A 56094-nucleotide genomic window follows, 5' to 3' on the forward strand; every position below is an offset into this window, starting at 1 on the left:
CTCCGGCCACGCCCACCCGCAACGTGACGTGGGAAGACATTGCCAACGATCACCTCACCACCAAGGACGTGCTGCAATACGGCATGGGCACCAACGCTCAACGCTGGAGCCCGTTGGCGCAGGTCAACGACAAGAACGTGTTCAAGCTGACGCCGGCCTGGTCCTATTCGTTCGGCGATGAGAAGCAGCGCGGCCAGGAATCCCAGGCCATCGTCAGCGATGGCGTGGTCTACGTCACCGGTTCCTATTCGCGGGTGTTTGCTCTGGATGCCAAGACCGGCAAACGCTTGTGGACCTACAACCATCGCCTGCCGGACAACATTCGTCCGTGCTGCGATGTGGTCAATCGCGGGGCGGCGATCTTTGGCGACAAGATCTACTTCGGCACCCTCGATGCGCGCCTGGTCGCCCTGGACAAGAACACCGGCAAAGTGGTGTGGAACAAGAAGTTCGGCGATCACGCCGCCGGCTACACCATGACCGGCGCCCCGGTGCTGATCAAAGACAAGACCACCGGCAAGGTGCTGCTGATTCACGGCAGCTCCGGCGATGAGTTCGGCGTGGTCGGCCAGTTGTTTGCGCGCGACCCCGACACGGGTGAAGAAGTCTGGATGCGGCCCTTCGTCGAAGGCCACATGGGCCGGCTGAACGGCAAGGACAGCACCACCACCGGCGACGTCAAGGCACCGTCCTGGCCGGATGACCCGACCACCGAAACCGGCAAGGTCGAAGCCTGGAGCCACGGCGGCGGTGCCCCTTGGCAGAGCGCCAGTTTCGATCCGGACACCAACACCATCATCGTCGGCGCCGGCAACCCCGGCCCGTGGAATACCTGGGCGCGCACCGCCAAGGATGGCAACCCCCACGACTATGACAGCCTCTACACTTCTGGCCAGGTCGGCGTCGACCCGAGCACCGGCGAGGTGAAATGGTTCTACCAGCACACGCCAAACGATGCCTGGGATTTCTCCGGCAACAACGAACTGGTGCTGTTCGATTACAAGGACAAGGACGGCAAAACGATCAAGGCCACCGGCCACGCGGACCGCAACGGTTTCTTCTACGTGGTCGATCGCAACAACGGCAAATTGCAGAACGCATTTCCCTTCGTCGACAACATCACCTGGGCCAGCCACATCGACCTCAAGACCGGCAAACCGGTGGAAAATCCAGGCCAGCGTCCGGCCAAACCTTTGCCGGGCGAGACCAAGGGCAAGTCAGTGGAAGTGTCGCCACCGTTCCTCGGCGGCAAGAACTGGAACCCGATGGCGTACAGCCAGGACACTGGGCTGTTCTACATTCCGGGCAACCATTGGAAAGAGGAATACTGGACTGAAGAGGTCAACTACAAGAAGGGCTCGGCCTATCTGGGCATGGGTTTCCGCATCAAGCGCATGTACGACGATCACGTCGGCTCGCTGCGCGCCATGAACCCCACCACTGGCAAAGTGATTTGGGAACACAAGGAAGCGCTGCCGCTGTGGGCCGGCGTATTGGCCACCAAAGGCAACCTGGTGTTTACCGGCACCGGCGACGGTTTCCTCAAGGCGTTCGACGCGAAAACCGGCGCTGAGCTGTGGAAGTTCCAGACCGGCAGCGGCATCGTCTCGCCGCCGATTACCTGGGAACAGGACGGCGAGCAATACGTCGGCGTGACCGTCGGTTACGGCGGTGCGGTGCCGTTGTGGGGCGGTGACATGGCCGAGCTGACCAAGCCGGTGGCTCAGGGCGGGTCGTTCTGGGTGTTCAAGATTCCGAGTTGGGACAACAAGACTGCGCAGAAGTAATCCACTTGCCCCCTGTGCTCACAGGGGGTTTTCTGGTGCTCAACAAGCTTTTCTGTGGCGAGGGCGCTTGCTCCCGCTGGGCTGCGAAGCGGCCCCCCCATTTTTCAACAACACCGAGTTGCCTGGATTTACGACTGCTGCGCAGCCGGGCGGGAGCAAGCTCCCTCGCCACAGGAACCCACATAACCGTTGTTTTTTGTGTATCCAGCTGCCCTCCACCTTTCGAGGACCTGTCATGAAGTACCTGCCTCTACTGCTATGGCTTGCCGCCCTTCCGGTTTTCGCCGACAACGGCGACGACTCCCCACTCATCATCAACGGCTGCACCATCGCCGATCACAGCCAATGCCCCGGCGCCAATCTCAAAGGCGCAAACCTGAGCAATCAGGACCTGCGCAACATGAACCTCAGCGGCGCCGACCTGCGCGATGCCGACCTGCGGCACGCCCGACTCGACCTCGCCAACCTGGAAAAAGCGCAACTGCAAGGCGCCAACCTGACCCGCGCCAGCCTGCAACAAAGCAACCTGCGGCTGGCGGATTTCACCGGTTCAACGTTGATGGCGATTCAGGGCTGGGGGATGTTTGCCCAAGGCGCGCAATTCCAGGACGCCAACCTCAGCGGCGCCTACCTGCAATTCGCCCGCCTCTCCGGCGCGAGAATGCACAACACCAATCTGCGTGCCGCGGACCTGGAAATGACCTGGTTGAGCAAGGCTGACCTCAAAGGTGCCAACCTCAGTGACGCCAACCTGCAAGAAGCCAAATTAAGTGAAAGCAATCTGGAACAGGCCAACCTCAGCGGGTCGCGGCAGCATTATGCGAATTTTCAGGATGCGAACATGGAGGGCTGCAGCGGTTGCCCGACGACCTGGAACAAATGAACTGTATGCACACAAAACCATTGTGGGAGTGAGCCTGCTCGCGATAGCGGTGTAACAGTCAACTGAGAGGTTGAATGTGCCGACGTATTCGCGAGCAGGCTCGCTCCCACAGTGGATATGGGTTGCCGGCACTGTCGAGTCAGCCCGCCTTGCGCACCACCCCCATATCAATCCCCAAATGCACCAGTTCGGCATGGGACGTGACCTGCAATTTGCTCTTGAGCAAGGTCAGGTGGTTGGAGACGGTTTTGCTGCTGATGCTCAACTGTTCGGCAATCAACCGCGCTGGCGTGCCTTTGGCGAGCATCACGAAAATCTCCAGCTCGCGCTGGGTCATGCTCTGCAATCGCGGGTCGCTGGCGTCCTGTTGCGGGTGGCACGCCAGTTGGGTGGCCAGGGGCTGTTCGATGTAGGCATGGCCGGCGAGGATCCGCTGCACCGCCTCGATCAGCACTTGCGGCGCCGAGCTCTTGGTCAAGTAACCCGAGGCACCCGCCTCCAGCGCCTGGCGCACCAAGGGCAGTTCATCGTGCATGCTGAAAAACAGCACCCGCAGTTGCGGCAGTCGTTGACGCAAACGCCGGGTGGTTTCCAGCCCGCTGATCCCCGGCAAACCGAAATCCATGATCACCAGGTTCGGCACAGCTTCCTGAACCCGGATCAGCGCGTCTTCGCCGGTGGCGGCTTCACGCACTTCCATTGCCGGCAACAACGCCCGCAACAAACTCGCGTAGCCCTGACGGACCACCGCATGGTCATCGACCAGCAGAATATTCATGACACCTCCAAAGGCATGCTCAAGGCCAGCGCCCATCCGGCGCCGGGGTGGCTGATGACCCGCAATTCGCCGCCGACGCTGCGGGCGCGTTCGTACATCGAATACAAACCGACGCCGGGCCGCTGCGGTTGTGTGGCGCCGCGCCCGTTATCGCGAATCAACAGGTGCAGATACGCGCCTCGATGTTGCAGGCGAACCCGCACCCGGGTGGCCTGCGCATGCCGGGCGACGTTGGTCAGCGCTTCCTGCAACAGGCGATAGAGCTGGGTTTTGTCCGGCGCGGACAAGGGCGGCAACTGCGCGCCGATCCGCAGCTGGCAGTCAATGCCGTGCCGCCCCTGCCATTGCTCCACCAGCAGGCCAAAGGCTTCTGCCAACGGCAGGTGTTGCAGTACCACCGGATAGAGGTCATGCACCAGCGCCCGAAATCCCTGTTGCAGGTGTTCGCAGTTGTGTTCCAGCTCACGCACCGTGCGTTCCATCACCACGGGTTGATCCGTCACCAGCCGCAACAGACAGGCCTGGGCGCGAATCCCTGCCAGGTACTGGCCGAGATCATCGTGCAGGGTCTGCGCCAGATGAGTGCGCTCCTGTTCCTGCACCGCCAATAACGTCTGTGTCAGATGGGCGTTATCGGCGCGCGACTGCTCCAGCGCCGTGGTCATGCGATTGAAATGCGCTGCCAGCTGCCGTGCCTCCGGCATACCTTCCGCGCGCAATCGCACCTTGAGCTGGCCGCCCGAGACCTGCTGCAACGCGCGCAACAATTCATCGAGCAAGCCCATGCCACGGCGCACGGCCCAGCGGATGGTGAGCAGGCTCAAGATCAAGGCGAGGCCACACAGGCCGAGCAATTGCTGCAGCGAATCCCAGACTTCGTCGATCTCATCCCGTGGATCGACCGCGATCTGCACGCGCCGGCCATCGTGCAAATCCAGAACTCGCGCACTGTGCCGGGCTTCGGCGAACAACAGCCGCCCGAGCCACGCATCGAGTCCGGCCTGAACCGGCAGCCGTGCCGCTTCGCCGGGCTCCAGCCAGCGCACCCGCACATGCCGCAGGCTGCCCGTCAATCGGGGCTGGAGGCTGGCGGGATCACGCTCGGCGGTTTCGCTCAGGTACTCGACCACCGCCTCGGCGGATTGCAGCTCACGCTCCACGTCCGCCAGCGCCTGATGCACCAGCAACCCCATGCACGCCAGGGTGACCAGGACGAAAAACCCGCAGACCCAAAGGTTGATCCGCCACAGGGCCGACACGGTTAGCGCCCCGGTGTCGCGGGCAAGACCAGCAATGGCACCGGGCGGGGGCTGTGGAGCTTGTCGACGCCGATCAGGGTCAGGATCAACAACAACGGCAGGAGCAGCGCTTTGAGAATACGCATGGTCAATCTCCTCCAGTGTGATGGCCGTGATGACCCATGCTAAAACCGCGCCGCTCCGGGCGAGCTACTACCTTGGTACTGCCTGACTGGTACTTTCTGCATATTTCAATCTGCCTCGCAGGCTTCCTATGCTGGCGCTACCTGTAATGGAGTGCCTTTATGCGCCAGCTTGCCCCTTACGCCCTGATCTACCTGCTGGCGATTGCCTGCGCCGCCGGGCTGGCGACGCAGAGCCAGGCGGCGGATGCGCCGTTGCAGGTGCGGATCGGCTACCTGGGCTACCGGCCTGACCCCGGTCCGCTGCTGTCCAACGTGATTCCCGAACCGGTCGATGCCGGGCTTCGCGGTGCCGAACTGGCGATCACCGACAGCAACAGCACCGGGCGTTTTCTCAACCAGAGTTACAGCCTCGTCACGGCCAATGCCGACAGCCCGGATGCCCTGATTGAAGCGGCCAAGGCCCAACATGCACAGGGTCTGCGCCTGTTTGTGGTGAATGCGCCGGTGGAGAGTCTGCGCCGGCTCAGCGCCGTGCTGCCCGACAGCTTGCTGTTCAACGCCGGCAGCCCGGATGACAGCCTGCGCACCACCGACTGCCTGCCAAACGTGCTGCACAGCCTGCCGAGCCGGGCGATGCTCGCCGATGCCCTGGCGCAATTTCTGGTGCTTCGCAAATGGCAACGGGCGCTGCTGATCGTCGGCCCGACCCCGGACGATCAGGCCTACGCCGCCGCCCTGCGCCGCGCCGCCAAACGCTTCGGCCTGACACTGGTGGCGGAAAAAGCCTGGAGCTTCGACAACGATCAGCGTCGCAGCGCCCAGGCCGACATGCCGCTGTTCACCCAGACCGCCGAATACGATGTGGTGCTGGTGGCGGACGAACGTGGCGATTTCGGTGAATACGTGCCCTACCAGACCTGGTACCCACGGCCGGTCGCCGGCACGCAGGGCCTGACCCCCGTGGGCTGGCACAAAACCGTGGAAACCTACGGTGCCGCCCAATTGCAGAAACGCTTCGAAGCCCTGGCCGGGCGCTGGATGAATGACCGCGACTTCGCCGCCTGGATCGCCGTGCGCAGCATCGCCAGTGCGGTGAGCAAACTGCGACAGGTCGATCCCGTGGCGATCCGCACCCTGGAAATCAGCGATCAATTGCCGCTGGACGGTTTCAAGGGGCGCAAGCTCAGTTATCGCCCGTGGAACGGTCAGTTGCGCCAACCGATTCCCATCGTCCAGCCCCGAGCGCTGGTCAGCACGTCGCCGCAAGACGGCTTCCTGCACCCTTTCAACGAAATGGACAGCCTTGGCTACGACAAGCCCGAGGTCAGCTGCCGCTTTCCCTGAGCCAGCTTCCCACAAGAACTACAACAAAAAGGAATCCGCCATGCGTCGCACTCTGCTCTCTTGCGCCCTGCTGCTCGCCGCCGGGCACGCCGCTGCCAGCACCGCCTGGGTCTCCAACGAAAAGGACAACACCCTGAGCCTGATCGACCTGCAGACGTTGCAAGTCACCGACACCCTGCCCGTCGGCCAACGGCCGCGCGGTTTGCTGCTGTCCCACGACAACAAGCTGCTGTACATCTGCGCCAGCGACTCGGACCGGGTCCAGGTGATGGACGTCGCCACCCGCAAGATCATCAAGGAGTTGCCGTCGGGCAAAGACCCCGAGCAGTTCGCCCTGCATCCCAACAATCGCTGGCTCTACGTTTCGAACGAAGACGATGCACTGGTGACGGTAATCGATACCGAAACCTCAAAGGTGCTAAGCCAGATCAGCGTTGGCGTCGAACCCGAAGGCATGGCCGTCAGCCCCGACGGCAAGTGGGCGGTGAACACCAGCGAAACCACCAACATGCTGCACTGGATCGACACCAGCACCCAGACCCTGGCCGACAGCACCCTGGTCGATCAGCGGCCGCGTTTCGTCGAGTTCTCACCTGAAGGCTCGCAACTCTGGGCCTCGGCGGAAATCGGCGGCACGGTGACCATTCTCGACGTCGCCACCCGCAAGGTCCTTAAGACCCTGACTTTCCAGATCAAGGGCGTGCACCCGGACAAGGTCCAGCCGGTGGGCATCAAGCTCAGCGCCGACGGCAAGTACGGTTTCGTCGCCCTCGGCCCGGCCAATCATGTGGCGGTGATTGACGCCAAGACCTTCGAGATTCTTGATTATCTGTTGGTCGGTCGTCGGGTCTGGCAGATGTCGTTCACCCCCGATCAAAAACAGTTGCTGGCCACCAACGGCGTCAGCGGCGATGTGTCGGTGATTGATGTCGACAGCCTCAAAGTGACCAAATCGGTGAAAGTCGGGCGCTATCCGTGGGGCGTGGTGGTGACGCCATGAACGCACTGGAAGTCAGTGAACTGAGCTTCGCCTATGGCGCGCGGGAGGCGTTGCGGCAGGTGAATTTCAGCCTGGCGCCCGGGCGTTTCGCGGCGTTGCTGGGGCCGAACGGCGCGGGCAAATCGACGCTGATTGCCCTGCTCACCCGGCTCTATGATTTGCAGCGCGGGGACATCCGGGTCGCCGGCTGCTCCTTGCGCAACGCGGCGCGTCCGGCGCTCAAGCAATTGGGCGTGGTGTTCCAGCAAAGCACGCTGGACCTGGACCTCAGTGTCGAGCAGAACCTGCGTTATCACGCCGCGCTGCATGGCATGTCCCGGCGCCAGACCGGCCTGCGGGTCGACGCCGAACTGGCGCGGCAGGCGCTGACCGAACGCCGTCGCGAGCGGGTGCGTGAACTCAATGGCGGTCACCGGCGCCGGGTGGAAATCGCCCGCGCCTTGCTGCATGAGCCACGGCTGTTGCTGCTCGACGAGGCCAGTGTCGGCCTCGATCCGGCCAGCCGGCTGGCGCTCAATCAACACATTCGCGACCTGTGTCGCGAGCAGCACATCAGCGTGCTCTGGACCACCCACTTGCTGGATGAAGTGCAGCCGAGCGATGACTTGCTGATTCTTCATCAGGGCCGTCTGGTGGCCAGCGGGCGGGCTGATGCCTTGAGCCAGGCGCATGGCGGCGACCTCGGTTCGGCCTTCACTCGCCTCACGACATCAGGAGCCGCCCTATGAATGCGTATTGGCAATGCTTCAGCGGCATCGTGCTGCGTGAATGGCTGCGCTTTGTGTTGCAGCGTACGCGGTTTCTCAGCGCGCTGGTGCGGCCATTGCTGTGGCTGCTGGTGTTCGCCGCCGGTTTTCGCGCGGCCCTCGGGATCGCGATCATTGAGCCCTACGACACCTACATCCCGTACGAGGTCTACATTATCCCGGGGCTGGCCTGCATGATCCTCCTGTTCAACGGCATGCAAGGTTCGCTGTCGATGGTTTACGACCGGGAGATGGGCAGCATGCGCGTGCTGCTGACCAGCCCCCTGCCCCGGACCTTCCTGCTGTGCAGCAAACTGTTGGCCACTTCGCTGATTTCGCTGTTGCAGGTGTATGCGTTTCTGGCGATTGCCTGGGTGTACGGCGTGCAGCCACCGGCCATGGGGCTGTTGATCGCCTTGCCGGCGTTGTTGCTGGTGGCGTTGATGCTCAGTGCGCTGGGCCTGCTGCTGTCCAATGCGATCCGGCAACTGGAGAACTTCGCCGGGGTGATGAATTTCGTGATCTTCCCGCTGTTTTTCCTGTCGTCGGCGTTGTATCCGCTGTGGAAGATGCGCGAATCCAGCGAGTGGCTGTACTGGCTGTGCGCGCTGAACCCGTTTACCCACGCTGTGGAACTGGTGCGGTTTGCCCTGTATGAGCGTTTCAATCCGCTGGCGCTGGCGGTGTGCACGGGACTGACGCTGCTGTTTGCCCTGCTCGCTGTCCTCACTTTCAACCCGCAACACGCCGCGCTGCGCAAAACCAGCTGACACCATCAATCCCCCTGTGGGAGCAGACTCGCTCCCACACGGGATCTGCGTCCTACAGATATTGCGAACAAATGAAGACCCACTGTGGGAGCGAGCCTGCTCGCGATAGCGGAGTGTCAGTCAATAGAGATGTTGAATGTTAAACCGCCATCGCGAGCAGGCTCACTCCCACAGGGGATTTGTGGTGCACTGGCGAGGGAAATTACTACTTTAGTACTGGTTTTCCTGTCTATCGTCGCATTCCCAATGCCCCGAGACTGGCATGTAATGGGTTCATAACTATAAGGATTGAACCCCCATGCCGCGTGCCCAACGTCGTCTGTTGCGCCCTTCCCTTGCTGCGCTGTCGCTGAGCCTGCTGCTGGGCGCCGCGCACGCCGATACACCGCTGTTCTCCGCCGACGGCTATCGCATCAGCCTCTATCGCAGCCCGACCCCGAATCAGCTTCAAGGCGCGGCCATCGTCGACACCGCCGCCTTGCAAACCCTGCTCACCCAGACACCGCGCCCGGTGCTGATCGACGTCTATCGCCGCCAATGGCTGCAAGGACAATTCATTGAAGACCAGCCCCACGAGAACCTGCCCGGCAGCCATTGGCTGGCCAATACCGGCGACGGCGACCTGACAGCTGACTGGCAGGGCTATTTTGCGCGTAACCTGAACGCATTGACCGCAGGAGACTTGGCGCAACCGCTGGTCTTCTACTGCCGCTCCGACTGCTGGCTGAGCTGGAATGCGGTAAAACGCGCCGCGGCCATGGGCTATAAGACACTGTATTGGTACCGCGACGGCCTGGACGCCTGGCAAGCCGCCAACCTGCCCGTTGAACCGGCCCGGCCCGAGCCCTTCCCCTGACCTTTACGCGTGCGTGTTGTTGCCACACCATAATGAAAATAATGAGGTGAAAGGCTATGTACAAAATTCTGATTGCCGACGATCACCCGCTGTTTCGCGAAGCCATTCATAACGTCATCAGCGATGGTTTTCCGGGCAGCGAGGTGATGGAAACCGCCGACCTCGACAGTGCCCTGCTGCTGACTCAGGAGCACGACGACCTGGACCTGATCCTGCTCGACCTGAACATGCCGGGCATGCACGGCCTCAATGGCCTGATCAACCTGCGCAACGAGGCGCCGACCATTCCGGTGGTGATCGTTTCAGCCGAGCAGGACAAGCAGATCGTGCTGCAAGCCATCACCTATGGCGCAGTGGGTTTCATCACCAAATCCTCGCCCCGGGTGCAGATGACCGAGGCCATCCAGCAGATTCTCAATGGCAATGTGTACTTGCCGCCGGACATCATTCGCACACAAAAGTCAGGCACCCATCGGCGCATGAATGACAACCCGAGCTTCCCGCCCGAACTGCTCCAGGCGCTGACCCGCAAGCAGTTGCTGGTGCTGGAACGCATGACCAAGGGCGAATCGAACAAGCAGATCGCCTACACCCTGGAAATCGCCGAAACCACAGTCAAGGCGCATGTCTCGGCGATCTTGCGCAAACTCAACGTGCACAACCGGGTGCAAGCGATTCTGAGTGCCGGGGATATTGATTTCGGGTCTTATCTGCGGCGTTGAATGTTGGGCATTCCCAGATCCCTGTGGCGAGGGAGCTTGCTCCCGTTGGGTCGCGAAGCGGCCCCCTCCAAACTTCCAGGTAAACCGAGTCGCCTGATTTACGACTGCTTCGCAGCCGGACGGGAGCAAGCTCCCTCGCCACAGAAAGCCTAGTCACCACAGGTCTGATGCCCGACGCGGCTAACGGGATGGGCCAAGCAAATGACTCATCGCCGTTTTCAGCTTCATCGGCCGTACAGGCTTATGCATCAACGTATGCCCCAACTCGCGAATCTGCTGCTTGAGCTCATTGCTGTAGTTGGCGGTAATCATCATCGCCGGGATCGCTGAACCGCGCCGGGCGTTGATCCGGGCCACGGCATCGACGCCGTTCTGCTCGTCATCGAGGTGATAGTCGGCAATCAGCAAGTCGGCTTCTTCGTGGTAGTTGTCCACCTGCCGCGCCAGGTCCTGCTCCGACAGTGCCGTGACCACCCGACACCCCCACCCTTCCAGCAACGTGCGCATGCCAGCGCAAATCGCCGCGTCGTTATCCAGCACCCACACCCGCGCTCCGCGCAGACGCTCGAGCATCGGCTCACTCATCAACAACGCTGGCTGAGCCTTGGGAGCCGTGGCGCTCAACGGCACCTCGACGGAAAACATCGAGCCCTTGCCCGGCCACGAACGCACGTGAACGCGATGACCGAGAATCCCGGCAATCTTCTCGACGATGGCCAGCCCCAGCCCCAACCCACGGTCCTGATCCGGACGCTGCACATCGCCCCGTTTGAACTCCTGGAAAATCTCTTCCAGTCGATTTTCGGCAATGCCCATCCCGCTGTCCCACACCTCGATCGTCAACCGCTGATGATGACGCCGACATCCGAGCACCACCCGACCGCTGTAGGTATAACGAATGGCGTTGCTCAGCAGATTGCGCAGGATCCGCGCCAGCAACTGAATGTCGCTGCGCACCAGCGCCGAACACGGGATGAAATGCAGCTCCAGCCCTTCATTGCGGGCCACCTGTGTGTACTCGGCCGCGAGGTTTTCCAGCAGCTCGCTCAGGGCGAACGGCGCGATGTCGGCTTTGATCACCCCGGCATCCAGTTTGGAAATATCCACCAGCGTGCCTAGCAGGTTTTCCACGTCCTCCAGCGAATTGCTGACATTGCGCACCAAAATCGCATTGGCCACCGGCTCGCGACGTTCCAGCAAAGCGCTGGTGAATAGCCGAGCCGCGTTGAGCGGTTGCAGCAGGTCGTGGCTCACGGCGGCGAGAAACTTGGTTTTCGACAGGTTGGCCTGCTCCGCCTCAAGTTTGGCCTCGCGCAAACGCGATTCCACGCGCCGGCGCTCGTCGATTTCACGCAGCAATTGGTCATTGAGGGTGGTCAGTTCGGTGGTCCGTTCGCGTACCCGCAACTCAAGATTCTGATAAGCCTGGTGCAGCGCCTCGGCCGTGCGGCGGCGCTCGGTGATGTCACGGATCAACACGAAGATCCCCACCACTTCCCCGGTGGCCAGGCGATTGGGCACGTAGGAGCGCAGCATGTAGCGCTCCTGATTGTTGATGTTGGTTTCGGCAAATTCGAACGTCACGCTCTCACCGGCCAAGGCCCTGGCCACGTAGGCCTCGAGGCGCTGGTAATGCTGCGCGCTGTGAACTTCGCGCAGGCTCTGCCCGAGCATCACGCCGCGAGGCCAGCAGTACCATTCTTCGTAGACCTTGTTGGTGAATTCGTAGACCAGATCGGCATTGAGGTAGGCGATCAGCGCGGGGACATGGTCGGTGATCAGGCGAATCCAGCGCTCGCTTTCGCTGAGGGCTTCGGCGTGCTGGTAACGTTCGGTGATGTCGGTGAAGGTGTTGACGAAGCCACCGGTGGGCAACGGATGCGTGCGGATTTCCAGCACCCGGCCATCGTAAAGACGTTGCTCGCATTCCTGCACGTGCCGCCCGTTGGCATCGCGACTGGCCGGGGTCAGCAGGGTCAACTCGCTGTCGCCGATCACTTCGGCAAACGGCCGATGGGCCGCCACCGGGGCGAGCCCGCTCAGTTCGAGGAAGCGCCGGTTCCACAGTTCCAGGATGCCTTCGGCATTGACCATGGCCACGCCTTGGGACAGGTTGTCGACCGCCCGTTGCAGCAAGTGCGATTTCTGCGCCACGGCTTGCTCGCGGCGCACGGTTTCGCTGAGTTTGACGTCAGTAATGTCGGTGAACAGGATCACCCGCCCACCTTCCTGCGTGGGCCGTTCGCTGACTTGCAGCCAGCGGCCGTCCTGCAAGCGATAGATCAGGTTTTCGTCGGCATGCCCACGGGGTTCTTCCGTGAACAAGCCGGTGGCGGACATCAGCCGTTTCACCTCGACCAGGCGCATGCCGGCGTTGATCCGCACCCGGCTGTTGTCCCAGAACGCCTTGAAACGGCTGTTGAACAAAACGATGCGCTGCTCGGCATCGAACAGCACAAAGGCATCGGAAATGCTCTCGATGGCATCGATCAGATGCTGATGCGCGGTTTCCGCCCGCAGGCGCGCTTCGCTGAGCAAGTGATTGCCCGACTTGAGCTCGGCCATGGCCTGGTTCAAGGCGTCGGTGCGCTCACGCACCTGCTCGGCCAGCACCACCGAATGCTGGAACGCCGCATAGGGATCATTGCCGCGCGTGACGCCGGATTCGATCCGCTCGATCAGCGCGCCGTTGATGCGCTGCAGTTTATGGTTCTCGTGGCGCAGGCTGGCGAGTTGCGCCTGCAGCTCAACGATGTCCAGGGGACCGGCCTCGGGCAATGGCAACCCCGGTGAAGGTCTGGTTGATGTGCATGCCATTGAACTGTTCTCCGTAGGTGTTGAAACCCATCACCCGTTGGTCGCGCAAAAACGTTCCGATCTGCTCCAGGCTGCCGCCGTCTTCCAGCTCCAGACGCCTGAGAAAACAGTCGCAGCCGATGGTCAGTAACAGGTCGCCGAGGCGCTCCTGCAAGCCTTCGAACAAGGTTTGCAGATTCGGCAGCATCGGGCCGGGGGTCATGACGGTGAGGACGATGCCGTTTTCCACGGCGCAGTAAAAACTCAGGCTCAGGTCTGGATGAACCTGCTGGATCGCCCGCACGTAATACTGATCGTTGATCCGCACCGCCAAGGGGTGTGAGGCGAAGACCCGGTGATCGAGTTCGGCCACCGGCACGCCGATGTGTCGGGCGTACTCCTCGGCAGCCGGCTCGGCATTCAGTTCAAAGACCCGGCGCGAGGCGCTGTCGGCTCCGGTGACCACCAGTTTCTCCGCCCTCGGCAAGATGTGGTGCGTGGTGAACACCTCGAAATCCAGCCAGGTGTTGACCAGCACCACCACCGCCGCGCCGCTGTGAAACTCGCCGCCGAAATAGACGTGGGTGTGGGTCAGGTAGTTGTCATCGCCGGCCGAACCGCCGAAATGCGGGATGTCGCCCAACGCCGCGCTCAACGCCGCGAGGACCATTTCTTCGCGGCTGGACAGACCATCGAGCAAGGTCAGGGCAAAGCTGTTGCCCTTGATCGGCGCCAGGGTGTTGCTGCGACAGCCGCTGGCCAGGCGCTCGACCATTTGCTGGGCGTCGATCAGGCTGAAGCGCTCCATCTCGCTGATCAGTTCGGCGTCGATGGAAAAATGCCGATGGTCGAATCCCACCGCCGTCACGCAATTGCGGCCGTAGCCCAGGGGCGTGATCTCCCCGGCGCTGGTGCAGCCGACCAGGCGAATGCCGCCGAAGCTCAGATGCAAGGCCTGGCCCAGCGCCTGCAAGTCGTACTCGGCGGAGCAGAAGAACAACACGAAGCCCAGATGCGGGTGCAATAACTGCCGCGCGAGCTCCTGAGCCACTTGTTGGGCATCGGTGGCCTGGGACATGCCGCTGACCACCCCTTCACTCTGGACCTGCTGCATGACCACCCCCGCAGGTGCGCGTGTATGAGACACGAGTGTACGAAGCCTGCGGGCTGCGACGTATGCTACTTGGGTAGCGGGTAGCCGCTTCGATGGTATGAGAGTCGGCGGGTTGACGGCTTGATGGCTGAAGCTTTTGTGGCGAGGAAGCTTGCTTCCGCTGGACTGCGCAGCAGTCTCCCAACCGGCCGATGCGCGACCAGAATAGGGACCGCTACGCGCTCCAGCGGAAGCAAGCTCCCTCGCCACAGGGGTAGGGTTCACAGATCAGCTTGTTACCAGTTCAACACCGCCCCCACCGCAAAAGTGTCGGTGTCTTCGTTCTGGGCGCTGGTGTCGTGGCCGTTGATTTCGAACTGGTTGTACTCGGCCACGAGTTTGAGGTTGTCGTTGACGTCATGGAACAACGCAATGCCGCGGGTTTCATAGTCCGCGCCGCTGCCGACCACACCATTGCCGTCGTCATTGGTCTTGCCGTAAGACAAGGCCAGGCGGTTTTTGCCCAGTTTGTACGAGCCTTGCAGCAAGTAGCCGTCGCTGTCGACGTTGCGCAGGGTCGGTTCGCCGGCGTTGTTGGTGAAGAACGGGTTAATCCCTTTGGCCTGGAAACCGGAGCCGGTCAGCGACAACCCGCCCATCTTCGCCTGCACACCGTAGCCGACGCCTTTGGAGGTGACCGATTCAACGGTGGAGTCGGTATTGTCCGACGTCTGGTAGCTGCCGTTGACCCAGCTGTAAATCTTCGCGCCGCCGACATCGAACTGATAGGTGACCTCGCTCTCGGTACGCGGATTCTCCTGATACGCCTTGCCCAACGGGCTGCTGTCGTTGGTGTCCACCGGGTCGAGAATCCCAACGGCCACCCGCAAACCCTCCATCACCGGGGTGCGATAGGTGATCTGCGAGGTCGGGAACGGGTACGGGTAACCCGTACCGATATTGCCGAACGACACGCCGCCACCGTCCACCAACCCCAGGGTATCGCTCACCTGGCCGTAACCGGCGAGCATTTCATCGAGCAGAATGTTGGAGCGGGCGAACAGGCCGAAGTCCTTGCCGATCAACACTTCGCCCCATTCCGGATTGGCCACGGTGCCGTAGAACTGCCGCACGTCGATGGCGGTGTCGGTGCCATTGGTCTGGCTGTCGTTGATGGTCACCCAGAACGAGGCCCGCGCACCGAGCTTCAGGTCATCGACCTGTTTGCCCATGTTGAAACCCAGGTAATTGGGCAGATAGCCCATTTTCACCCGCGCCTGTTTCCGGTCGTACTGGTCGCCGGCACGGTCCACATCGCTGTTCACGTAGAAGGCGTTGATGTAGCCGTCGGTTGAGAACGTGGTCTGGTCCTTGTCGTACAGCACGATCTCGGCCTCGGCCATCGTGCTCAAACCGAGGGTCGAGAGGCTGGCGATGAAGGCAGGCAAGTAACGATGCTTGAAGTTCTTATTGTTGTGCATGACGCGCTCCGCAGCGGGGGACTGGATGTCGGAGGCGATTATCGAAAGGGGACGGGCGGCGGCATACGCTGCCTTGGGGGCGGTTTTGAAGTGCTTTGGAGTGGCCGGGCGTGAGCGGCAAATTCGGTGTAAGACCGGGCTCAGGCACGGCCCGGAACTTTAGGTGTAAGACCGGCTAGGTCGCCGCTCTGAACAGCATGTAGGCCGCGACCACGACACACACGCTGGCAAAACCGATTTGCAGGGCCCGGGCCGGGACGCGCGCGCTCAGTTGTCGGCCGACGATCATGCCGACTACGCTGGCGACAATGAACGTTGCGCCCAGGGCATCAATCCTGACCCCGGCATGAAATGCCCCGATCACACCGATGGCGGAAATCAGGCTGATAACCATCAAGGAGGTGGCGACGATGCCGCGCATCTGCACATCGGTCAGTTGCTTGAAGGCCGGGACAATCAAGAAGCCGCCACCGACCCCGAGCAACCCGGAAACAACGCCGGTCACCGCGCCCAATGCCGCGAGGGTCGCGGTGCATTTGGCGGTCCAGGAAAAACGCCCGGTCTGCTGATCAAGCATGCAGTTCTTCTGACCCCAGTTGGCGTGGCCGTGGTCGCTCGGTCCTTCTTCCTGGCGCTCGCGACGCAACATCCGCCAGGCCACCATGACCATCAGCAGACTGAACAGAATCATCAGGATTTTTTCCGGCAACTGATGGGCGAAGTAGATGCCGACCGGCGAAAAAATCGCCCCCAGCAGTGCGATCAGCAACGCCGCGCGATAGCGCACCAGGCCATGGCGCAAACCATCAATGGCCCCGACCGCTGCCGCGCTGCCCACCGCAAACAACGCCACCGGCGCAGCCTGGGTCATGGTCAATCCCAGCCCCAGCACCAAGGCCGGCACTGCAAGAATGCCGCCCCCTGCCCCGGTCAATCCCAGGACGAGGCCCATCACCACGCCAAAAAAACCTGCCAACAGCATAAAACGCTCGTAATCCGTGGGAAAAAGCCGGGAACGCCCGGTATCGATGTCTGACAGGATAGAGCGCGTGCGAATTTTTTCCTTCAGCATTTAACGCGGGGCTGGTCAGCGCAGGGAAAATGACACTACCCTCTTGGCTCGTCCTGAAAGAAACGGCCACCATGCCTGCCTTGATTGAAGCTTTTTTAGACCCTGCCTCCTCGACCTACAGCTACGTGATTCATGAAGGTGCTGGCAGTCAATGCGCCATCGTCGACCCGGTCCTCGACTACGACCCCGCCGCCGGTCGCACCGCCACCACCCAGGCGGACAAAATCATCGCCTTCGTTCGCAAGCATCAGTTGCAAGTGCAATGGCTGCTGGAAACCCACGCCCATGCCGATCACCTGTCCGCCGCACCGTATCTGCGTCGCGAGCTGGGCGGCAAAATCGCCATCGGCCAGTCGATCAGCAAGGTCCAGGGCGTGTTCAAGGCCCTGTTCAACCTTGAGCCGGCATTTCGCAGTGACGGTTCGCAATTCGACCACCTGTTCGCCCCGGACGAATCATTCATGATCGGCCACCTCAAGGCCACGGCCCTGCATGTGCCCGGCCACACCCCGGCGGACATGGCCTATTTGATCGACGGTGACGTGATTCTGGTAGGCGATACTTTGTTCATGCCAGACGTGGGCACGGCCCGTTGCGACTTCCCCGGCGGCAATGCCCACCAGATGTTCGCCTCGATCCAAAAACTGCTGGCCTTCCCCGCCAGTGTCCGGCTCTACGTCTGCCACGACTACCCACCCGAAGGCCGCGAATCCCGCTGCATGACCACGGTCGGCGAGCAACGCAAAAGCAATATCCACGTCCATGATGGCATCGACGAAGCGGCGTTCGTCGCCATGCGCACCCAGCGTGATGCCGGGCTGGGCATGCCAACGCTGTTGCTGCCGGCGATTCAGGTGAATGTGCGGGCGGGGAATCTGCCGCCGGCGGAGGACAATGGCGCGACCTACCTGAAAATCCCCCTGAATAAACTCTGAAGCGATCGTTCCCACGCTCTGCGTCACATCCAGAAGCGGAACGCGGAGCGTCCCTGGCGGCATTCCCACGCAGAGCGCGGGAATGATCACTCTAGGCCCCCAAGGTCAGGCCATTTGCAGGCAACGGCAACGCGGTTTTATAGCGCACTTGCTTGAGCGCAAAGCTTGAGCGGATGTTGGCCACACCAGGCACTTTGGTCAGGAAGTCCATCATGAAGCGTTCCAGCGACTGAATGGTCGGCACCAGCACCCGGATCAGATAGTCCGGGTCCCCTGCCATCAAGTAGCATTCCATTACTTCCGGGCGATCCGAAATCGCTTCCTCGAAATGCTGCAACGCCTCTTCCACCTGTTTCTCCAGACTGACATGAATAAACACGTTCACGTGCAAACCCAACAAGTCGGCGTCCAGCAGCGTCACTTGCTCGCGAATCAGCCCTAATTCTTCCATCGCCTTGACCCGGTTGAAGCACGGCGTTGGCGACAGGTTCACCGAGCGTGCGAGGTCGGCGTTGGTGATACGGGCGTTCTCCTGAAGGCTGTTCAAAATGCCGATATCGGTACGGTCCAGTTTGCGCATGAGACAAAACCACCTGTTTTTTATGTTTATGCAGGTTTTTTATCCTCAAATGATCTCCCGCGCAACGAAACAGAGATAAATATTCTTCTGCGCCGGGCCTATGATTGTTGTAGGACAAGATTTCTTTTATCGAAGAATGACGGTCAGCTCACTACAAGAAATTCACAAGATCGAGCGTAGAAGCCATGAACCAAGCGTATGAACCGCTGCACCTGCACGTTCCCGAACCATCGGGCCGTCCTGGCTGCAAAACCGACTTCTCCTACCTGCGTCTGACCGACGCCGGCACGGTGCGCAAACCCCCAATCGACGTTGAACCCGCCGACACCGCCGACCTGGCCAAAGGCCTGATTCGCGTGCTCGACGACCAGGGTAATGCCCTCGGTCCATGGGCTGAAGGCGTACCGGTCGAGATCCTGCGAAAAGGCATGCGCGCCATGCTCAAGACGCGGATCTACGACAACCGCATGGTGGTCGCCCAGCGTCAGAAAAAAATGTCGTTCTACATGCAGAGCCTTGGCGAAGAAGCCATCGGCAGCGGCCAGGCCTTGGCGCTGAACGTCGATGACATGTGCTTCCCGACCTACCGCCAGCAAAGCATCCTGATGGCACGCGATGTACCGCTGGTAGACCTGATCTGCCAACTGCTGTCCAACGAGCGCGATCCGCTCAAGGGCCGTCAGTTGCCGATCATGTATTCGGTCAAGGACTATGGCTTCTTCACCATTTCCGGCAACCTCGCCACCCAATTCGTACAAGGTGTGGGCTGGGGCATGGCCTCGGCGATCAAGGGCGACACCAAAATCGCCTCGGCGTGGATTGGCGATGGCGCCACCGCTGAATCCGACTTCCACACCGCCCTCACCTTTGCCCACGTTTACCGTGCGCCAGTGATCCTCAACGTGGTCAACAACCAGTGGGCGATCTCGACGTTCCAGGCGATTGCCGGTGGTGAAGCCACTACGTTCGCCGGTCGTGGCGTGGGTTGCGGCATTGCCTCCCTGCGGGTCGACGGCAACGATTTCGTCGCGGTCTACGCCGCCTCTGCCTGGGCCGCCGAACGCGCTCGCCGCAACCTCGGCCCCACGATGATCGAATGGGTCACCTACCGCGCCGGCCCTCACTCCACTTCCGATGATCCGTCCAAATACCGTCCTGCCGACGACTGGAGCTACTTCCCGTTGGGCGACCCGATTGCGCGCCTCAAGCAGCACCTGATCAAGATCGGCCACTGGTCCGAAGAGGAACACGTTGCCGTCAGCGCCGAACTGGAAGCCGAAGTGATTGCCGCCCAGAAAGAAGCCGAGCAGTACGGCACCCTGGCCGGTGGCCAGATTCCAAGCGCCGCGACCATGTTCGAAGACGTCTATAAAGAGATGCCGGAGCACTTGAAGCGCCAGCGTCAAGAGTTGGGGATCTGACATGAACGATCACAACAATAATATCGAGTTGGAAACCGCCATGACCACGACCACCATGACCATGATCCAGGCCCTGCGCTCGGCCATGGATGTGATGCTTGAGCGTGACGACAACGTCGTGGTGTTCGGCCAGGACGTCGGTTACTTCGGCGGTGTGTTCCGCTGCACCGAAGGCCTGCAGACCAAGTACGGCACCTCCCGGGTGTTCGATGCGCCGATCTCAGAAAGCGGCATTGTCGGCGTTGCCGTGGGCATGGGTGCCTACGGTCTGCGCCCGGTCGCCGAGATCCAGTTCGCCGACTACGTGTACCCGGCGTCGGACCAGATCATTTCCGAAGCCGCGCGCCTGCGCTATCGCTCGGCCGGCGAGTTCACCGCACCGATGACCCTGCGCATGCCTTGCGGCGGCGGCATCTACGGCGGCCAGACCCACAGCCAAAGTATTGAGGCAATGTTTACTCAGGTCTGCGGCTTGCGCACGGTCATGCCGTCCAACCCTTACGACGCCAAAGGCCTGCTGATCGCCTCCATCGAAAACGATGACCCGGTGATCTTCCTCGAGCCAAAACGCCTGTACAACGGCCCGTTCGACGGCCACCACGACCGCCCGGTAACCCCGTGGTCGAAACACCCGGCCGCCCAGGTCCCGGACGGTTACTACACCGTGCCGCTGGACGTTGCCGCCATCGCCCGTCCCGGCAAGGACGTGACCATCCTGACCTACGGCACCACCGTCTACGTGTCGCAAGTCGCCGCGGAAGAAACCGGGATCGACGCTGAAGTCATCGACCTGCGCAGCCTGTGGCCGCTGGACTTGGACGCCATCGTCAAATCGGTGAAGAAAACCGGCCGCTGCGTGATCGTTCACGAAGCGACCCGCACCTGCGGCTTCGGCGCCGAACTGGTCGCCTTGGTGCAAGAGCATTGCTTCCACCACCTGGAAGCGCCGATCGAACGCGTCACCGGTTGGGACACTCCCTACCCGCACGCGCAAGAGTGGGCGTATTTCCCTGGTCCGTCCCGAGTGGGCGCGGCGTTGAAACGGGTCATGGAGGTCTGAATGGGCACGCACGTTATTAAAATGCCGGACATTGGCGAAGGCATTGCAGAAGTTGAATTGTCGGTATGGCACGTCAAGGTTGGCGACATGGTCGTCGAAGATCAGGTGCTGGCCGATGTGATGACGGACAAGGCGATGGTCGACATCCCGTCTCCGGTGCACGGCAAGGTGATTGCGCTGGGCGGACAGCCAGGCGAAGTCATGGCGGTGGGCAGCATCCTGATCAGCATTGAAGTCGAAGGCGCGGGCAACGTTAAAGAGTCGGCTCAGCCGGCAGCCCCTGCGGTGAAAGAAGCGCCGGTTGCGACGCCGAAAGTTGAGCCCGTGGTCGCAAGCAAACCGGTCGTTGCAGCAGCGCCCCGAGCCGCCGTTTGCCAAGGCCCGATGGTCGCTCGCGAAGCCGACGAACGCCCGCTGGCCTCCCCGGCCGTGCGCAAGCATGCGCTGGACCTCGGCATCCAGTTGCGTCTGGTCCGTGGCACCGGCCCTGCCGGTCGCGTGTTGCACGAAGACCTCGACGCCTATCTGGCCCAGGGTCAGCAGCCGCAATCGACCGTGGCCGCCGCTTACGCCCAGCGTAACGACGAAGAACAAATCCAGGTCATCGGCATGCGCCGCAAGATCGCCCAGCGCATGCAGGATGCCACTCAGCGTGCCGCGCACTTCAGTTATGTCGAAGAAATCGACGTCACCGCCGTTGAAGAACTGCGCGCGCACCTGAACGAAAAACACGGGGCGACCCGAGGCAAGCTGACATTGCTGCCGTTCCTGGTCCGCGCACTGGTTGTCGCCCTGCGCGACTTCCCGCAGATCAATGCCCGTTACGACGACGAAGCCCAGGTTATCACCCGCCTCGGCGCCGTCCACGTGGGCATCGCCACGCAAGCCGACATCGGCTTGATGGTGCCAGTGGTGCGTCACGCCGAAGCCCGCAGCCTGTGGGACAACGCGGCCGAAATCGCCCGTTTGGCCACGGCCGCACGTAATGGCAAGGCCAGCCGCGATGAACTGTCCGGCTCGAGCATCACCCTGACCAGCCTCGGCGCGCTGGGCGGCATCGTCAGCACGCCGGTGCTGAACCTGCCGGAAGTGGCGATCGTCGGCGTCAACAAGATCGTCGAACGCCCGATGGTGGTCAAAGGCCAGATCGTGATTCGCAAGATGATGAACCTCTCCAGCTCCTTCGATCACCGCGTGGTCGATGGCATGGACGCGGCGCAATTCATCCAGGCCATCCGTGGTTTGCTCGAACAACCCGCCACCCTGTTTGTGGAGTAAGAGATGCAGACTTTGAACACCACTCTGCTGATCATCGGCGGCGGCCCTGGCGGTTATGTGACGGCGATCCGTGCCGGCCAGTTGGGCATCTCGACCATTCTGGTGGAAGGCGAATCGTTGGGCGGTACGTGCCTGAACATCGGCTGCATTCCGTCGAAGGCGTTGATTCATGTCGCTGAACAGTTCCATCAGACGCAACACCACAGCCAGCACTCTGCGCTGGGCATCAGCGTCTCCGCGCCAACCCTCGACATCGGCAAAAGCGTCGAGTGGAAGGACGGCATCGTTGATCGCCTGACCACCGGCGTCGCGGCGCTGTTGAAAAAGAACAAAGTCCAGGTCATTCAAGGCTGGGCGAAAGTGATTGATGGCAAAACCGTGGAAGTAGGCGATACGCGAATCCAGTGCGAGCACCTGGTGCTGGCCACGGGCTCGAAAAGCGTGAACCTGCCGATGTTGCCGATTGGCGGACCGATCATCTCCTCCACCGAAGCCCTGGCCCCGACGTCCGTGCCGAAACGCCTGGTCGTGGTCGGTGGCGGTTACATCGGTCTGGAGCTCGGAATTGCCTATCGCAAACTCGGCGCTGACGTGAGCGTGGTCGAGGCGCAGGAGCGCATTCTGCCGGCCTACGATGCCGAAATGACCCAGCCGGTACACGACGAACTGAAAAAACTCGGCGTAAAGCTTTACTTGAAGCATAGCGTCCAAGGCTTTGATTTTTCTAGTAATACACTGCAAGTTTTGCAACCGGGTGGCGACACCCTGAACCTGGAAACGGATCAGGTGCTGGTGGCCGTCGGTCGCAAGCCGAATACCCAGGGCTGGAACCTTGAAGCGCTGAATCTGGACATGAACGGCTCGGCGATCAAGATCGACCACCGCTGCCAGACCAGTATGCGCAACGTGTACGCCATCGGCGACCTGAGCGGCGAACCGATGCTCGCGCACCGGGCCATGGCTCAGGGCGAGATGGTGGCCGAACTGATCAGCGGCAAATCCCGCGAGTTCAACCCGACCGCCATCGCTGCCGTGTGCTTCACCGACCCGGAACTGGTGGTGGTCGGCAAGACCCCGGACGACGTCAAGGCTGCCGGCCTGGACTGCATCGTTTCCAGTTTCCCGTTCGCGGCCAATGGCCGGGCGATGACGCTGGAATCGAAAAGCGGCTTCGTGCGCGTCGTGGCACGCCGTGACAATCATGTGATTGTTGGCTGGCAAGCGGTGGGTGTGGGCGTTTCGGAGTTGTCGACGGCGTTTGGCCAGAGCCTGGAAATGGGCGCTCGGCTGGAAGACATTGCCGGCACGATTCATGCGCATCCGACGCTGGGCGAGGCGGTGCAAGAAGCCGCGCTGCGCGCTTTGGGGCATGCACTGCACCTGTGATTCAGAACATGGATGGCGGCATAGATGACCCCATCGCCAGCAGGCCAGCTCCCACATTTGCAATGCCTTCTCCTGTGGGAGCCAGCCTGCCAGCGATTTCTTGAGGTCAACTCGATTTATCTGTCTGTCATCCGATAGTCCGGGCTGCGAAACAGGCCCGTAATGAAGTATTGTTGTCCCCATCCAGAAAAACGTCAGAAGCCTTGAACCGTTTCGGCGGTTGTTAAGTGATAGAGGGTGTCATGGGTAACGAAAGCATCAATTGGGACAAGTTGGGTTTTGACTACATCAAGACAGACAAGCGCTATCTGTCGCACTGGCGTAATGGCGAGTGGGACACAGGCACCCTGACCGAAGACAACGTGCTGCACATCAGCGAAGGCTCCACTGCCCTTCACTATGGCCAGCAATGCTTCGAGGGCCTGAAGGCTTATCGTTGCAAGGACGGTTCGATCAACCTGTTCCGCCCGGATCAGAACGCCGCCCGCATGCAACGCAGCTGCGCCCGTCTGCTGATGCCGCAGGTGTCCACCGAGCAGTTCGTCGAAGCGTGCAAGGAAGTGGTCCGCGCCAACGAGCGTTTCATCCCGCCTTACGGCACCGGCGGCGCGCTGTACCTGCGTCCGTTCGTAATCGGCGTGGGTGACAACATCGGCGTGCGTACCGCCCCCGAGTTCATCTTCTCGATTTTCTGCATTCCGGTCGGCGCTTACTTCAAAGGTGGCCTGACCCCGCACAACTTCCTGATCTCCAGCTACGACCGCGCCGCTCCACAAGGCACCGGTGCAGCCAAGGTCGGTGGCAACTACGCGGCCAGCCTGATGCCAGGTTCCCAGGCCAAGAAAGCCCACTTCGCCGACTGCATCTACCTCGACCCGATGACCCACACCAAAATCGAAGAAGTCGGCTCGGCCAACTTCTTCGGGATCACCCACGACAACAAGTTCGTCACGCCGAACTCGCCGTCGGTCCTGCCAGGCATCACCCGCCTGTCGTTGATCGAACTGGCCAAATCGCGTCTGGGCCTGGAAGTGGTTGAAGGTGACGTGTTCATCGACAAGCTGTCCGACTTCAAGGAAGCCGGCGCTTGCGGTACCGCTGCGGTGATCACACCGATCGGCGGCATCAGCTACAACGACCATCTGCATGTGTTCCACAGCGAAACCGAAGTCGGCCCGGTCACCCAGAAGCTCTACAAAGAGCTGACCGGTGTTCAAACCGGTGACGTCGAAGCGCCAGCGGGCTGGATCGTCAAGGTCTGATCTGACCCCAGCAGCATCGAAGCCCTCCTTCGCTTTAGCGATGGGGGGCTTTTTTTATCAGCGCTGCCCGGCTTCTCCCCGCGCAATACGTTTACCTCCCCTGCCCTTGATTCCACTCGCCTGGCCGTCCTGTTGCTTACCCGTGCGTGCCTGGGTGATCAGTCCCGGAATCAGCGCTCCTTCCGGCAGGTTTTTCCAGAACCGGGCCGGCAAATGCCCTTGCATGACTTTCGGGTTCAGGCGCGCCGGATTGAAGATGTGGCTGTAGTAGGTCAGCCACATGTCGCTGTGCGGGTCGTCGACGTTTTGCGCCAGCTGCTGCCATTCAATTGGGCACTGGCGTTGGTGGATCAACTGCTCACCGTCGTAGTAGACCCCGTCCCTGGGCGTTGCAATCAACCAGCGATGCCGGCCCATGCGCCCGATAAAATGTTCACTGGCACTGTGCAGGATGTCATGGGCCGGTTCATGCCAGGCAACGTATTGCGGGCCCTCACTTTCAGGCATTGCGACGAATCGTACGAATGCATGTAAGTGATGAGATTCACGCTGTACCTGTTTGATTCTTCTATGAAATTCACTGCCTAATTTGTCTCCGGCCAGCATGGCGGTGCGGTCACCATGACTGACCCGCCACAGCACTTCGTACAACAGACTCCAGCGCTGATCCCCCCGATAACGAGCGGCGCGCTCCAGGGTGTCCAACAGCGTTCGCGGTATTCGTGCGTGAAACGGCCCCTGGGTTTGAGGTGGCGCATCGTCGCTGGCGAACAGATCGCAGACGCCTTCACTGGCCCAACTCACCTGGCTCGGGTCCACCTCATGGCTGAGCAGCCAGCGCGCCTGCTGGCGCCACGTGTCGAACAGGTCATCGCAATCGAGGCTGATCATCCCCATAACCCCATTTGTTGCGGCTGCGGCCGGTCGCGCAATTGCTGATACAGCAAATGGCTGGTGACCTCGGCCTGCTGCGGGTGGTAATCGCTGGTGATGAAGAACGGTTTGGCCTTGGCCAGCACGCAACGCATCCGGGTCAGGTCTTCGTAGCGGATGCGGCGCTGACGGCGCAATTCCACCAGGCGCTCGGTGGTGCGAAGGCCAATTCCGGGAATGCGTGCGATCAACGATGCCTCGGCGCGATTGAGGTCCAGTGGGAAGATCTCGCGGTTCTCCAATGCCCACGCCAGTTTCGGATCGATGTCGAGCGCCAGGTGCCCGGGCCCCTTGAACAGTTCGCCAGCGGTAAAGCCGTAGCTGCGCAACAAGAAGTCCGCCTGATACAAACGGTGCTCGCGCATCAATGGCGGCGCGGCCAGCGGCACGCTTTTCGGGCTGTTGGGGATCGGGCTGAACGCCGAGTAATAGACCCTTCGCAAACTGAAGTTGCCGTACAACGCCTGGGCGCTATGGAGAATGGTGCTGTCATCGGTGTCATCAGCACCGACGATCATCTGCGTGCTCTGCCCGGCCGGGGCAAATTTCGGTGCGCGGGGTTCGTTGAGTACGGTCTGGACACCGGTGTAGATGGTTTGCATCGCTTGCTTGATCGAGCCCAGCTGTTTCTCCGGGGCCAGGGTTTGCAGGCTGGCGTCGGTGGGCAGTTCAATGTTCACGCTCAAGCGATCGGCATAGCGCCCCGCTTCCTCGATCAGCGCCGGATCGGCTTCGGGAATGGTCTTGAGGTGGATGTAGCCTCGGAACTCGTGGTCTTCGCGCAGCAGTTTGGCCACGCGGATCAGTTGCTCCATGGTGTAGTCCGCCGAGCGAATGATCCCGGAACTGAGAAACAACCCACTGACGCAGTTGCGCCGGTAGAAATCCATGGTCAGCGTCACCACTTCTTCCGGCGTGAAGCGTGCGCGTGGCACGTCGCTGGAACGTCGATTGACGCAATACTGGCAGTCATAAAGACAGAAGTTGGTCAGCAGAACCTTCAGCAATGATACGCAGCGGCCGTCCGGCGTGTAGCTGTGGCAAATGCCCATGCCGTCGGTCGAGCCCAGGCCGCTCTTGCCCTCGGAACTACGCTTCGGCGCGCCACTGCTGGCGCAAGACGCGTCGTACTTGGCGGCGTCGGCGAGAATGCTGAGCTTGTCGATGAGTTCCATGGGGCACGCCTATTACTGTGTGGATATACAGTATAGGGTCGACCTTCAAGGCACAAGTCATCAGCGAACCCTTGGTCGGGTCAGATCACATCACGCGCAGGTAGCGGTGGGCGTTGTTCGCGGATGGGTTGCACGGTTGGCTGCGCCAGCGTCAGGTCGAACTGTGCACCCAATTCCTTGCGCCCCAGCGCCGTCAACGCCAGCGCCCTGCTGTCCAGATCCTGCGTCACCCATTTGCGCTTGATCGCGGTTTGCAGCAACGCCGCCCCCAGCGAACCTCCCAAATGTGGCCGACGCATACTCCAGTCCAGGCATGGGCACGCGAAGCGGCGACGCAAGGTGTTCAGGTCATTGACTTCAATGCCCAACCTTTCCATCAACGCCTCGCCGCTGTCGCTCAGGCGATAAGCCTGCTCGTCAGTTTCCAGCAACCAGCCTTTTTCCAGCATCCGGTCGTGCAGTAGCACCGCCAGCGTCCCGGCCATGTGGTCATAGCAAGTGCGGGCGAATTGCAGGCGATCCGGTGTACGCGAGGTGAAAGTCGGCGCAGTGTTCTGGCCGATCACCATCAGCGCTTCCAGGGCCTGGGCCACGCGCTGGTCGGCGAGGCTGTAATAACGATGGCGACCCTGCACGTGCAAACGCAGCAGCGCCAGCTCCTTGAGCTTGGCCAGGTGAGCGCTGGCGGTGGAAGCGCTGACATCGGCAATCGCCGCCAGCTCAGTGCTGGTGCGGGCGTGGCCGTCCATCAGCGAACAGAGGATTTTCGTCCGGGCCGGTTCCGCAATGGCCGCGGCCACTTGAGAGACGCCGATGTCGTGTTGTTCAACGTTCATATTTCGCTCCCGGACGAATCAAGACCGTTTCGAACTGGAGATAGTAGCAACACTTCTCCCACCACGAACAAGGCTGCGACCCATGGACCCGATCATCGCTGCGACTCATACCGATCCCTATCCCCATTACGCCCGGCTGCGCGCCGAGGGTGGGCTGGTGTTTCACCAAGGACTGAAATTGTGGGTGGCGAGCAGCGCCCAGGCCGTTGCGGCGGTGCTGGCGAACCGGAATTGCCATGTCCGACCGGCCGCTGAGCCGGTACCCAAAGGGATTGCCGACGGCATGGCCGGCAAGGTATTCGGGCAATTGATGCGGATGAATGAGGGCGAGCGCCAGCGTTGCCCGAGGTCGGCGATTGAGCCGGGTTTGGCGCTGATTGATGTGGACGAGGTCAACGCACGGGTGAGCGCGCGGTTGATCACGCCGGATGCCGACGGGTTGTACAACGCCATGTTCCGCGGGCCGGTTTGCGTGGTGGCGGCGCTGTTGGGGTTTTTACCGGCTCAGGGCCGGGCGATCAGTGAGCTGACGGAGGATTTCGTGGCATGTCTGTCGCCGCTCAGTGATCCGCTGCAATTGGAGACTGCCCACGCTGCCGCTGAGAAATTAAGGGGGCATTTCGTTGAATTGCTGGATGATTCGGGCAATAAAAGCTCACTGCTCGGCGGGATTCGAGCGCGCTTCGCGGGTGATCCTGAAATGTTGATTGCCAATCTGATCGGGCTGTTTTCCCAGACGTATGAAGCCACCGCCGGACTGATCGGCAACGCAATGTTGGCGTTGATTAAAAACCTGTCGCTGCTACGCGACTCGACACCCGTTGACGACTTGATCGCCGAAGTTCAGCGCTTCGACCCTTCGGTGCAGAACACCCGCCGGTTTGTCGCAGCACCGTGCGAAATCGAGGGTGTAAGTCTCAATGCCGGCGATGTGGTTCTGGTGCTGCTGGCTTCGGCCAATCGAGACCCCCAACTCAATGAGAGTCCCGACGCATTCATTCTGGATCGCCCGCAGCGGCGCAGTTTTACGTTTGGTGCGGGGCGGCATCAATGTCCGGGGCAACTGCTGGCGTTGGGGATTGCCAGTGCCACGTTGAGCGAAATTCTGCTGCATCCCCCTGCACTGGATCGATTGGCCTGGAAGTACCGGCCTTCGCTGAACGGGCGTATTCCAGTCTTTAGCGAGTATTCCCCGTCGCCGCAATAAAGGTCATCGCCACCAAAGGTCATATTGACTACAGAGCAGTCGTTACGACTACTTTTCAATGGAGTCAAAGTAACAACAGAGCCTCCACAACCCGCGTCCTGCCTGACATCCCGGACTGGCCCGTTTTTTGATCACACACTTACGTTTTCGATCAACCAACGATCGCCCCCTAAAGACAGGCTGGATTATCAGGAAGAGGATTACTGCATGCTCAACGAATTTCACAATCGCTTGGCCGTCGTTACTGGCGCGAGTTCCGGCATCGGCCTGGCTGTTACCGAACAGCTATTGGAGCAAGGCGCTCGCGTATTGGCGATGTCACGCCAGATAGGTGGCCTGGGCGAATTGGCGGAACGCTACAAGGATCAACTCGCCTGGGTGGCCGGAGATATCACCCGCCAAGAGGACCTCGCCCGGCTCGGCACTCGCGCCGAAGCCTTGGGGCCAGTGGATTTCGTGGTGCCCAATGCCGGCATTGCGCAACTGGCCGATGGCCTGGATGTAGCCGCCTTCGACCGACAGTGGGCGGTCAACGGCGCCGGTGCGCTGAACACCTTGGCCTGCCTGCGCAGCCACCTTGCGGCGACCGCGTCGGTGGTGTTCATCGGCACGTTCCTGGCCAACGTGACCTTTCCTGGTCTGGCCGCCTACATCGCCTCGAAAGCAGCGCTGATGGCGCACGTCCGGACCCTGGCCGTAGAATTGGCGCCTCACGGCATCCGTATCAACACCGTATCGCCAGGCCCTACGGCTACCCCGATCTGGTCGACGCTAGGCTTGAAGCCTGCGGAACTGGGCGATGTCGCCAACTCGGTGAACCAGCGGCTGCTCGACGGAGAGTTTCTAAAACCGAGTGCCGTGGCAGACGTCATCCTGTTCCAATTGAGCCGTGGCGCACGTAGCGTGTACGGCCAGGATTGGGTGGTCGACAGCGGGTACACCCTGCGCTAGACCCGCATTTGTCTGCGCTTCAGGACGCCACGATCACGCCAGTCGATCCGCGACAAACTCGACAAAGGCGTGCAACTTTGGCAACGATTTCCTGGAGCGCGGATACACCATCTGCACCGGTTTGGGCGGCGGTACGTAGGCGTCCATGATCCTCACCAGCTCACCTTTGGCCAACGCCGTCGACACCAGAAAGTCGGGCTGCATCAAAATCCCCTCCCCAGCCACGGCCGCCTGCAACAACACCTGACCGTCATTGCTCTTCAACACGGCGCTTTCGGGCCAGGGCACTTCGCTGGCGCCGTTTCTCAGCGGCCAGGCAAACCGGTTGTTCCAGGACGTATGAGTGAGAATTCGGTGCCGGTGCAAGTCCTCGGGGGACTGCGGTTCCTGCCATTTTTCCAGATACCGGGGCGAAGCGCAGATCACCATGCGATACGGCGGCAACGGCGTGGCCAGCAGGTTGACGCCAATCAGCTCGGAAATCCTGAAGGCCAGATCGAATGACGTCTCGTACAGATCGATCACTTCATTGCTCAAAATCAGCTCGACCTGGATCTGCGGATAACGCTGCATGAATTCGGACACCAGCGGCCCGACCAGGGAAACGCCGAGACTCATCGGCGCGGTGATGCGCAACAGGCCGCTGGGTTCCGGGCTGGACGCTTCCACCCGACTGAACGCGTAGTTCACTTGCTCCAGCGCCAGTTTGGCTTCTTCGTAAAACAGCCGCCCCTCGCCCGTGATGGATTGCCGACGCGTGGTGCGTTTAATCAGCTGGGTATTGAGGGTTTTCTCCAGCCCCTGGATATGCCGCCCGACCATCACCGCCGACATCCCGACTTCACTGGCCGCATCGGCGAAGCTGCCCGCCTCGACCACGGCGACGAAGACTTCCATTTGCCTGAGTTTGCTCATGTCCCTGCCTTGCATTCAATACATCAGGTTAAAGGAGTAATAACCGGCGATGCGTTTATCACCCGGGACTTTGTCCCTAGAGTCACTGCAATAAAGTGCATAACGAGGCGCCATTGATGCAAACCCTACTGGACATGTCACTGAGTTCTTTTGCGCGGTCAGACCTGTTGCAAGGCCCGACGCCGATTCAGCGCGCCGAACGCCTGGAACAACTGCTGGGTTTGAAGGCACAAGGCATCGGCCTGTTTCTCAAGCGCGATGATCACATGTTGATCGGCGGTGGCGGCAACAAACTGCGCAAACTCGAATTCCACCTCGGCGCGGCGCTGGCGGCCGGGGTCGACACGGTCATCACCATCGGCGGCCTCCAGTCCAACCATGCACGGCTAACGGCCGCCGTGTGCGCCCGCCTGGGCATTGCCTGCGAATTGATCCTGACCCGTTCGGTGCCCAAAGCCGAAGTGGACTACGAGCTCAACGGCAACGTCCTGCTCGATCAGTTGTTCGGCGCCGACATACGGGTGCTTGCCGGCGGAAGCGACTCGCTTACCGAGGCCGAGAAACGCGCCGCCCACCTTCGGGAAGCCGGGCGCACAGTGTTGGTGATACCAACGGGTGGCTCAACGCCGCTGGGCAGCCTCGGTTACGCACGCTGCGCTGCGGAGATCGCGCAGCAGGAAACGCAACTCGGCCTCACCTTCAACCAGGTGGTCGTGCCCAATGGCAGCGCCGGCACCCACGCCGGACTCGCTGCAGGGTTCCAGGTGCTGGGTCGGGGTACGTCGGTGGTCAAATCGTATTCGGTCTTGTCTGATCGGGACACGTCAGCGGACAGAACCGTGCGACTGACTCAGGACGCACTGACGTTATTGGGCAGCAGCGCCGTCGTTGAGGCGTCAGAGATTGTGATTGATGGCAGTCAACTGGGCGACGGTTACGGTCTGCCGACCCCCGCCATGCTCGACGCGGTGCGCCTGATGGCTCGCGCGGAAGGTCTGTTGATTGACCCCGTGTATTCCGGGAAAGCGTTTGCCGGGCTGTTGGGTGATATCAGGCAGGGCCGTTTCCAGCGCGGTGACAACCTGCTGTTTGTGATGACCGGGGGAACGCCGGGGTTGTATGCGTATCGGGAGACGTTTCAGGTCTGATCCGAAAGGTTAAGGGAATCTGTGGTGAGGGTGCTTCTTCCCTCACCAAATTTGGAAAAAACGACCGAACATTCAGAAAAAACTTACATCCATTTAATGCCCATTGCTATAGCGTCCGCATCGTTTACAAAAGTTGAAACAAGGATGCTCATGGCTAGCAAGACACACACACCTGCGGTTCAAAACCCACCGTCACGCGACGGGCACCCGGCTTGCAACAACCGCCAGGATCACTCGGGAATAGATCAGCAGGCCCACTACGTTTTCTGGATCAGTGGATTTTCAAAAGGTGATGATGAGGGTGACTTCTTAAGGTACGAACTGACCGTTCTACCTGAATTTGAAGCTGCAATATTGAATGTACTTGGCTGGAACAATCTTGATGAAAGCGCCTATGGGGATTGTTTACTGACTGCCGAGCAAATTATAAAAATCGCCATCGCCATTGATGTGCAGCTACCGACTGACCTGGACCTCTTCATAGGCGTGCGGGAATAGTGGGGAAAGCTGTTTGATTGCAGCGAGGGGCTTGCCTCCTCGCAGCACCAGCCATTTCAGCCCACGCGCCAATCAATCATCCCGCGTCAGCACTTCCAGCAATTCAATCTCGAAAATCAAATTCGAATTCGGCGTGATCGCGCCCATCGTCCGCTCGCCGTAGGCCAAATGCGCCGGCACCCACAATTTGCGCTTGCCGCCCACCTGCATGCCCATAATTCCCTGATCCCAACCCTTGATCACCCTCCCTGTGCCAATCACACACTGAAAAGGTTTGCCACGACTGTAGGACGAATCGAATTCGGTGCCGTCTTCCAGCCAGCCGCGGTATTGGGTGGTGATCAGCGCGCCTTTGACGGCGGCTTTGCCGGCGCCCACTTCAAGATCGATTATCTGCAATTCATCATTCATCACGTTCACTCTATTGTTCTCACACCCGACAGGGCCCAATGGGCGCCGTTTTCCCAGAAATGTGCGCCATTGGCAACCCATTCGGAACGGTTTTCGGCATTAACCTCAACTAAGATAAGCAACACCAAGACACTCGGATCAATATGACACGATGGCAACCCCTGAATGAATGACGTCTGGACCAGCGCAGCCATCGGCTCAGTGATGCTTGCCCTGATCATTGCGCTGATCTGCCGCGAGCGCTCGCTGCAAAAACAATTGACCGAGCAACGCGCGCTGATCGCCAGCCTGTCCGAAGGCCTGCACATTCGCCAGGACGGCGACGCCGAGCGTTTCAAGCGCAGCCAATACTTCGCCCGCATCGGCACCTGGGACTGGGATGTCGACACCGACAAGCTCTACTGGTCGGACGCGATCTACGGGATGTTCGGTTTCAAGATCGGCGAGGTCACACCCTCCTACGCACTGTTCTGCGCCTGCGTACACCCGGACGACCGGGCCAACGTTCGGGCCGGGGAGCTGCGATGCCTGGAAACCGGTGAAAACCATGACGAGGAATACCGCGTGGTCTGGCCCGACGGCAGCATTCGCTGGCTGCGGGAAACCGGCAACGTGGTCAAGAACGACCATGACGCAACCATCAAGATGATGGGTGTGGTGCGCGACATCACCGAGGAAAAAGCCTCGGCCAGTTACCTGCAACACCTGGCCCATTACGACCCGTTGACCGGCCTGCCCAATCGCCTGGTGCTTGAAGAACGTCTGTGCGAAGCGCTCGAACAGGCACGGGTCAGCGCCACCCGGGTGGCATTAGTGTTTGTCGATCTCAACGGGTTCAAGGCGATCAACGACCACTACGGTCATGCGGCCGGCGACCGGGTCCTGATCACGACCGCTACGCGATTGAAGAAAATCCTGCGCTCGACCGACACCGTTGCCCGAATCGGCGGCGATGAATTCGTGGTCATTCTGCAAGGGTTGCCCCAAGGTGTCAGCCTGCAAGACGAGGCTCGCACCATCTGCCAGAAAATCTTCGTCGAACTGTCACCGCCCATCACCATCGGCAACGACCAACGCCACATCGGCACCAGCCTCGGGGTCGCGGTATTCCCGGACCATGCGCCGAGCATGGACCGGTTGATTCATATAGCGGACCTGGCGATGTATGAGGCGAAACGCAGCGGGAATAATCAGTATCGGTTGGGCACTGAAAGCCCGGTGCGCGCTCACAGCGAGTAGCCGTTCGACCTAACGCTCAACCGGCGTAATGTCCACAATCGTGCCGTTGGTGATCATCACCATCATGTACTTGTCATTGATCTGCACCCACTGCGCCTGTTCCTTGGGTGCTTTCAGGCCTTTCGCTTTCCAGTTGCGCAGCGCTTTATCTGTGTGTTGATACATGTCCGGAGCGCGATCGCCGACCACCAGTTCGCGGGTGTTATTGACGCCGGGCTGGACGGTTTTTGCGGCGGGTTCATCCGCCTGAACGAGGGGGCTGATGCCGGCAACGCCAGCAGCGATGACCAGGGCGGCGATGAGGGATTTGCTGTTCATGGGTGATCCTTGGTTGATGGCATACCCAACTCCGACTGTGTCCGCGGTGAATCATTCCGTTCGTACACATTGATCCGCCTCACGCATTAATGCATGCCAACAATGCACTTATCATATCGATCGCCCTGCTCCACCATTCGCCTCAATAAGAACCGTGCACTGCGCCCAGGCAATGCACGTCATAAAAGCGGTGGAGTACAGGTCAATGACAACAGCAATCCCTTCCGGGCGCTCTCGCGCCGGAGCAATTTTCCGGGTCACTTCGGGCAACTTCCTCGAACAGTTCGACTTCTTCCTCTTTGGCTTTTACGCCACGCAGATCGCCGCTGTCTTCTTTCCGGCCAGTAGCGAATTCGCCTCGCTGATGATGACCTTCGCGGTGTTTGGCGCAGGCTTCCTCATGCGTCCGTTGGGCGCGGTGGTGCTGGGTGCCTACATCGACGATGTGGGTCGGCGAAAAGGGTTGATTGTGACGCTGTCGATCATGGCCAGCGGCACGATATTGATTGTGTTGGTGCCCGGTTACGAAACCATCGGGCTGTTCGCACCGGCCATCGTCCTGATCGGCCGATTGCTGCAAGGCTTCTCGGCCGGTGCGGAAATGGGCGGTGTCTCGGTGTACCTCTCGGAGATCGCCACGCCCGGCAACAAAGGCTTTTTCACCAGTTGGCAGTCAGCCAGCCAGCAAGTGGCAATTATTGTCGCAGCGGCATTGGGGTATGGACTGAATCAATGGATGGCGCCGGCCATGATTGCCGACTGGGGCTGGCGGATACCGTTTTTCGTTGGCTGCCTGATCGTGCCGTTCATTTTCTTCCTGCGGCGCAACCTGGAAGAAACCGAAGAATTCACCGCGCGCAAACACCGTCCGAGCATGGGCGATGTATTCCGCACACTGGCGCAGAACTGGGTGATCGTCTTCGCCGGAATGATGATGGTCGCGCTGACCACTACCGCCTTTTACCTGATCACCGTGTACGCACCGACGTTCGGCAAAACCGTGCTGCACCTGAGCACGTCCGATGCGCTGCTGGTGACCTTGCTGGTGGGGGTGTCGAACTTCTTCTGGCTGCCCCTGGGCGGGGCCTTGTCCGATCGTATCGGACGACGTCCGGTGTTGATCGCCATGGCGTTGCTGACCCTTGCCACCGCGTATCCGGCGCTGACCTTCCTGGTCAACGCGCCGAGCTTCATGCACATGCTGCTGGTGTTGCTGTGGCTGTCGTTCATTTACGGTTTGTACAACGGCGCGATGATCGCTGCGCTGACGGAAATCATGCCGGTCGAGGTGCGGGTCGCCGGTTTCTCCCTGGCCTACAGCCTGGCCACGGCGGTATTCGGTGGTTTCACCCCGGCGATGTCGACCTTCCTGATTCAGTACACCGGCGACAAAGCCGCGCCCGGCTACTGGATGAGTTTCGCCGCGCTCTGCGCCTTGTGCGCGACGCTGTATCTCTACCGCCGCTCGACCGGTCGCCTGCAACCGGCGATGTCTTGAACCCGTCCTTTTCGAGAAGATGCCCATGAAGAAGCTATTTAACCTTGCAGCCCTGGCCTTGGCGGCCAGCCTTGGCCTGAGTGCTGTCGCCCAGGCCGAAGAGATTCGCGTGATGACCTCCGGTGGCTTTACCGCTGCCTACAAAATCCTCGGCCCCAAGTTCGCCGCATCCACCGGCAACACGCTCGACACCGCCCTGGGGCCATCGATGGGCAAGGCACCGGAAGCGATCCCCAATCGCCTCGCTCGAGGTGAAAAGGCCGACGTGGTGATCATGGTCGGCTACGCCCTCGACGACCTGATCAAACAAGGCAAAGTGGACCCTGCTTCACGGGTGGAACTGGCGGATTCGCGGATCGGCCTGGTGGTGCGCGAAGGCGCGCTGAAGCCAGACATCAGCTCGGTGGACGGCTTGAAAAAGACCCTGCTTGACGCCCGGTCGGTGGCGTACTCCGACAGCGCCAGCGGCGTATACATCGAGAATCAACTGTTCAAGCGCCTGGGCATCGAAGATCAATTGAAACCCAAATCCACAATGATCCCGAAAATCCCGGTCGGCTCGGTGGTTGCCACGGGCGACTATCAGTTGGGATTCCAGCAAGTCAGTGAGTTGCTGCCCGTGCCGGGGGTCAGTTTTGTAGCGAAGCTTCCTGAATCGGTGCAGTCGGTGACACGTTTTGCCGCCGGCATTCCAGTCGGCGCGCAACACCCCGCCGAAGCCAAGGCACTGCTCGACTATATGGCCTCTGCAGCCGCCCAGTCGGACGTGAAAGCAACCGGACTGGATTCGGTCAGCCGCTGAGAACGGGTGGCTGCACTTTCATTTCGACCACCAGCCGTTCCAGCTCCAACGCCGCCGGGGTCAGGGTTCGCCCCCGGCGTTTGATCAGACCGACACTGCGCATCACCTGCGGATAGGTCAGCGGCACTCGTGTCAGGATCGGGTGATCGGCTGCCGGCATCGCCATCGACGGCACCGCGGCCACCCCTAATCCCGCCTCCACCAGCCCAATCATCGTCGTGACATGGCGGGTTTCGCAGATACTCGGCCGCTGCGGCACGATGCCGGTCAGTGCCTGGTCCAGCAAAAAACGATTGCCGGACGTCTTGTCCAGCGAGATGTAATCCTGCTGATAAAACTCATCCCAGGTCACGCTGCTACGGCCGGCCAACGGATGATCGCGCCGACAGGCCACCACGTAACTTTCTTGCACCAGCGGCTCGAACTCGACCTCGGCCTCCAGCGCGCCCATGAAACTCAGACCGAAATCCGCCTCACCGTTGACCACTGCGCTGAGCACGTCATGCGCGCTGGAGTCGAGTACCTTTACTTTGATCCGAGGGAATTGCCGGTGGTAATGGGCAATCACACGCGGCATGAAGTAATAAGCCGCCGAGGGTACACAGGCGACCGTGACATGGCCGAGCCGGGTTGAAGCCACTTCACTGATGCCCAGCAACGCGACGTCGAGGTCATCGAGCAATCGCTCGACACTCGGCATAAAACCGCGCCCGGCCTGGGTCAGGCTGACCTTGCGGGTGGTGCGCTCGAACAAACGCACACCGAGGGCATCTTCGAGTTTTTCAATTCGCCGGCTCAGTGCTGGCTGGGAAATGCGCACGGTATCGGCCGCCTTGCGAAAGCTGCCCTGCTCGACCACGGCACGGAAGGCTTGCAGATCGTTGAGGTCGAAATTGATCGCCATGGTGTGCACTCGAGGGACGGACAGATTGATCAGCTTATCCTATGAATGTAACCAATTGATGCAAGTTGTAACAGCATGACTCCCGCTCTTTGCTGACGTGTGAAGTCCCAACCTTTATCCTGTCGCCCCCGCCGTACCGAGTAGCTGGAGTTTTGTCATGCCCCATGAAGGCAACCTTTTACAAGCCGCCGTTGTGTTCCTGTTCGCCGCGGTGCTCACCGTGCCCTTGGCCAAACGCCTGCAATTGGGGGCCGTGCTGGGTTATCTGTTTGCCGGTGTCATCATCGGTCCATCTGTGCTGGGATTAATCGGCAATCCACAAAGCGTCAGCCACATCTCCGAACTCGGCGTGGTGCTGCTGCTGTTCATCATCGGCCTGGAATTGTCGCCGCGTCGCTTGTGGGTGATGCGTAAATCGGTGTTTGGCGTGGGCCTCGCGCAGGTGTTGCTGACCGGTTCGGTGATCGGCGTGCTGGCGCTGTTTGTCTTTGGCCAGCCGTTGAACAGCGCCATCGTCCTCGGCTTGGGGTTGGCGTTGTCATCTACCGCGTTTGGCCTGCAAAGCCTGGCCGAGCGCAAGGAACTGACCAGCCCTCACGGGCGTTTGGCGTTCGCGATTCTGCTGTTCCAGGACATTGCCGCGATCCCCTTGATTGCCATGGTGCCGCTGCTGGCGGGCGGTGATCACACCACCACGGCGACTGAGGATTTGAATCACGGTTTGCGGGTGTTGGGCAGCATCGCGGTGGTGGTGATCGGCGGGCGGTATCTGCTGCGTCCGGTGTTTCGCGTGGTGGCCAAGACCGGTTTGCCCGAGGTGTCTACCGCCACCGCGTTGCTGGTGGTGATCGGCACGGCGTGGCTGATGGACCTGGTCGGCGTGTCGATGGCGCTTGGGGCGTTCCTCGCCGGGTTGCTGCTGGCGGACTCTGAATACCGTCACGAACTGGAAGCGCAGATCGAACCGTTCAAGGGCCTGTTGCTGGGCCTGTTTTTCATCAGCGTCGGCATGGGCGCCAACCTGAGCCTGCTGCTCAGCGCGCCAATCACGGTGTTGGGCCTGACCCTGTTGCTGATCGCAATCAAACTGCCGCTGCTGTTTGTGGTGGGCCGATTGGCCGGCGGCTTGGGCAGGGTCAGTGCGATTCGCCTCGGCATCGTGCTCGCTGCCGGTGGTGAATTCGCGTTTGTGGTGTTCAAGATTGGCCGCGACCAGGGGTTGTTCGAGGCGCGTCTGTACGACTTGCTGGTGCTGACGATCACCCTGTCCATGGCGGTCACGCCGCTGCTGTTGCTGCTGTGCGCCCGCCTGTATTCGCCGAAGGTGCAGCCTGTGGTGGTGCCGGAGAAATTCCGCGACATCGACACCGACGCACCGCGTGTGGTGATCGCCGGCATGGGCCGGATGGGGCAGATCGTGGCGCGGATTCTGCGGGCACAAAACATCAAGTTCGTGGCGCTGGACACGTCCGTGGAAACCATCGAGCTGTCCCGCAGCTTCGGCGGCGTGCCGGTGTTCTACGGCGACCCGATGCGCCCGGAAATCCTCAGCGCGGCCAAGGTCGAGCAGGCGGAGTACTTTGTCATCGCCACCGATGACCCGGACACCAACATCAAGACCGCCGAGGTGGTGCACAAGCTCTATCCGCACATCAAGATCATCGCCCGGGCCCGTAACCGTCAGCACGTGCACCGGCTGGTGGACCTGGGCGCCGAGGCGATTCGTGAAACCTATTATTCGAGCCTGGAAATGAGCCGTCGCACCCTGGTCGGACTGGGGCTGACCCAGGCGCAGGCCGATGCGCGGATCAAGCGCTTCAAGCATCACGATGAACAGGTGCTGGAGGCTCAGCATGCGGTTTATGACGATGCCGCGAAGGTGCTGCAGACCGCCCAGGAAGCTCGGGCGGAACTGGCGCGGTTGTTTGAGGCGGATCAGATGGAGGAGCGGGAGGCGGGCAAGGCTTGAGTCATTGGGTGATGGTGATGCCGCCTTCGCGGGCAAGCCTCGCTCCTACAGGTCTGGTGTCCTTGTAGGAGCGAGGCTTGCCCGCGAAGAACGATAACGCGGTGTAATGTCAGGCCAACTTCTTCAACCCAACGCGCTCCTCGGCAAACCGATCCGCCAAAAACGGTGTGATATCCAGCGGCAGCGGTTCGTTGTTAACCAGTTTATCCAGCAGCACCCCGGTAATCGCCGACGTCAGAATCCCCGTGCGGAAATGCCCACAGGCATTCAGATACCCCTCCACCCCTTTCATCGGCCCGAGAATCGGCAACTCATCCGGCGACCCCGGGCGCAGCCCCGCCCAAGTCCGTTTGAGGTTGACGTCCGCCAGCTCGGGAAGACAGCGCACCGCCCCCTGCACCAGCCCGGCAATTTCCGGGTAGGTGGTGGTCACGTCGAAGCCTTTATCCTCCGTCGTGCTGCCAATCAGGATCTCGCCGTTGTCTTTCTGCGCCACATAACAATCGCTGGTGGTCAGGCAACCGTTGAGGATTTTCGGCAGGCGTTCGGTCAGCAGAATCTGCCCCTTCACCGGTTTCACCGGAATCCGGATACCGGTGGCCTGCTCACTCAAATCCGCCGCCCAGGCACCCGCTGCGTTGATCAGCGTGCTGCAGTGAAACACTCCGGCTTCGGCCGTCTGCACACCGCTGACGCGAGAACCCTGGTGCAAAACCCCGGTGACGTTGGTGTTGAAATACAGGTCCACGCCGTTCTGTCGCGCGCCTTCGGTGTAGGCATCGGCCAGTCGGAACGGACTGACTTGATGGTCGCAAAGAAATTCCAGTGCCCCGCTCGCCTCATGGCTGACACTCGGCTCGGCCGCGCGCAGCGCCGCCTGGTCGAGCCAGCGCACCTGATCGGCCAAATGGGGAATACAGGCTACGATGTGTTCGGCGTAGAGCCGGTCTTCCTCGTCGTAGATCACGAATTTCAGGCCTGTCTTCTCGAACTTGAAATCCATCCCGTGACGGTCTTTCAACTCGCGGTGCAGTGCCGGGTACATCGCGTTGGACTGCAAGGCGAAATCGAAGAACGACTGCGGCAGGATGTGCGGCGTGCTGGAATCCACCACCACCGCCGAACCCTGGGCTTCACGCTTGCGGTTGGCCGACATCATGCGAAAGAAAATTACCCCGCAGCCCAGTCCTACCGACTCGCCAATCGCCCACAAGCCGCCGGCTGACGCGCGGGTAGCGTTGCCCGGGCGCTTGCAGTCGATCAAGGCGACTTTGAGGTTTTTGCGCTTGGATAACTGATAGGCGCAGGACGCCCCGATCACTCCGCCACCAGCGATGACCACGTCATAGAACTTACTCATGATTCGCGGCCTCCGTGCCGACGGAGTGGAACGCAGAAAAGGGAATCGGATCGATAGGGAAACGCGGCCGCAACCAACCCACGTCCTGCCGACCGGTGACTTCGCGCAAGCGGTCGGTGCAATAGCCGACGCACATCCGCCCCTGACAATCGCCCATGCTCACCCGGGTGCGCATTTTCAGGCTGGCCAGGTCTTGCACGCCTTGCTCCAGCGCCCGGTCGATGTCGGCGCGGGTCGCGTGTTCGCAACGGCAAATCACCGTATCGGCGGCCGGCAGCGCGGTTTGCCCGGCGCCGCGCTCGGTGTATCGGTCGACCGCCGCGCGAAAGCGCACGATGGCCTTGAGTTTCGACAAATAGCGATTGCGCCGTACCAGGGCCAGTTCCGCGTCCAGCACGTCCCGTTGCAGCAGGATCGATGTGGCCGCAATCCGTCCCGCGAGCATCGCCGCTTCGCCACCGCGAATGCCGCCCATGTCACCGGCCAGGTGCACGTGAGGCTCGCTGCTTTGCTGCCAGATATTGGCACTGGCCCGCAGGTAACCGTCGTCGCTGTACCCGTGGTTCAGGCCCATCTGCTGACTGAGTTGGGTGCGCGGGATAAAACCGTAGCCAACCGCCAGGGTTTGCGCAGCAATCTGCTCGGCACGGGTCAGGTCCGGCACCCAGGTGCTGGAATATGGCGCCACGGTCACGGCATTCAGCTCTCCTTCGCCCTGCGCCGCCACCACGCCCCAGCCGTAATGCATGGGGATGCCATGCAGCTTGAGGAACGCGAGCATGCTCAAGCCATCGAGGAACAACTGCGGCTTGTTCAGCAGTGACAGGCTTTCCCGAGCGATCTTGCCGAACGCGCTGGCCTCGTAAACACCCGCGACGGTCACACCGCACGCGTGCAGCTGACAGGCCACCAACGGCAATAAAGGGCCGGTGCCGGCAATCACCACGGGGCCTTGAGGCTTGACCACCCCGCTCTTGATCTGCAATTGCAGGCCGCCCAGCAGGATCACCCCGGGCAAGGTCCAGCCAGGGAACGGCACGCTGCGTTCATGGCAACCGGCGGCGAGCAGCAATTGCGGGTAGTCGACTTTCTGTAACTGCTCCTCGCTGTCCAGCACCACCAACGCGCGCGTGCCTTCGGCACCGATCACGCGGTGATTCAGGCGCACCTCGATCAGCGCTGCTTGCGCCTGGAACTCGCCATGCAAGGTGGCCAGCGCCTCCGAGTACCGCGGCCCCAGATAGTCCAGTTGCACGCCATCGCGCAACGGTCCGCGATAGACCACGCCGCCCAGCCGCGAAGCTTCTTCAAGCAACGTGCAACGCACGCCGTGCCGGGCCAGTTCAATGGCCGCCGCCATCCCTGCCGGCCCACCGCCGACGATCACTGGAAGCAGGCTCATACACCCTCCTGCTCAACGATGCGGTTGACTTGGGTTTCGACCCGCATGCCGTCACGCACCACGGTCTGACAGGCGCGACGTTTGTGCCGACCATTGATTTTCACCAGGCAGCATTGGCACACGCCCATGCCGCAATAGGCGCCGCTGATTTGGTCGTGATCGTTACGGGCCACCTGGCGCAGGCCAAGGGATTGAATGACCGAGAGGACGGTTTCACCGAGGGCGGCGCTGACCGGTTGGCCGTTGATATGCACAGTCATATCCGCGCGCGGTAGCGGCTGGATATCAAACATTCTGTCTAGGCGAGGCATTGCGATGTTCTTCCATGAGAGTTCAGGTGAGGTTCCACAGCTCCTTGCTGCACTACACCTTGCGGGCCAACGACTCGGTAAAAGGCTCGCACCGGTACTTCGACAGCGCAACAGGGTGCGCGTCAAAGCAATGTAGTCGAAGCCACAGAAGGGGCTTGGATCTTTTACGGTAGGAGATATTGCAGAAGAGAATATTGATCCAGGCCAGTGAAAGACTCCGCCCCCCCAACCTGCCGATCAGTTAGAGAAAACGTACTGACCCTTGACCTTTTTCGATCCCACGAAGCCCAGGTCCGGGAACAACAGGTTTTTTACCAAGGCGACGAAGAACACCATGCCCAGGGTGATAACGACGCCGACCACGGTCATCACCGGGTCTTCTTCATATCCCTTGAACATCCGCGAAATCTGGCTGACGGTCAGAATCACGTAAATGGTGTAGGCCTGTGCCACGTTTTTGTAGAAGCCCCAGGCAAACGCCAGCGGTACCAACACCGCAAACAGGGTGAAAAACACGACCGCACCAGAACCGATCATCGCGCCCAGGTAAAACCCGGACACCGCACCCAGCAAGGCCTGTACGCAGGTCAGCGCGATCAGAAGGGTGACCTTGCGTGAATGCTTTTCCCGCAATGCCGGATCGGGCCGGGCGCCAATCCAGTAAGCCAGCACCCGATCCTTGACCGCCCCACCGGAGAACGCCTTGAACGTCTCGGTTTTGGAGCGCCCGGCGTCGAGCATCGCCACCAGTTGCCGCTTGATTTCCTTTTTGTCCAACGTACTTCTCCCCTTCTTGAGTCAATGCAAAATAAAGGTGGGAGCGAGCCTGCTCGCGAAAGCGGTGCATCAGGCGACATCATCATCGACTGAAAGTCCGCTATCGCGAGCAGGCTCGCTCCCACAGTGGGGCATCTTCGCTTTATTGGCCGCCAGAAAGCAAAACGCCGCTTCCACCCGAGGCGGAAGCGGCAGAGGCAAGAGCCTCAGTCGATCAATGCATGAACAGGGCGATCAGGATGATGATCGGGATGGGCACGCCAAGAAAAAACAGAAGTAATGAGCGCATGGTAATTCTCCTGGGTTAGCGAACAGGTGGCACGGAAGTGGTGGTCACGTAGGTGTCGGTTTCCAGATACACCACGGCATCCCGACGACGGCCGCCGAAGGTCGCGGCAAGGCTGGCAAAAAACGCACCGATCAGCAGTGCAATGAACATCCACAGCGAGGTCCAGGCAGCGACTTTGGCGGCAGTGTCAGCCGCTTGTTGCGCAGCGAGCTTGGCGTCGGCCACGGCTTTCTGGGTGCGGGCGTAGACTTCATCGACACGGCGTTCGGCATCGGCCTGGGTCAGGTTGGTGCGCTGGGCGACCAATTGCGCCAGGTAAGTCCGGTCTTCGGCGGACAGCTGACCGTCATTGCTCAGGGAGCGAACGAAGATGCGAGTCACGGTGCTGCGGGCGGCGTCATCGCTGACGGCAGCCGGACGATCATCGCGGAACAGACTGTCAACGAAATAGCCGTACTGGTCACTGTCGGTATTACCCGCCGCGGTGCCTGCCGCTTGAGTTGCAACGCTGGCAGCGCCACCGACCACACTCGCCCCGGCTTGCACGCCACCGCTGACAATGCTGCTGACCGAACCGACGACCAGTGTCGCGGTGACCAGCGTGGCCACGCACCAGGCCAGGAAGCCATGGGCTGTGTCACGGAAATAGACTTCATCGCCGTGCATGTTGGCCCACTTCACCCGCAAGCGACCGGCAATATAGCCACCGAGTCCGGATGCGACGATTTGCGTAGCGGCCAGCCAGATGATCGTCGAGATCCCCAGGCCCTTGGCACTCACGCCTTCATTGGCCCAGGGTGAAACAGCCGAGAATCCCAGGCCAAATCCCAGCAGCACCAGAATCAGCGACAACGCCGCCGCTGCAGCGGCACCGGCAAAGATCGCGCCCCAGGACACACCCGATAGCGTGCTTGATTCTTCGTAGGCGGGATAGAAACCATCAGAGGATCTATTCATTGTTTTATCGCTCCAGGCAGAAAGATGGTGTTACAACTCTTCGAAGAAGGAAGTGCAGTCACCGTGCCAGTCGCCAACTTTAAATAAATCGTTTTATTTCAATTACTTATAAATTTTGAACTTCCAATCCCGTTGCATTTTGCAAGGATGGCTGAATAGCGGCGGGTTTTATGCATTGATCAAAAGCGAGCTCGCATGAAGTTTTATTTAGAAAGCCGGCGGTCATTTCTTGGCAAAATGCCGCTCTATGTTGAGCACCTCTAATCAGGCAGGCCCCATGACCCGCATCTTGACCATCGAAGACGACGCCGTGACCGCCCGGGAAATCGTCGCCGAACTCAGTAGCCACGGCCTCGACGTCGATTGGGTCAACAACGGCCGCGAAGGCCTGGAACGTGCGGTCAGCGGCAACTACGACCTGATCACCCTCGACCGCATGTTGCCGGAGCTCGATGGCCTGGCCATTGTCACCACGCTGCGGACCATGGGCGTGGCCACGCCGATCCTGATGATCAGCGCCCTCTCCGACGTCGATGAACGAGTGCGCGGCTTGCGCGCCGGCGGGGACGATTACCTGACCAAGCCGTTTGCCACCGATGAAATGGCCGCCCGGGTTGAAGTCCTGTTGCGTCGCCAGAATACGGTCACGGCCCAGGCAACCACGCTGCGGGTGGCCGATCTTGAGCTGAACCTGATCAGCCACGAAGCCAGCCGCGACGATCAACTGCTGACGCTGTTGCCCACCGAGTACAAGTTGCTGGAATTCCTGATGCGCAACACCGGGCAGATTCTGTCGCGGATGATGATTTTCGAAGAAGTCTGGGGGTATCACTTCGACCCCGGCACCAACCTCATCGATGTGCACATCGGCCGGCTGCGCAAGAAGATCGACCCGCCTGGCAAAGTCCCACTGATTCGGACCGTGCGAGGCTCGGGTTATGTCATTGCTGAACCCCTCTAACGGCTGGCGCTCATCCAGCAGCCGCTTGCTCGCGCTCTACAGTTCACTGTTCGTGATCTGGAGCGGGATTCTGATGGGGGTCATGTACTACGAGGTGTCCGCGTACCTGGACAATCTGGCCAAACACTCGCTGATGCAGCGCCAGCACCTGTTTTCGCACTTTCAAGGCGAACAATTGGCCGACGCCCTCGCCGTCAGCATGACCTTCGACATTCGCGGCATCGACGCCTACGGCCTGTTCGATTCGCAGCACCGTTACCTCAGCGGTGCCCTGCGGCACATGCCCGAAGGCTTGCCGCTGGATGGCAAGATCCACATGCTCGGCGACTGCGCCGAGTCTGACGACCCCAGCCTGCCCACCGACAGTTGCGACGCGGTCGCGACCCAGACCAAGGACGGTCGCTGGCTGGTGCTGGTTCGCGATAACGGTTCGTTGTTTGCCGTGACCCGGATCATTCTGCACGCGTTGCTCTGGGGCGTGACGCTGACCATTTTGCCCGGCATCGCCGGTTGGCACCTGTTGAGGCGGCGTCCGCTGCGGCGGATTCGTGCAATTCAGGCCAGCGCCGAGGCCATCGTCGCCGGCGACCTGACCCGGCGTTTGCCACTGTCCAATCGCCGCGATGAGCTGGACATGCTCGCGGCCATCGTCAACGCCATGCTCGAACGCATCGAACGCTTGATGAACGAGGTCAAGGGCGTGTGCGACAACATCGCCCATGACCTGCGCACACCGCTGACACGCTTGCGGGCGCAGCTGTATCGAATCCAGCAGCAGGCGGATGACGGCTCGACGCTGGCCGTGCAGCTGGACTCGGTGCTCGGTGAAGCCGATACCTTGATGGCGCGGTTTCGTGGATTGCTGCGGATTTCCGAACTGGAGGACCGCCAGCGGCGTTCCGGTTTTGTACAGCTGGATCCGGTGCCGTTGTTGCAGGAGCTGCATGATTTTTACCTGCCGCTGGCGGAGGAAGGCGAGCTGCTGTTCAAGCTGCAATTGCCTGCGTCACTGCCAATGTTGAACGGCGATCGGGCGCTGTTGTTTGAAGCCGTGGCGAACCTGCTGAGCAACTCGATCAAATTTACCCCGCCCGGTGGCGAGGTGATTTTGCGCGGGGTCAATGACGCTGGGCACACGCGAATCGAAGTGCTCGACTCAGGGCCGGGTATCCCGGAAAGCGAACGCGAAGCGGTGTTCCAGCGCTTTTACCGTGCCGAGAGTGGGAATCAGAAAAGCGGGTTCGGGTTGGGGCTTTCGATCGTCGCGGCGATTGTCAGCCTGCATGGGTTTGCGCTTGAAGTGGGCACCAGTGAACTGGGCGGTGCGCGGTTGGTGCTCGATTGCGGCCACGATCTGATTCCCCAGACCTGACCCGGTCTCCCTGAACGAACACATCCCCCTGTAGGAGTGAGCCTGCTCGCGATAGCGGTCTATCAGTCAATCTCTATGTTGAAGCTGAAGACGTCATCGCGAGCAGGCTCACTCCTACAGGGGATTTATGGTGTTTTCAGGCTGGGTAGTTCGCCCGCAGGGCTTCAAGACCGCCCTGATAGATCCCGGCAAACAACGCCTCAACCTCTGTTTCACTGACACCGTCGGGCGTAAAGCGACCCGACCATGTCACCCGAGCCCCCTGCCCCTGAGCCTCGACCTTGATCGTCGCCAGGTACTCGGTCGCCGGAAACGGTGCATGCAAAATCGAGTAGCTGTAAGTCTTCCCGGCGTTATCAAACGTCTCCAACCGCTCAACCACCTTCGCCCCATCCGCCGTTTGCAGGCTGCGCACCCGCCCGCCTTCACTCAGTTCGCTTTTCGGGATAAACGGCAGCCAGTCCGGCAGCGTGTCGAAACCGCCAATCAATTGCCACACCTCATCGGCCGAAGCCGGAATGTCGATAAATGCTGATGCCTTTGCCATGTAATCCTCTCTCTCAATCAATAAATTCAGATGGCCATGCTGTCGACGACACCGCCGTCGACCCGCAATGCCGCGCCCGTCGTGGCCGAGGATAGCGGCGAGGCGATGTAGGCCACCAGGTTCGCGACTTCTTCGACATTCGCCACACGCTGGATGATCGAGGTCGGCCGGGCCTTGCGCACAAACGCATCGGCTTCTTCCCGGACACTACGCCCCGATTCGGCGGTGGCCTCCTTGAGCATCTGCTCCAGGCCATCGGTCAATGTCGGGCCGGGCAGGATCGCATTGACCGTCACGCCAGTGCCCGCCAGCCGCTTGGCCAGGCCGTGGGACACCGCGAGGTTGGCGCTTTTGGTCACGCCATAATTAAGCATGTCGGCGGGGATGGCGATCCCGGATTCCGAGGACAGGAAAATCACCCGGCCCCAGCCCTGCTTGACCATGTCCGGCACGTAATGCCGGGACAGGCGCACGCCGGAGATCACGTTAACCTCATAAAAGCGCGTCCACTCGCTGTCCGGCGTGTCGAAAAAATCCACCTCGTTGAAGATCCCGAGGTTGTTCACCAGGATGTCCGTGCGCGGTTCGGCGGCGAACAGCTTTTCGGCACCGTCGGCGGTGCCGAGGTCAGCGGTCAGGCCACGCAATTGCGCGCCCGGCACGCTCTGGCGAATGCTCGCCAGCGCCTGCTCGACCTTGGCCGTCTCGCGGCCGATCACCACCACTGTGGCGCCGGATTCGGCCAGCGCCTTGCTGATGCCCAGGCCAATGCCGGCGGTGCTGCCGCTGACAATGGCGAGTTTTCCAGTCAGATCGATTTTCATGCTCAAACTCCTCAGAGGGGCAATGGCGCGCGTTCGCTCACCAGTTTCGCGTCACGCATCGCCTGCCAGAATGCAGCGGGGATCACGGCCGACAGTGCCGCAACATCTTCGGCAATCCGGTCCGGACGGCTGGAGCCCGGAATCACCGCAGCCACGGCCGGGTTAGCCAGTGAGAACTGCAGCGCAGCGGCCTTGATGTCGACACCGTGGGCCGCCGCGATGCGTTTGATCTGCTCCACTTTGTCGACGATCGCCGGGCTGGCTTTCTGGTATTCGAAATGGGTTCCACCGGCCAGAATGCCCGAGCTGTAGGGGCCGCCGACCACGATTTCGACGTTCTGCGCCAAGGCCGCGTCCATCAGACGTTGCAAGGCCCGGTCGTGGTCGAGAAGAGTGTAGCGACCCGCCAGCAGAAAACCGTCCGGTTGGGCTTCGGTCAGATCAAGGGTCAGCTCGCAAGGTTCGACCTTGTTCACGCCCAGGCCCCAACCCTTGATCACGCCTTCTTCACGCAAACGAGTCAGCACTTTGAACGCGCCGGTGCGGGCCTGGTTGAAGTATTCCAGCCACTGGTCGCCGTAAAAATCCTGGGCGATGTCATGCACCCAGACGATGTCCAGGCGATCGGTTTGCAGGCGCTTGAGGCTGTCTTCGATGGAGCGCATTGTGGCGTCGGCGCTGTAGTCGTTGACGATTTTGTTCGGGCGGCCGTGTTCGAACACCCCGCTCTTTTCGCCCAAGTCACGGGCCGATGCATCTTCGACTTCATCGAGGATGACCCGGCCGACTTTGCTGCTCAGCACGTAGTCGTCGCGGTTGTATTGGGCCAGTGCAGCACCCAGGCGAATCTCCGACAGGCCCGAACCGTAAAACGGCGCGGTGTCGAAGTAGCGAACGCCGGCATCCCAGGCCGCGTGAACGGTGGCCTGCGCCTCGTCTTCAGGAATGGCGCGGAACATGTTGCCCAACGGGGCTGTGCCGAAACCCAGCGCGCCGGGCAGTTTGTCTTTCAAGCTCATGGTTCAAATCCTCGTCAGTTTCAGAGGTCAGCTGAGTGACCGTTGGGCAGATCCTAGATTGCGATGATCGGACCGTCCAAGACATAATGCGCAGCACTTGAGTCCCTATAGGTCTTACATGATCGACATCCGCCAATTGCGCTACTTCGTCGCCGTCGCCGAAGAAGAACACGTCGGTCGCGCCGCCGAACGCTTGCACATCTCCCAATCACCCTTGAGCCGGCAGATCGCCCAGCTTGAAGAACGCCTGGGCCTGACCCTGTTCGAGCGCAGCCAGCAGCGCATCCGCCTGACCCGCGACGGCCAGACCTTCCTCGCCGAAACCCGCGCCCTCCTGACCCATGCCAGCCGCCTCGAATCCCTGGGCAAACGCCTCGGTCGCGGCGAAGAAGGCGGCCTGTGCATCGGCTATATCGAAAACGCCATGCACGCTGGCGTGCTGCCCAATGCCCTGCGGGTGCTGCGCGTCGACCGGCCGAACGTGCACGTTGCGTTGTACAACCTGAGTTCCGCCGAACAACTCGAAGGCCTGCGCCAGCGTAGTCTGGATATCGCCCTGGTCAGTGAACCGCCCGTCGCCGACGACCCGGACCTGCTGGGGTTTCAAGTGCTGGACGACCCGATGCTACTGGCCCTGCCCGAACACCATCCCCTCGCCCACCAGGCCACACTGACCCCGGCCGACCTGGCCAATCAGGAATGGATCGGCGTGCAACACCGACAGAACTGCGCCAGCCGCGAAGACTTCGTCAGCGCCTGCATCCGCGCCGGTTTCACCCCGGACATCCGCATGGAAGCCACCGAGCCCTTCACTGCGCTGGGGCTGGTGGCGTCGGGGCTGGGCATTGCGATGATTCAGAAAGGCTTGAGCCGCAATGCGCCGCCGGGTGTGGTGCTGCGGGAAGTGCCGTGGATTTCGTTTACCACGCCCTTGTGGGCGGCGTGGCACCGGATCAATTTGCGGCCGCTGGTGGAGACGTTCAGGAAGGTGCTGACCGAATCGGAGGCGGTTCACACCCCCTGATGGTGCATCTGCATGATTTTTTGTTGGCGCCAGGCTTGCCGGCGAAGGCGTCCTCAAGTGCGCCTTCGCCGGCAAGCCTGGCTCCTACAGGTACGGCTTGTCCCTGATTTATTACACATGAGATTTGCTCAAGCGGCCCTGCTGTTTTGTGCTTTGACCCGTTTCCCTTCCGCCGACTACAACAGCCACTCGCTTGTCATTCACGGGGGAACACCTGATGCCTGAGAGTAAAACCGCATTACCCGCCAGCCTGGCGATCACTCTGGCACTGTGTTGCGGCTTTTCGGTTGCGACCATCTATTACAACCAGACCATGCTGCCGTTGATTGGCGCCACGTTCAGCATTTCGGGCGCCCACGTCGGCCAGATCGCCATGCTCACCCAACTCGGTTACGCCCTCGGCTTGTTGCTATTTGTGCCGTTGGGCGACCGCGTAACCCGGCGCTCGCTGATCCTCGGCATGTTGAGCCTGAACTTCCTCAGCCTGATCGCCTCCGCCGTTGCGCCGACCTACTCCTTTTTGCTGCTGGCCAGTGTGGTGCTGGGGCTGTCAGCTGTCAGTGCGCAGATCATCATTCCCGCCGCCACTGCCCTCGCGCCCCCGGAGCAACGCGGTAGCGTGCTGGGCATGATGGTCAGTGGTTTGTCGGCCGGCGGTCTGTTGGCGCGGGCCTTGAGCGGCGCCGTCAGCACCTGGATCGGCTGGCGCGGCATGTTCTTCGCTGCCGCCGTGATGAACGTGATGCTGTTCATGGCGATCATGATCCGCATGCCGGTGACCGCACCGTCCAGCACCCTGCCCTATCTGGACCTGATGAAGTCAATGTGGAAACTGGTGCGCGCCCACCCGACCCTGCGTCGCTCCTCAGTCAGCGGTGGCCTGATTTTCGGTGCGCTGAACGTGTTCTGGGGGTCGATGGCCTCGTTGCTGTCGCTTGAGCCTTATCACTACTCCAGCGGCCAGGCCGGGCTGTTCGGGCTTTCGGCGATTGTCGGGATCGTCGCCGCCTCTTGGCTTGGCCGACTCACGCAACACTACGGCATCAAACTCAGCTACCTGGGGACCGGCGCGGTGCTGCTGGCCTTCATTGCGTTGTATCTGGGTGGTGCAGGCGGTTTCTGGTGGTTGATCCTGGCCTGTGCCACAGCACTGGACATTGGCAACCGGGCCAACCAACTGGCCAATCAGGCGCGCATTCTGGCCTTGGCTCCCGAGGCGATCAGCCGCTTGAACACGGTATTCATGGTCACCTACTTCACCGGCGGCGCGTTGGGGTCGGCCCTCGGGGCCAGCGCTGCCGAGTATCACGGCTGGCCAGGGCTGGCGGCGGTAGGTGCGTTGTTTGCGGTGTGCGGATTGGTCTCGATCTTTCATTCCCGACGCGCTGAAAAAAACGGCCCGTGAAGGGCCGTTTCTCATTTCGTGCAGGTAACGGCACTTCTGTGGGAGCGGGCTTGCTCGCTCCCACAGGGTTTGTGTTTCTGGCATGAAAAAGGGGCGGATCATCCGCCCCTTTTTCATTGATGTCCGATCAACGCAACGGCTGCCCCCGCGTCTCCGGCATCCGCAGGTAAACCACCGCGCTGATTGCACTGATCACCGCCAGGTAAATCCAGAACAACCCGCCATACCCCCAACCCGCCATGGCGGCCATCAGGTACGGGGCGGTGCCGCCGAACAAGGTCACCGACAACGCATACGGCAAGGCGATGCCCGTCACGCGAACCTCGGCCGGGAATTGCTCGGCCATGGTCACCGCCGAGGCGGCGCCGAAGCCGGTCATGATGACCATCGAGACGGTCTGGATCAGCGTCACTTCCATCAGGCTGATGCCGACGTGCAGTAAGCCAAAGCTCGGCCAGGCCCACAGGATCGAGGCGATGGCGAAGGCGATCAGCACCGGACGCCGCCCGACGCGATCCGCCAGTTTGCCGGCGAATGGCAGCAATACCAGCGACACACCTACGGAAATCACCCCGGCCAGCAAGGTGTCGCGGATCGACATGCCGGTGATCAAATGCACCTGGTTCGGATAGCTGACCATCCACACGTAGTTGAGCAGGTTGCCGGCCATGGCGATGCCGATCACGCGCATGGCATCGCGGCGATGGCTGAACAGCAGTTCGCGAATCGGGCGTTTTTTGCCGTGGCTGGCGATGCGCGATTTGAAGATCTCGGTTTCGCGTACCGACAGGCGAATCCATAGGGTGATCAAGCCCATCAGCGCGGCAATCACGAACGCGACGCGCCAGCCCCAATCGTAGAGCGCAGTGTCGCTGCCCATCGACGCCAGGGCAAAGCCGAGCAGGAACGACACCAGCGTGCCGGCATTGATTGCAAACCACTGCCACGACCCGGCGAAGGCCCGGCGATGCGCAGGGGCCGACTCGATCAGAAACGCCGAGGCGGAGCCGAATTCGCCGCCCGCCGAGAAGCCCTGAACCAGCCGCGCAAACACCAGAATGATCGGCGCGGCAATGCCGATGCTCTCATAGTTGGGGCAGATGCCGATCACCAGAGAGGCGACGGACATCAGCAGGATGGATAGCGTCAGGCCCTTCTTGCGGCCATAGCGGTCTGCCAGTTGGCCCAGCACCGCGCCACCGATCGGGCGCATGATGAAGCCGACGGCGAACACGGCCAACACCGACAGCAAGGCGGTTGCCCCGTCACCGGCGGGGAAAAACTGCTTGGCGAGAATGGAGGAAAAGGTCGCATAGATGACCCAGTCTGTGTACTCGACGATGGTGCCCAGGGTCGCGGCGACAATCGCTTTTTTCTCTGCACTGTTGAGTTGTCGACCTTGGCTCTGAGTCGTGGCAGTGGCGTTGGATGCGGACGGCAGTTCGCTGTCCACCGTAGGGTAGTTGCTCATGGTTATGGCTCCCGTGGGCGCTATTATTGTTGACCTTTAGACGCGGCCTCAGTGTTGCTACGGGAGAAATATCCAGCACCGTCAGCTTCTCGTGTAGCGAGTTTTCAGGGCGGTTCGATTGACTAAAAATCAACCCACTGTGTTGAGGTTTTCTCAACGCATACCCCTGTAAAACTCGGTTGAAGGCGCCCGCGCGAGCGAGGGTAAATGCAGGCAATCATGGGGCTGCCCACGACCTCCCCCATGTACCGCATCGACAATAAAAGTTTCGCGAGGAGAACCCGCAATGTTTGAGCAAACCAACAGCTTCATCGATGGACGCTCCGTGCCGCCGCTGGACGGCCAGTACGAAGACAAAATCGATCCACGCACCGGCGAAAAACTCAACGAAGTGGCCAGCAGCGGCCCGGCTGACGTGGCCATCGCGATCGATTCCGCCGCCGCCGCGCTGCAAGCCTGGCGTGACATGCGCCCGGCGGACCGCGGGCGCATCCTCAACGATTTCGGGCGTTTGATCCGCGCCAGCGAAAGCACCCTCGGTGCGCTGGAACGGGCCGAAACCGGCAAACCCGGGCGCGAGATGGCGACCCTGATGGACCTCACGGCGCAGTACTTCGAGTTCTACGGCGGCATCGTCAATGTCATGGACGGTGAAGTGATCAACCAAGGCCCGAATTACCACGTCTACACCCGCCGCGATCCGTTCGGCGTGATCGGTGTGATCCTGCCGTGGAACGCTCCGCTGCATCAGGCGGCCCGGGCGATTGCTCCGGCGCTGGCCACGGGCAACACGGTGGTGGCGAAACCGTCGGAACACACCTCGGCATCGCTGGTGGAACTCGCGCGCATGGCTGTGGAGGCCGGAATTCCGCCGGGGGTGTTCAACGTGATCGTCGGCAAAGGCAGCGTCATCGGCCCGGCCATGGCGCATAACCCGCACATCCGCAAAATCTCCTTTACTGGCGGCATTCGTGCCGGTCAGGAGTTGGGGCATATTGCGGCGGAGCGGATCCTGCCGTTGACCCTGGAACTGGGCGGCAAGTCTGCCAACATCGTGTTCGACGATGCCGACCTGGACGCCGCGGCCAAAGGCTCGACCCTCGCGTTCACCTGGAACAGCGGACAGTGGTGCGCTGCCGGGACCCGGTTGCTGGTGCAGGAATCGATCTACGATCGCTTCGTCGACAAACTGGTGGCCGAGGTCGGCAATCTGCGGGTCGGCCCGCAGGACGATGCGACGTCCGGTCCCATCACCACCCGCGCCCAGTTCGAGAAAATCCAGAGCTACTTTGCAATTGCCGAACGCGAAGGCCTGACCCCGGCCATCGGCGGCAAGGTGGCGAGCCATCCCGGCTTTGAAAACGGCTGGTACATCGAGCCGACCGTCTACACCGGCGTAACCAATGACATGACCCTGGCCCGTGAAGAAATCTTCGGGCCGATTGTGTGCGTGATTCCGTTCAAGGATGAAGCGGACGCGTTGCGTATTGCCAACGACAGCGAGTTCGGCCTGGGGGCCGGTATCTGGAGCCGTGACATTGGCCGGGTGCACCGGGTGGCCGCGAACCTTGAGGCCGGGCGGATTGTGGTCAACGAATACAGCGGCGGGTTCGTCCAGACACCGTGCGGCGGGTTCAAGCAAAGTGGTTACGGGCGTGAGCAAGGGGTTGATGCGTTGTCGCATTACACGCAGCTCAAATCAGTGATCATCCGCCTCTGACTTCCCGTCTAACACCCAAGGGTGCAGCCATTGCTGCACCCTTTTTTCGTCCTCAAATACACCGCCCTCCAGAGGTGAAAGAAGTACCTGTGGCGAGGCACTCGACACAGGTAATTCTTTCACCACGAGTGAGCATCAGTTCATAGATCTAGGGGTTTACCAAAGCGCCAACGAGTAGGTCACAATCAAGCGGTTCTCATCGATATCACTGGAGAAATTGCTCCGCGCACTGGCGTTTTTCCACTTCAGCCCCAGGTCCTTCAACGGCCCGCTCTGAATCACATACCCCAACTCGGAATCACGCTCCCATTCCTTGCCGCCCTCCGCCCGGTTGCGCACGGTGACGTCGTCGCCCGACAGATAGCGGGTCATGAAGGTCAGGCCGGGAATTCCCACGGCGGCAAAGTTGTAGTCGTAGCGCGCCTGCCATGAACGTTCGTCCTGGTTACCGAAATCGTTGATCTGCACCAGGTTGACCAGATAGCCGTCGGTGCCGTTGATGTTGGCGAAACCGGTGTCGCCGCTCATGCGCTGATAACCCAGGCCCACCGCATGGCCACGGGCGCTGTAGGTCAACATCGCGCCCAGCGCCGAGTTGTCGACATTGCTGTTGCCCTCGTCAAGGCTACGCGCCCAGCGTAAATCCGAGTTCAAGGTCTGGCCTTCGCTGATCGTCCATTTGTGGTTCAGGGTCAGGTAGTGCTGCTGATACATCCCCTCCAGTTCACCGTAGTGATAGGCCGTGCTCAGCGCCGGCACCCAGCGGTAGGTGGCCCCGGCAAAGTCGAAGCGGTCACTGGTGGCGTGGCTTCCCAGGCGGATATTGCGCGACCCGCCGTTGAAAACGCTCATGTCTTCATTGTCGGAAGAGTTGCGCAAGTTGGTCTGGTCGAGTCGACCAAGGTCCAGGGACAGGTTGTCGAGGTCCGAGCTGTTGAGCCAGGCGCCGCGAAAGGTTTGCGGCAGCAGGCGTGAATCGTTGTACATGACCACCGGCATCCGAGGCAGCAAGGTGCCGACTTTCAGAGTGCTGCGCGCCAGGCGCAGTTTGCCGGTCAGGCCCAGTTCGCCGTAGTCATCCTCGGCTCGTCCACCCGGTCCACGCTCGGTATTGAGCAGCCCGGTGCCGGAGCGATCCGGTGATGAATCGAGCTTGACGCCCACCAGTCCGATAGCGTCGAACCCGACGCCGAGCATGCCGTCGGTGTAGCCCGATT

General features: G+C 60.9%; 52 protein-coding genes (2 of these 52 cut by a window edge). 27 read left to right on the plus strand and 25 right to left on the minus strand.

Going from position 1 to position 56094, the window contains the following annotated elements:
* Positions 1 to 1787 carry the 3' portion of a quinoprotein ethanol dehydrogenase gene (gene exaA, locus AC1ROI_RS30245; protein ID WP_042932777.1) on the plus strand. It extends 106 nt beyond the left edge of the window, so the window shows 1787 of its 1893 coding nt (coding positions 107-1893); its start codon lies off the left edge, out of view; it ends in the stop codon at positions 1785 to 1787.
* Positions 1788 to 2022: 235 nt separating this feature from the next.
* The gene (locus AC1ROI_RS30250; RefSeq protein WP_010455142.1) at positions 2023 to 2670 is read left to right on the plus strand and encodes a pentapeptide repeat-containing protein; all 648 of its coding nucleotides are present in this window, start codon (positions 2023 to 2025) and stop codon (positions 2668 to 2670) included.
* 139 nt (positions 2671 to 2809) lie between these two features.
* Here AC1ROI_RS30250 and AC1ROI_RS30255 read toward each other — a convergent pair whose 3' ends face one another.
* The 3 genes from AC1ROI_RS30255 to AC1ROI_RS30265 are packed head-to-tail and all read right to left on the minus strand — an operon-like array spanning position 2810 to position 4832.
* Positions 2810 to 3448 carry a response regulator gene (locus AC1ROI_RS30255; RefSeq protein ID WP_010455143.1) on the minus strand — a complete coding sequence of 213 codons (639 nt, stop codon included), beginning with the start codon at positions 3446 to 3448 and terminating at the stop codon, positions 2810 to 2812.
* Positions 3445 to 4707: a sensor histidine kinase gene (locus tag AC1ROI_RS30260; protein WP_083376514.1), complete on the minus strand. Its 1263-nt coding sequence runs from the start codon at positions 4705 to 4707 to the stop codon at positions 3445 to 3447. The genes AC1ROI_RS30255 and AC1ROI_RS30260 overlap by 4 nt, the downstream gene beginning before the upstream one ends.
* Positions 4708 to 4709: 2 nt before the next feature.
* The gene (locus tag AC1ROI_RS30265; protein WP_256580149.1) at positions 4710 to 4832 is read right to left on the minus strand and encodes a hypothetical protein; all 123 of its coding nucleotides are present in this window, start codon (positions 4830 to 4832) and stop codon (positions 4710 to 4712) included.
* A 159-nt stretch (positions 4833 to 4991) separates the two neighbouring features.
* Between AC1ROI_RS30265 and AC1ROI_RS30270 the strand changes: the two genes are divergently transcribed.
* The 6 genes from AC1ROI_RS30270 to AC1ROI_RS30295 all read left to right on the plus strand — a co-directional run bounded on the left by AC1ROI_RS30270 (position 4992) and on the right by AC1ROI_RS30295 (position 10270).
* Positions 4992 to 6176, plus strand: a complete 1185-nt coding sequence (locus AC1ROI_RS30270) for an ABC transporter substrate-binding protein (RefSeq protein WP_010455147.1) — start codon at positions 4992 to 4994, stop codon at positions 6174 to 6176.
* 40 nt (positions 6177 to 6216) lie between these two features.
* Complete coding sequence (locus AC1ROI_RS30275) at positions 6217 to 7176, plus strand: YVTN family beta-propeller repeat protein (RefSeq protein WP_077749296.1); 960 nt, start codon at positions 6217 to 6219, stop codon at positions 7174 to 7176.
* Positions 7173 to 7904 (plus strand): ABC transporter ATP-binding protein, encoded by a 732-nt coding sequence (locus AC1ROI_RS30280; RefSeq protein WP_102594349.1) that lies wholly within the window; start codon positions 7173 to 7175, stop codon positions 7902 to 7904. The genes AC1ROI_RS30275 and AC1ROI_RS30280 overlap by 4 nt, the downstream gene beginning before the upstream one ends.
* Entirely contained in the window at positions 7901 to 8692 is a 792-nt protein-coding gene (locus AC1ROI_RS30285) for an ABC transporter permease (protein ID WP_102594350.1), read from the plus strand. The genes AC1ROI_RS30280 and AC1ROI_RS30285 overlap by 4 nt, the downstream gene beginning before the upstream one ends.
* Before the next feature lie 298 nt (positions 8693 to 8990).
* Positions 8991 to 9548, plus strand: coding sequence for a PQQ-dependent catabolism-associated CXXCW motif protein (locus AC1ROI_RS30290; protein WP_102594352.1), 558 nt, complete (start codon positions 8991 to 8993; stop codon positions 9546 to 9548).
* Positions 9549 to 9604: 56 nt separating this feature from the next.
* Positions 9605 to 10270, plus strand: coding sequence for a response regulator transcription factor (locus tag AC1ROI_RS30295; protein WP_010455152.1), 666 nt, complete (start codon positions 9605 to 9607; stop codon positions 10268 to 10270).
* A gap of 180 nt (positions 10271 to 10450) precedes the next feature.
* Here the strand turns inward: AC1ROI_RS30295 and nahK are convergent, their stop codons facing one another.
* The 4 genes from nahK to AC1ROI_RS30315 all read right to left on the minus strand — a co-directional run bounded on the left by nahK (position 10451) and on the right by AC1ROI_RS30315 (position 16622).
* Entirely contained in the window at positions 10451 to 13048 is a 2598-nt protein-coding gene (nahK, locus tag AC1ROI_RS30300) for a hybrid sensor histidine kinase/response regulator NahK/ErcS' (protein WP_102594353.1), read from the minus strand.
* Positions 13017 to 14180 (minus strand): nitric oxide-sensing protein NosP, encoded by a 1164-nt coding sequence (gene nosP, locus AC1ROI_RS30305; protein WP_102594354.1) that lies wholly within the window; start codon positions 14178 to 14180, stop codon positions 13017 to 13019. The genes nahK and nosP overlap by 32 nt, the downstream gene beginning before the upstream one ends.
* A gap of 275 nt (positions 14181 to 14455) precedes the next feature.
* Positions 14456 to 15640 (minus strand): porin, encoded by a 1185-nt coding sequence (locus AC1ROI_RS30310; RefSeq protein WP_010455156.1) that lies wholly within the window; start codon positions 15638 to 15640, stop codon positions 14456 to 14458.
* 175 nt (positions 15641 to 15815) lie between these two features.
* On the minus strand, positions 15816 to 16622 hold the full coding sequence (locus AC1ROI_RS30315; RefSeq protein WP_077749301.1) for a sulfite exporter TauE/SafE family protein: 807 nt from the start codon (positions 16620 to 16622) through the stop codon (positions 15816 to 15818).
* Between the two features lie 161 nt (positions 16623 to 16783).
* Between AC1ROI_RS30315 and AC1ROI_RS30320 the strand changes: the two genes are divergently transcribed.
* On the plus strand, positions 16784 to 17647 hold the full coding sequence (locus AC1ROI_RS30320) for an MBL fold metallo-hydrolase (RefSeq protein WP_102594355.1): 864 nt from the start codon (positions 16784 to 16786) through the stop codon (positions 17645 to 17647).
* Positions 17648 to 17738: 91 nt separating this feature from the next.
* Here the strand turns inward: AC1ROI_RS30320 and bkdR are convergent, their stop codons facing one another.
* On the minus strand, positions 17739 to 18227 hold the full coding sequence (gene bkdR, locus AC1ROI_RS30325; protein WP_025111414.1) for a Bkd operon transcriptional regulator BkdR: 489 nt from the start codon (positions 18225 to 18227) through the stop codon (positions 17739 to 17741).
* A 185-nt stretch (positions 18228 to 18412) separates the two neighbouring features.
* Between bkdR and AC1ROI_RS30330 the strand changes: the two genes are divergently transcribed.
* The 5 genes from AC1ROI_RS30330 (at position 18413) to AC1ROI_RS30350 (ending at position 24634) form a co-directional block, all read left to right on the plus strand.
* A complete protein-coding gene (locus AC1ROI_RS30330) occupies positions 18413 to 19648 on the plus strand; it encodes a 3-methyl-2-oxobutanoate dehydrogenase (2-methylpropanoyl-transferring) subunit alpha (RefSeq protein ID WP_010455169.1) in 1236 nt (411 codons plus the stop codon).
* Position 19649: 1 nt separating this feature from the next.
* Positions 19650 to 20708 carry an alpha-ketoacid dehydrogenase subunit beta gene (locus tag AC1ROI_RS30335; RefSeq protein ID WP_010455171.1) on the plus strand — a complete coding sequence of 353 codons (1059 nt, stop codon included), beginning with the start codon at positions 19650 to 19652 and terminating at the stop codon, positions 20706 to 20708.
* A complete protein-coding gene (locus tag AC1ROI_RS30340) occupies positions 20709 to 21986 on the plus strand; it encodes a dihydrolipoamide acetyltransferase family protein (RefSeq protein ID WP_102594356.1) in 1278 nt (425 codons plus the stop codon).
* Positions 21987 to 21989: 3 nt separating this feature from the next.
* Positions 21990 to 23372: a dihydrolipoyl dehydrogenase gene (gene lpdA, locus AC1ROI_RS30345; RefSeq protein WP_102594357.1), complete on the plus strand. Its 1383-nt coding sequence runs from the start codon at positions 21990 to 21992 to the stop codon at positions 23370 to 23372.
* 242 nt (positions 23373 to 23614) lie between these two features.
* Positions 23615 to 24634, plus strand: coding sequence for a branched-chain amino acid aminotransferase (locus AC1ROI_RS30350; RefSeq protein WP_010455177.1), 1020 nt, complete (start codon positions 23615 to 23617; stop codon positions 24632 to 24634).
* 57 nt (positions 24635 to 24691) lie between these two features.
* On the opposite strand, the gene AC1ROI_RS30355 is transcribed toward AC1ROI_RS30350, so the two are convergent.
* From AC1ROI_RS30355 to AC1ROI_RS30365, 3 genes are all read right to left on the minus strand, one after another.
* Positions 24692 to 25525: a TIGR03915 family putative DNA repair protein gene (locus AC1ROI_RS30355; RefSeq protein ID WP_102599713.1), complete on the minus strand. Its 834-nt coding sequence runs from the start codon at positions 25523 to 25525 to the stop codon at positions 24692 to 24694.
* A complete protein-coding gene (locus tag AC1ROI_RS30360) occupies positions 25522 to 26742 on the minus strand; it encodes a putative DNA modification/repair radical SAM protein (RefSeq protein WP_077749306.1) in 1221 nt (406 codons plus the stop codon). Before AC1ROI_RS30360 ends, AC1ROI_RS30355 begins: the two co-directional genes overlap by 4 nt.
* A gap of 80 nt (positions 26743 to 26822) precedes the next feature.
* Positions 26823 to 27578 carry an ArsR/SmtB family transcription factor gene (locus tag AC1ROI_RS30365; RefSeq protein WP_102594359.1) on the minus strand — a complete coding sequence of 252 codons (756 nt, stop codon included), beginning with the start codon at positions 27576 to 27578 and terminating at the stop codon, positions 26823 to 26825.
* 82 nt (positions 27579 to 27660) lie between these two features.
* On the opposite strand from AC1ROI_RS30365, the gene AC1ROI_RS30370 reads away from it, so the two are divergent.
* Positions 27661 to 28785 carry a cytochrome P450 gene (locus AC1ROI_RS30370; RefSeq protein ID WP_102594360.1) on the plus strand — a complete coding sequence of 375 codons (1125 nt, stop codon included), beginning with the start codon at positions 27661 to 27663 and terminating at the stop codon, positions 28783 to 28785.
* 207 nt (positions 28786 to 28992) lie between these two features.
* Positions 28993 to 29736 carry an SDR family NAD(P)-dependent oxidoreductase gene (locus AC1ROI_RS30375; protein WP_102594361.1) on the plus strand — a complete coding sequence of 248 codons (744 nt, stop codon included), beginning with the start codon at positions 28993 to 28995 and terminating at the stop codon, positions 29734 to 29736.
* A gap of 33 nt (positions 29737 to 29769) precedes the next feature.
* Here AC1ROI_RS30375 and AC1ROI_RS30380 read toward each other — a convergent pair whose 3' ends face one another.
* On the minus strand, positions 29770 to 30651 hold the full coding sequence (locus AC1ROI_RS30380; RefSeq protein WP_102594362.1) for a LysR family transcriptional regulator: 882 nt from the start codon (positions 30649 to 30651) through the stop codon (positions 29770 to 29772).
* A 116-nt stretch (positions 30652 to 30767) separates the two neighbouring features.
* On the opposite strand from AC1ROI_RS30380, the gene AC1ROI_RS30385 reads away from it, so the two are divergent.
* Both AC1ROI_RS30385 and AC1ROI_RS30390 read left to right on the plus strand, forming a co-directional pair.
* Positions 30768 to 31799, plus strand: a complete 1032-nt coding sequence (locus AC1ROI_RS30385; protein WP_102594363.1) for a D-cysteine desulfhydrase family protein — start codon at positions 30768 to 30770, stop codon at positions 31797 to 31799.
* Positions 31800 to 31949: 150 nt separating this feature from the next.
* Positions 31950 to 32297, plus strand: coding sequence for a pyocin S6 family toxin immunity protein (locus tag AC1ROI_RS30390; RefSeq protein WP_306163359.1), 348 nt, complete (start codon positions 31950 to 31952; stop codon positions 32295 to 32297).
* 72 nt (positions 32298 to 32369) lie between these two features.
* On the opposite strand, the gene AC1ROI_RS30395 is transcribed toward AC1ROI_RS30390, so the two are convergent.
* Positions 32370 to 32708, minus strand: a complete 339-nt coding sequence (locus AC1ROI_RS30395) for an FKBP-type peptidyl-prolyl cis-trans isomerase (RefSeq protein ID WP_102594364.1) — start codon at positions 32706 to 32708, stop codon at positions 32370 to 32372.
* Positions 32709 to 32873: 165 nt separating this feature from the next.
* Between AC1ROI_RS30395 and AC1ROI_RS30400 the strand changes: the two genes are divergently transcribed.
* The gene (locus tag AC1ROI_RS30400; protein WP_083376497.1) at positions 32874 to 33947 is read left to right on the plus strand and encodes a sensor domain-containing diguanylate cyclase; all 1074 of its coding nucleotides are present in this window, start codon (positions 32874 to 32876) and stop codon (positions 33945 to 33947) included.
* Positions 33948 to 33956: 9 nt separating this feature from the next.
* Here AC1ROI_RS30400 and AC1ROI_RS30405 read toward each other — a convergent pair whose 3' ends face one another.
* On the minus strand, positions 33957 to 34265 hold the full coding sequence (locus AC1ROI_RS30405; protein ID WP_102594365.1) for an RcnB family protein: 309 nt from the start codon (positions 34263 to 34265) through the stop codon (positions 33957 to 33959).
* Between the two features lie 205 nt (positions 34266 to 34470).
* Here AC1ROI_RS30405 and AC1ROI_RS30410 point away from each other — a divergent pair, with 205 nt between their 5' ends.
* The gene (locus AC1ROI_RS30410) at positions 34471 to 35763 is read left to right on the plus strand and encodes an MFS transporter (protein ID WP_010455198.1); all 1293 of its coding nucleotides are present in this window, start codon (positions 34471 to 34473) and stop codon (positions 35761 to 35763) included.
* A 25-nt stretch (positions 35764 to 35788) separates the two neighbouring features.
* Complete coding sequence (locus AC1ROI_RS30415) at positions 35789 to 36565, plus strand: substrate-binding domain-containing protein (RefSeq protein ID WP_102594366.1); 777 nt, start codon at positions 35789 to 35791, stop codon at positions 36563 to 36565.
* On the opposite strand, the gene AC1ROI_RS30420 is transcribed toward AC1ROI_RS30415, so the two are convergent.
* Positions 36555 to 37469: a LysR family transcriptional regulator gene (locus AC1ROI_RS30420; RefSeq protein ID WP_102594367.1), complete on the minus strand. Its 915-nt coding sequence runs from the start codon at positions 37467 to 37469 to the stop codon at positions 36555 to 36557. The two genes, AC1ROI_RS30415 and AC1ROI_RS30420, sit on opposite strands and share 11 nt — an antisense overlap.
* A gap of 157 nt (positions 37470 to 37626) precedes the next feature.
* Between AC1ROI_RS30420 and AC1ROI_RS30425 the strand changes: the two genes are divergently transcribed.
* Positions 37627 to 39438 (plus strand): monovalent cation:proton antiporter-2 (CPA2) family protein, encoded by a 1812-nt coding sequence (locus AC1ROI_RS30425; RefSeq protein ID WP_010455204.1) that lies wholly within the window; start codon positions 37627 to 37629, stop codon positions 39436 to 39438.
* A gap of 109 nt (positions 39439 to 39547) precedes the next feature.
* On the opposite strand, the gene hcnC is transcribed toward AC1ROI_RS30425, so the two are convergent.
* The 5 genes from hcnC to AC1ROI_RS30450 form a co-directional block, all read right to left on the minus strand.
* Positions 39548 to 40798: a cyanide-forming glycine dehydrogenase subunit HcnC gene (hcnC, locus tag AC1ROI_RS30430; protein ID WP_102594368.1), complete on the minus strand. Its 1251-nt coding sequence runs from the start codon at positions 40796 to 40798 to the stop codon at positions 39548 to 39550.
* On the minus strand, positions 40791 to 42200 hold the full coding sequence (gene hcnB / locus AC1ROI_RS30435) for a cyanide-forming glycine dehydrogenase subunit HcnB (RefSeq protein WP_102594369.1): 1410 nt from the start codon (positions 42198 to 42200) through the stop codon (positions 40791 to 40793). The genes hcnC and hcnB overlap by 8 nt, the downstream gene beginning before the upstream one ends.
* The gene (gene hcnA, locus AC1ROI_RS30440; RefSeq protein ID WP_010455211.1) at positions 42197 to 42511 is read right to left on the minus strand and encodes a cyanide-forming glycine dehydrogenase subunit HcnA; all 315 of its coding nucleotides are present in this window, start codon (positions 42509 to 42511) and stop codon (positions 42197 to 42199) included. The genes hcnB and hcnA overlap by 4 nt, the downstream gene beginning before the upstream one ends.
* Positions 42512 to 42748: 237 nt before the next feature.
* Positions 42749 to 43288: a hypothetical protein gene (locus tag AC1ROI_RS30445; protein ID WP_010455213.1), complete on the minus strand. Its 540-nt coding sequence runs from the start codon at positions 43286 to 43288 to the stop codon at positions 42749 to 42751.
* 304 nt (positions 43289 to 43592) lie between these two features.
* Complete coding sequence (locus AC1ROI_RS30450) at positions 43593 to 44534, minus strand: hypothetical protein (protein ID WP_010455215.1); 942 nt, start codon at positions 44532 to 44534, stop codon at positions 43593 to 43595.
* Between the two features lie 277 nt (positions 44535 to 44811).
* On the opposite strand from AC1ROI_RS30450, the gene AC1ROI_RS30455 reads away from it, so the two are divergent.
* Both AC1ROI_RS30455 and AC1ROI_RS30460 read left to right on the plus strand, forming a co-directional pair.
* The gene (locus tag AC1ROI_RS30455) at positions 44812 to 45495 is read left to right on the plus strand and encodes a response regulator transcription factor (RefSeq protein ID WP_010455216.1); all 684 of its coding nucleotides are present in this window, start codon (positions 44812 to 44814) and stop codon (positions 45493 to 45495) included.
* On the plus strand, positions 45473 to 46867 hold the full coding sequence (locus AC1ROI_RS30460) for a sensor histidine kinase (protein WP_077749319.1): 1395 nt from the start codon (positions 45473 to 45475) through the stop codon (positions 46865 to 46867). The genes AC1ROI_RS30455 and AC1ROI_RS30460 overlap by 23 nt, the downstream gene beginning before the upstream one ends.
* Positions 46868 to 47003: 136 nt before the next feature.
* On the opposite strand, the gene AC1ROI_RS30465 is transcribed toward AC1ROI_RS30460, so the two are convergent.
* Genes AC1ROI_RS30465 through AC1ROI_RS30475 form a run of 3 tightly spaced genes read right to left on the minus strand, consistent with a single transcriptional unit; the run spans position 47004 to position 49257 of the window.
* Entirely contained in the window at positions 47004 to 47414 is a 411-nt protein-coding gene (locus AC1ROI_RS30465; RefSeq protein ID WP_010455221.1) for an SRPBCC family protein, read from the minus strand.
* A 26-nt stretch (positions 47415 to 47440) separates the two neighbouring features.
* Positions 47441 to 48238, minus strand: a complete 798-nt coding sequence (locus tag AC1ROI_RS30470) for an SDR family NAD(P)-dependent oxidoreductase (RefSeq protein ID WP_010455223.1) — start codon at positions 48236 to 48238, stop codon at positions 47441 to 47443.
* Between the two features lie 11 nt (positions 48239 to 48249).
* On the minus strand, positions 48250 to 49257 hold the full coding sequence (locus AC1ROI_RS30475; RefSeq protein WP_010455225.1) for an aldo/keto reductase: 1008 nt from the start codon (positions 49255 to 49257) through the stop codon (positions 48250 to 48252).
* 118 nt (positions 49258 to 49375) lie between these two features.
* Between AC1ROI_RS30475 and AC1ROI_RS30480 the strand changes: the two genes are divergently transcribed.
* Both AC1ROI_RS30480 and AC1ROI_RS30485 read left to right on the plus strand, forming a co-directional pair.
* Entirely contained in the window at positions 49376 to 50281 is a 906-nt protein-coding gene (locus AC1ROI_RS30480) for a LysR substrate-binding domain-containing protein (protein WP_010455227.1), read from the plus strand.
* A gap of 217 nt (positions 50282 to 50498) precedes the next feature.
* Positions 50499 to 51686, plus strand: a complete 1188-nt coding sequence (locus tag AC1ROI_RS30485; RefSeq protein WP_010455228.1) for an MFS transporter — start codon at positions 50499 to 50501, stop codon at positions 51684 to 51686.
* A gap of 127 nt (positions 51687 to 51813) precedes the next feature.
* Here the strand turns inward: AC1ROI_RS30485 and AC1ROI_RS30490 are convergent, their stop codons facing one another.
* The gene (locus tag AC1ROI_RS30490) at positions 51814 to 53157 is read right to left on the minus strand and encodes an MFS transporter (RefSeq protein WP_102594371.1); all 1344 of its coding nucleotides are present in this window, start codon (positions 53155 to 53157) and stop codon (positions 51814 to 51816) included.
* A 286-nt stretch (positions 53158 to 53443) separates the two neighbouring features.
* Here AC1ROI_RS30490 and AC1ROI_RS30495 point away from each other — a divergent pair, with 286 nt between their 5' ends.
* Positions 53444 to 54877, plus strand: a complete 1434-nt coding sequence (locus AC1ROI_RS30495) for an aldehyde dehydrogenase family protein (RefSeq protein WP_010455232.1) — start codon at positions 53444 to 53446, stop codon at positions 54875 to 54877.
* Positions 54878 to 55033: 156 nt separating this feature from the next.
* Here AC1ROI_RS30495 and AC1ROI_RS30500 read toward each other — a convergent pair whose 3' ends face one another.
* A protein-coding gene (locus tag AC1ROI_RS30500; RefSeq protein WP_102594372.1) for an OprD family porin crosses the window boundary here: on the minus strand, positions 55034 to 56094 show its 3' portion. The gene runs 226 nt beyond the window's last position; the window shows 1061 of its 1287 coding nt (coding positions 227-1287); its start codon lies off the right edge, out of view — the gene reads right to left on this strand; the stop codon is at positions 55034 to 55036.

The organism is Pseudomonas sp. GW823-FHT02C02 (assembly GCF_058797635.1).

What these genes read in the sequence shown, in the direction of transcription:
- AC1ROI_RS30315 (WP_077749301.1), bottom strand. Translation starts at nt 16,622, where the DNA reads ATGCTGTTGGCAGGTTTTTTTGGCGTGGTGATGGGCCTCGTCCTGGGA.
- AC1ROI_RS30365 (WP_102594359.1), bottom strand. Translation starts at nt 27,578, where the DNA reads ATGAACGTTGAACAACACGACATCGGCGTCTCTCAAGTGGCCGCGGCC.
- hcnB (WP_102594369.1), bottom strand. Translation starts at nt 42,200, where the DNA reads ATGAGCCTGCTTCCAGTGATCGTCGGCGGTGGGCCGGCAGGGATGGCG.
- AC1ROI_RS30280 (WP_102594349.1), top strand. Translation starts at nt 7,173, where the DNA reads ATGAACGCACTGGAAGTCAGTGAACTGAGCTTCGCCTATGGCGCGCGG.
- AC1ROI_RS30350 (WP_010455177.1), top strand. Translation starts at nt 23,615, where the DNA reads ATGGGTAACGAAAGCATCAATTGGGACAAGTTGGGTTTTGACTACATC.
- AC1ROI_RS30320 (WP_102594355.1), top strand. Translation starts at nt 16,784, where the DNA reads ATGCCTGCCTTGATTGAAGCTTTTTTAGACCCTGCCTCCTCGACCTAC.
- AC1ROI_RS30495 (WP_010455232.1), top strand. Translation starts at nt 53,444, where the DNA reads ATGTTTGAGCAAACCAACAGCTTCATCGATGGACGCTCCGTGCCGCCG.
- AC1ROI_RS30265 (WP_256580149.1), bottom strand. Translation starts at nt 4,832, where the DNA reads ATGCGTATTCTCAAAGCGCTGCTCCTGCCGTTGTTGTTGATCCTGACC.
- AC1ROI_RS30405 (WP_102594365.1), bottom strand. Translation starts at nt 34,265, where the DNA reads ATGAACAGCAAATCCCTCATCGCCGCCCTGGTCATCGCTGCTGGCGTT.
- AC1ROI_RS30475 (WP_010455225.1), bottom strand. Translation starts at nt 49,257, where the DNA reads ATGAGCTTGAAAGACAAACTGCCCGGCGCGCTGGGTTTCGGCACAGCC.
- AC1ROI_RS30360 (WP_077749306.1), bottom strand. Translation starts at nt 26,742, where the DNA reads ATGGAACTCATCGACAAGCTCAGCATTCTCGCCGACGCCGCCAAGTAC.
- AC1ROI_RS30255 (WP_010455143.1), bottom strand. Translation starts at nt 3,448, where the DNA reads ATGAATATTCTGCTGGTCGATGACCATGCGGTGGTCCGTCAGGGCTAC.
- AC1ROI_RS30490 (WP_102594371.1), bottom strand. Translation starts at nt 53,157, where the DNA reads ATGAGCAACTACCCTACGGTGGACAGCGAACTGCCGTCCGCATCCAAC.
- AC1ROI_RS30465 (WP_010455221.1), bottom strand. Translation starts at nt 47,414, where the DNA reads ATGGCAAAGGCATCAGCATTTATCGACATTCCGGCTTCGGCCGATGAG.
- AC1ROI_RS30480 (WP_010455227.1), top strand. Translation starts at nt 49,376, where the DNA reads ATGATCGACATCCGCCAATTGCGCTACTTCGTCGCCGTCGCCGAAGAA.
- AC1ROI_RS30330 (WP_010455169.1), top strand. Translation starts at nt 18,413, where the DNA reads ATGAACCAAGCGTATGAACCGCTGCACCTGCACGTTCCCGAACCATCG.
- AC1ROI_RS30275 (WP_077749296.1), top strand. Translation starts at nt 6,217, where the DNA reads ATGCGTCGCACTCTGCTCTCTTGCGCCCTGCTGCTCGCCGCCGGGCAC.
- AC1ROI_RS30470 (WP_010455223.1), bottom strand. Translation starts at nt 48,238, where the DNA reads ATGAAAATCGATCTGACTGGAAAACTCGCCATTGTCAGCGGCAGCACC.
- lpdA (WP_102594357.1), top strand. Translation starts at nt 21,990, where the DNA reads ATGCAGACTTTGAACACCACTCTGCTGATCATCGGCGGCGGCCCTGGC.
- hcnA (WP_010455211.1), bottom strand. Translation starts at nt 42,511, where the DNA reads ATGCCTCGCCTAGACAGAATGTTTGATATCCAGCCGCTACCGCGCGCG.
- AC1ROI_RS30250 (WP_010455142.1), top strand. Translation starts at nt 2,023, where the DNA reads ATGAAGTACCTGCCTCTACTGCTATGGCTTGCCGCCCTTCCGGTTTTC.
- AC1ROI_RS30390 (WP_306163359.1), top strand. Translation starts at nt 31,950, where the DNA reads ATGGCTAGCAAGACACACACACCTGCGGTTCAAAACCCACCGTCACGC.
- AC1ROI_RS30370 (WP_102594360.1), top strand. Translation starts at nt 27,661, where the DNA reads ATGGACCCGATCATCGCTGCGACTCATACCGATCCCTATCCCCATTAC.
- bkdR (WP_025111414.1), bottom strand. Translation starts at nt 18,227, where the DNA reads ATGCGCAAACTGGACCGTACCGATATCGGCATTTTGAACAGCCTTCAG.
- nosP (WP_102594354.1), bottom strand. Translation starts at nt 14,180, where the DNA reads ATGCAGCAGGTCCAGAGTGAAGGGGTGGTCAGCGGCATGTCCCAGGCC.
- AC1ROI_RS30340 (WP_102594356.1), top strand. Translation starts at nt 20,709, where the DNA reads ATGGGCACGCACGTTATTAAAATGCCGGACATTGGCGAAGGCATTGCA.
- AC1ROI_RS30295 (WP_010455152.1), top strand. Translation starts at nt 9,605, where the DNA reads ATGTACAAAATTCTGATTGCCGACGATCACCCGCTGTTTCGCGAAGCC.
- AC1ROI_RS30420 (WP_102594367.1), bottom strand. Translation starts at nt 37,469, where the DNA reads ATGGCGATCAATTTCGACCTCAACGATCTGCAAGCCTTCCGTGCCGTG.
- AC1ROI_RS30415 (WP_102594366.1), top strand. Translation starts at nt 35,789, where the DNA reads ATGAAGAAGCTATTTAACCTTGCAGCCCTGGCCTTGGCGGCCAGCCTT.
- AC1ROI_RS30355 (WP_102599713.1), bottom strand. Translation starts at nt 25,525, where the DNA reads ATGATCAGCCTCGATTGCGATGACCTGTTCGACACGTGGCGCCAGCAG.
- AC1ROI_RS30395 (WP_102594364.1), bottom strand. Translation starts at nt 32,708, where the DNA reads ATGAATGATGAATTGCAGATAATCGATCTTGAAGTGGGCGCCGGCAAA.
- AC1ROI_RS30290 (WP_102594352.1), top strand. Translation starts at nt 8,991, where the DNA reads ATGCCGCGTGCCCAACGTCGTCTGTTGCGCCCTTCCCTTGCTGCGCTG.
- AC1ROI_RS30285 (WP_102594350.1), top strand. Translation starts at nt 7,901, where the DNA reads ATGAATGCGTATTGGCAATGCTTCAGCGGCATCGTGCTGCGTGAATGG.
- AC1ROI_RS30455 (WP_010455216.1), top strand. Translation starts at nt 44,812, where the DNA reads ATGACCCGCATCTTGACCATCGAAGACGACGCCGTGACCGCCCGGGAA.
- AC1ROI_RS30380 (WP_102594362.1), bottom strand. Translation starts at nt 30,651, where the DNA reads ATGAGCAAACTCAGGCAAATGGAAGTCTTCGTCGCCGTGGTCGAGGCG.
- AC1ROI_RS30270 (WP_010455147.1), top strand. Translation starts at nt 4,992, where the DNA reads ATGCGCCAGCTTGCCCCTTACGCCCTGATCTACCTGCTGGCGATTGCC.
- AC1ROI_RS30460 (WP_077749319.1), top strand. Translation starts at nt 45,473, where the DNA reads ATGTCATTGCTGAACCCCTCTAACGGCTGGCGCTCATCCAGCAGCCGC.
- AC1ROI_RS30485 (WP_010455228.1), top strand. Translation starts at nt 50,499, where the DNA reads ATGCCTGAGAGTAAAACCGCATTACCCGCCAGCCTGGCGATCACTCTG.
- AC1ROI_RS30335 (WP_010455171.1), top strand. Translation starts at nt 19,650, where the DNA reads ATGAACGATCACAACAATAATATCGAGTTGGAAACCGCCATGACCACG.
- AC1ROI_RS30425 (WP_010455204.1), top strand. Translation starts at nt 37,627, where the DNA reads ATGCCCCATGAAGGCAACCTTTTACAAGCCGCCGTTGTGTTCCTGTTC.
- AC1ROI_RS30310 (WP_010455156.1), bottom strand. Translation starts at nt 15,640, where the DNA reads ATGCACAACAATAAGAACTTCAAGCATCGTTACTTGCCTGCCTTCATC.
- AC1ROI_RS30450 (WP_010455215.1), bottom strand. Translation starts at nt 44,534, where the DNA reads ATGAATAGATCCTCTGATGGTTTCTATCCCGCCTACGAAGAATCAAGC.
- AC1ROI_RS30400 (WP_083376497.1), top strand. Translation starts at nt 32,874, where the DNA reads ATGAATGACGTCTGGACCAGCGCAGCCATCGGCTCAGTGATGCTTGCC.
- AC1ROI_RS30410 (WP_010455198.1), top strand. Translation starts at nt 34,471, where the DNA reads ATGACAACAGCAATCCCTTCCGGGCGCTCTCGCGCCGGAGCAATTTTC.
- AC1ROI_RS30385 (WP_102594363.1), top strand. Translation starts at nt 30,768, where the DNA reads ATGCAAACCCTACTGGACATGTCACTGAGTTCTTTTGCGCGGTCAGAC.
- AC1ROI_RS30375 (WP_102594361.1), top strand. Translation starts at nt 28,993, where the DNA reads ATGCTCAACGAATTTCACAATCGCTTGGCCGTCGTTACTGGCGCGAGT.
- hcnC (WP_102594368.1), bottom strand. Translation starts at nt 40,798, where the DNA reads ATGAGTAAGTTCTATGACGTGGTCATCGCTGGTGGCGGAGTGATCGGG.